Source organism: Caldicoprobacter algeriensis (genome assembly GCF_023838525.1).
Taxonomy (GTDB): Bacteria; Bacillota; Clostridia; order Caldicoprobacterales; family Caldicoprobacteraceae; genus Caldicoprobacter; species Caldicoprobacter algeriensis.
The window spans coordinates 1-57,671 of the sequence record NZ_JAHUQD010000007.1 but is presented as its reverse complement, the minus strand read 5'-3'; the positions used below and the strand labels follow the sequence as shown (position 1 = coordinate 57,671).

The 57,671-nt window shown below is 44.9% G+C and carries 55 protein-coding genes and 1 pseudogene (1 of these 56 running past the window's edge); 8 read left to right on the top strand and 48 right to left on the bottom strand.

Annotation, left to right across the window (positions count from 1 at the left end; translation table 11 throughout):
- From iorA to KVG29_RS05850, 16 genes and pseudogenes are all read right to left on the bottom strand, one after another.
- On the bottom strand, positions 1-529 hold the 5' portion of the coding sequence (gene iorA, locus KVG29_RS05925) for an indolepyruvate ferredoxin oxidoreductase subunit alpha (protein ID WP_252227321.1). Its footprint begins 1,199 nt before the window's first position; 529 of the gene's 1,728 nt are visible here — the first part of the coding sequence; the start codon lies at positions 527-529; the stop codon falls past the left edge of the window.
- 293 nt (positions 530-822) lie between these two features.
- Positions 823-996: a DUF1540 domain-containing protein gene (locus tag KVG29_RS05920; protein ID WP_252227320.1), complete on the bottom strand. Its 174-nt coding sequence runs from the start codon at positions 994-996 to the stop codon at positions 823-825.
- Positions 997-1,077: 81 nt separating this feature from the next.
- Entirely contained in the window at positions 1,078-1,719 is a 642-nt protein-coding gene (locus tag KVG29_RS05915; RefSeq protein WP_252227319.1) for a D-sedoheptulose-7-phosphate isomerase, read from the bottom strand.
- A 97-nt stretch (positions 1,720-1,816) separates the two neighbouring features.
- Positions 1,817-2,788, bottom strand: a complete 972-nt coding sequence (locus tag KVG29_RS05910; protein WP_252227318.1) for an ROK family protein — start codon at positions 2,786-2,788, stop codon at positions 1,817-1,819.
- 107 nt (positions 2,789-2,895) lie between these two features.
- The gene (locus KVG29_RS05905) at positions 2,896-3,990 is read right to left on the bottom strand and encodes a Gfo/Idh/MocA family protein (RefSeq protein WP_252227317.1); all 1,095 of its coding nucleotides are present in this window, start codon (positions 3,988-3,990) and stop codon (positions 2,896-2,898) included.
- An 82-nt stretch (positions 3,991-4,072) separates the two neighbouring features.
- Positions 4,073-5,245, bottom strand: a complete 1,173-nt coding sequence (locus tag KVG29_RS05900) for a glycerate kinase family protein (protein WP_252227316.1) — start codon at positions 5,243-5,245, stop codon at positions 4,073-4,075.
- A gap of 99 nt (positions 5,246-5,344) precedes the next feature.
- On the bottom strand, positions 5,345-6,709 hold the full coding sequence (scfB, locus tag KVG29_RS05895) for a thioether cross-link-forming SCIFF peptide maturase (protein WP_252227315.1): 1,365 nt from the start codon (positions 6,707-6,709) through the stop codon (positions 5,345-5,347).
- A gap of 230 nt (positions 6,710-6,939) precedes the next feature.
- Positions 6,940-7,893, bottom strand: a complete 954-nt coding sequence (locus KVG29_RS05890) for an ROK family protein (RefSeq protein WP_252227314.1) — start codon at positions 7,891-7,893, stop codon at positions 6,940-6,942.
- A gap of 158 nt (positions 7,894-8,051) precedes the next feature.
- A pseudogene (locus tag KVG29_RS05885) lies at positions 8,052-8,594 on the bottom strand (serpin family protein).
- On the bottom strand, positions 8,594-9,106 hold the full coding sequence (locus KVG29_RS05880) for a serpin family protein (RefSeq protein ID WP_252227313.1): 513 nt from the start codon (positions 9,104-9,106) through the stop codon (positions 8,594-8,596). Before KVG29_RS05880 ends, KVG29_RS05885 begins: the two are co-directional and overlap by 1 nt.
- 278 nt (positions 9,107-9,384) lie before the next feature.
- Positions 9,385-10,770, bottom strand: a complete 1,386-nt coding sequence (locus tag KVG29_RS05875) for an HD domain-containing protein (RefSeq protein WP_252227312.1) — start codon at positions 10,768-10,770, stop codon at positions 9,385-9,387.
- A gap of 19 nt (positions 10,771-10,789) precedes the next feature.
- Entirely contained in the window at positions 10,790-11,587 is a 798-nt protein-coding gene (locus KVG29_RS05870; RefSeq protein ID WP_252227311.1) for a GGDEF domain-containing protein, read from the bottom strand.
- Entirely contained in the window at positions 11,584-12,564 is a 981-nt protein-coding gene (locus tag KVG29_RS05865) for a SpoIIE family protein phosphatase (RefSeq protein WP_252227310.1), read from the bottom strand. The genes KVG29_RS05870 and KVG29_RS05865 overlap by 4 nt, the downstream gene beginning before the upstream one ends.
- 60 nt (positions 12,565-12,624) lie before the next feature.
- Positions 12,625-12,996, bottom strand: coding sequence for an ATP-binding protein (locus tag KVG29_RS05860; protein ID WP_252227309.1), 372 nt, complete (start codon positions 12,994-12,996; stop codon positions 12,625-12,627).
- Between the two features lie 40 nt (positions 12,997-13,036).
- Positions 13,037-13,396 carry an STAS domain-containing protein gene (locus KVG29_RS05855; protein WP_252227308.1) on the bottom strand — a complete coding sequence of 120 codons (360 nt, stop codon included), beginning with the start codon at positions 13,394-13,396 and terminating at the stop codon, positions 13,037-13,039.
- On the bottom strand, positions 13,386-14,123 hold the full coding sequence (locus tag KVG29_RS05850; protein WP_252227307.1) for an STAS domain-containing protein: 738 nt from the start codon (positions 14,121-14,123) through the stop codon (positions 13,386-13,388). Before KVG29_RS05850 ends, KVG29_RS05855 begins: the two co-directional genes overlap by 11 nt.
- Before the next feature lie 158 nt (positions 14,124-14,281).
- Between KVG29_RS05850 and KVG29_RS05845 the strand changes: the two genes are divergently transcribed.
- Genes KVG29_RS05845 through KVG29_RS05830 form a run of 4 tightly spaced genes read left to right on the top strand, consistent with a single transcriptional unit; the run spans position 14,282 to position 18,317 of the window.
- A complete protein-coding gene (locus KVG29_RS05845; RefSeq protein WP_252227306.1) occupies positions 14,282-15,865 on the top strand; it encodes a spore germination protein in 1,584 nt (527 codons plus the stop codon).
- Positions 15,855-17,009, top strand: a complete 1,155-nt coding sequence (locus KVG29_RS05840; protein WP_252227305.1) for a Ger(x)C family spore germination protein — start codon at positions 15,855-15,857, stop codon at positions 17,007-17,009. The genes KVG29_RS05845 and KVG29_RS05840 overlap by 11 nt, the downstream gene beginning before the upstream one ends.
- 4 nt (positions 17,010-17,013) lie before the next feature.
- Entirely contained in the window at positions 17,014-17,226 is a 213-nt protein-coding gene (locus KVG29_RS05835; RefSeq protein WP_252227304.1) for a hypothetical protein, read from the top strand.
- The gene (locus tag KVG29_RS05830; RefSeq protein ID WP_252227303.1) at positions 17,226-18,317 is read left to right on the top strand and encodes a GerAB/ArcD/ProY family transporter; all 1,092 of its coding nucleotides are present in this window, start codon (positions 17,226-17,228) and stop codon (positions 18,315-18,317) included. The genes KVG29_RS05835 and KVG29_RS05830 overlap by 1 nt, the downstream gene beginning before the upstream one ends.
- Here the strand turns inward: KVG29_RS05830 and KVG29_RS05825 are convergent.
- The 4 genes from KVG29_RS05825 to KVG29_RS05810 form a co-directional block, all read right to left on the bottom strand.
- Positions 18,303-18,530 (bottom strand): DUF3006 domain-containing protein, encoded by a 228-nt coding sequence (locus KVG29_RS05825; protein ID WP_252227302.1) that lies wholly within the window; start codon positions 18,528-18,530, stop codon positions 18,303-18,305. The two genes, KVG29_RS05830 and KVG29_RS05825, sit on opposite strands and share 15 nt — an antisense overlap.
- Positions 18,531-18,548: 18 nt before the next feature.
- Positions 18,549-19,469 (bottom strand): ComEC/Rec2 family competence protein, encoded by a 921-nt coding sequence (locus tag KVG29_RS05820; RefSeq protein WP_252227301.1) that lies wholly within the window; start codon positions 19,467-19,469, stop codon positions 18,549-18,551.
- A 274-nt stretch (positions 19,470-19,743) separates the two neighbouring features.
- On the bottom strand, positions 19,744-19,914 hold the full coding sequence (locus KVG29_RS05815) for a hypothetical protein (RefSeq protein WP_252227300.1): 171 nt from the start codon (positions 19,912-19,914) through the stop codon (positions 19,744-19,746).
- 88 nt (positions 19,915-20,002) lie between these two features.
- Positions 20,003-20,950, bottom strand: coding sequence for a DUF2935 domain-containing protein (locus tag KVG29_RS05810; protein WP_252227299.1), 948 nt, complete (start codon positions 20,948-20,950; stop codon positions 20,003-20,005).
- Positions 20,951-21,167: 217 nt separating this feature from the next.
- On the opposite strand from KVG29_RS05810, the gene KVG29_RS05805 reads away from it, so the two are divergent.
- The 3 genes from KVG29_RS05805 to KVG29_RS05795 are packed head-to-tail and all read left to right on the top strand — an operon-like array spanning position 21,168 to position 23,915.
- A complete protein-coding gene (locus tag KVG29_RS05805) occupies positions 21,168-22,148 on the top strand; it encodes an ABC transporter substrate-binding protein (protein ID WP_252227298.1) in 981 nt (326 codons plus the stop codon).
- A gap of 12 nt (positions 22,149-22,160) precedes the next feature.
- A complete protein-coding gene (locus KVG29_RS05800) occupies positions 22,161-23,054 on the top strand; it encodes an ABC transporter permease (protein WP_252227376.1) in 894 nt (297 codons plus the stop codon).
- 54 nt (positions 23,055-23,108) lie between these two features.
- Entirely contained in the window at positions 23,109-23,915 is an 807-nt protein-coding gene (locus KVG29_RS05795; protein WP_252227297.1) for an ABC transporter ATP-binding protein, read from the top strand.
- Between the two features lie 31 nt (positions 23,916-23,946).
- Here the strand turns inward: KVG29_RS05795 and KVG29_RS05790 are convergent, their stop codons facing one another.
- Complete coding sequence (locus tag KVG29_RS05790; RefSeq protein ID WP_252227296.1) at positions 23,947-24,759, bottom strand: creatininase family protein; 813 nt, start codon at positions 24,757-24,759, stop codon at positions 23,947-23,949.
- A 524-nt stretch (positions 24,760-25,283) separates the two neighbouring features.
- Here KVG29_RS05790 and KVG29_RS05785 point away from each other — a divergent pair.
- The gene (locus tag KVG29_RS05785) at positions 25,284-26,858 is read left to right on the top strand and encodes a multicopper oxidase family protein (RefSeq protein WP_252227295.1); all 1,575 of its coding nucleotides are present in this window, start codon (positions 25,284-25,286) and stop codon (positions 26,856-26,858) included.
- 396 nt (positions 26,859-27,254) lie between these two features.
- Here the strand turns inward: KVG29_RS05785 and KVG29_RS05780 are convergent, their stop codons facing one another.
- From KVG29_RS05780 to KVG29_RS05650, 27 genes are all read right to left on the bottom strand, one after another.
- Complete coding sequence (locus tag KVG29_RS05780; RefSeq protein WP_252227294.1) at positions 27,255-27,509, bottom strand: hypothetical protein; 255 nt, start codon at positions 27,507-27,509, stop codon at positions 27,255-27,257.
- A 40-nt stretch (positions 27,510-27,549) separates the two neighbouring features.
- Positions 27,550-27,753: a hypothetical protein gene (locus tag KVG29_RS05775; RefSeq protein WP_252227293.1), complete on the bottom strand. Its 204-nt coding sequence runs from the start codon at positions 27,751-27,753 to the stop codon at positions 27,550-27,552.
- Between the two features lie 555 nt (positions 27,754-28,308).
- Positions 28,309-29,709, bottom strand: a complete 1,401-nt coding sequence (rlmD, locus tag KVG29_RS05770; protein ID WP_252227292.1) for a 23S rRNA (uracil(1939)-C(5))-methyltransferase RlmD — start codon at positions 29,707-29,709, stop codon at positions 28,309-28,311.
- 200 nt (positions 29,710-29,909) lie between these two features.
- Positions 29,910-30,791 (bottom strand): LysM peptidoglycan-binding domain-containing protein, encoded by an 882-nt coding sequence (locus tag KVG29_RS05765; protein WP_252227291.1) that lies wholly within the window; start codon positions 30,789-30,791, stop codon positions 29,910-29,912.
- A gap of 94 nt (positions 30,792-30,885) precedes the next feature.
- On the bottom strand, positions 30,886-31,758 hold the full coding sequence (locus KVG29_RS05760) for a sugar phosphate isomerase/epimerase family protein (protein WP_252227290.1): 873 nt from the start codon (positions 31,756-31,758) through the stop codon (positions 30,886-30,888).
- Between the two features lie 147 nt (positions 31,759-31,905).
- Positions 31,906-32,862: an asparaginase gene (locus tag KVG29_RS05755; protein ID WP_420840530.1), complete on the bottom strand. Its 957-nt coding sequence runs from the start codon at positions 32,860-32,862 to the stop codon at positions 31,906-31,908.
- On the bottom strand, positions 32,859-33,278 hold the full coding sequence (locus tag KVG29_RS05750) for an acyl-CoA thioesterase (RefSeq protein WP_252227288.1): 420 nt from the start codon (positions 33,276-33,278) through the stop codon (positions 32,859-32,861). The genes KVG29_RS05755 and KVG29_RS05750 overlap by 4 nt, the downstream gene beginning before the upstream one ends.
- 46 nt (positions 33,279-33,324) lie before the next feature.
- The gene (gene pfkA / locus KVG29_RS05745) at positions 33,325-34,284 is read right to left on the bottom strand and encodes a 6-phosphofructokinase (protein WP_252227287.1); all 960 of its coding nucleotides are present in this window, start codon (positions 34,282-34,284) and stop codon (positions 33,325-33,327) included.
- A gap of 74 nt (positions 34,285-34,358) precedes the next feature.
- Positions 34,359-34,559 carry a hypothetical protein gene (locus KVG29_RS05740; RefSeq protein ID WP_252227286.1) on the bottom strand — a complete coding sequence of 67 codons (201 nt, stop codon included), beginning with the start codon at positions 34,557-34,559 and terminating at the stop codon, positions 34,359-34,361.
- Between the two features lie 28 nt (positions 34,560-34,587).
- Positions 34,588-34,824: a trp RNA-binding attenuation protein MtrB gene (gene mtrB / locus KVG29_RS05735; RefSeq protein ID WP_025746753.1), complete on the bottom strand. Its 237-nt coding sequence runs from the start codon at positions 34,822-34,824 to the stop codon at positions 34,588-34,590.
- Between the two features lie 34 nt (positions 34,825-34,858).
- Positions 34,859-38,350, bottom strand: a complete 3,492-nt coding sequence (locus tag KVG29_RS05730; protein WP_252227285.1) for a DNA polymerase III subunit alpha — start codon at positions 38,348-38,350, stop codon at positions 34,859-34,861.
- A 13-nt stretch (positions 38,351-38,363) separates the two neighbouring features.
- On the bottom strand, positions 38,364-39,662 hold the full coding sequence (locus KVG29_RS05725; RefSeq protein WP_252227284.1) for a DRTGG domain-containing protein: 1,299 nt from the start codon (positions 39,660-39,662) through the stop codon (positions 38,364-38,366).
- 106 nt (positions 39,663-39,768) lie between these two features.
- Positions 39,769-40,056: an HPr family phosphocarrier protein gene (locus KVG29_RS05720; protein ID WP_025746756.1), complete on the bottom strand. Its 288-nt coding sequence runs from the start codon at positions 40,054-40,056 to the stop codon at positions 39,769-39,771.
- Positions 40,057-41,022: a DNA-binding protein WhiA gene (whiA, locus tag KVG29_RS05715; RefSeq protein WP_252227283.1), complete on the bottom strand. Its 966-nt coding sequence runs from the start codon at positions 41,020-41,022 to the stop codon at positions 40,057-40,059.
- A 25-nt stretch (positions 41,023-41,047) separates the two neighbouring features.
- The gene (locus tag KVG29_RS05710) at positions 41,048-42,154 is read right to left on the bottom strand and encodes a gluconeogenesis factor YvcK family protein (RefSeq protein WP_252227282.1); all 1,107 of its coding nucleotides are present in this window, start codon (positions 42,152-42,154) and stop codon (positions 41,048-41,050) included.
- Between the two features lie 6 nt (positions 42,155-42,160).
- Entirely contained in the window at positions 42,161-43,024 is an 864-nt protein-coding gene (gene rapZ / locus KVG29_RS05705) for an RNase adapter RapZ (RefSeq protein ID WP_252227281.1), read from the bottom strand.
- A 71-nt stretch (positions 43,025-43,095) separates the two neighbouring features.
- A complete protein-coding gene (locus KVG29_RS05700) occupies positions 43,096-43,845 on the bottom strand; it encodes a PHP domain-containing protein (RefSeq protein ID WP_252227280.1) in 750 nt (249 codons plus the stop codon).
- A gap of 12 nt (positions 43,846-43,857) precedes the next feature.
- Complete coding sequence (gene murB / locus KVG29_RS05695) at positions 43,858-44,772, bottom strand: UDP-N-acetylmuramate dehydrogenase (RefSeq protein ID WP_252227279.1); 915 nt, start codon at positions 44,770-44,772, stop codon at positions 43,858-43,860.
- 84 nt (positions 44,773-44,856) lie between these two features.
- Complete coding sequence (locus KVG29_RS05690) at positions 44,857-46,107, bottom strand: ABC transporter substrate-binding protein (protein WP_252227278.1); 1,251 nt, start codon at positions 46,105-46,107, stop codon at positions 44,857-44,859.
- Positions 46,108-46,313: 206 nt separating this feature from the next.
- On the bottom strand, positions 46,314-47,243 hold the full coding sequence (gene hprK / locus KVG29_RS05685) for an HPr(Ser) kinase/phosphatase (RefSeq protein WP_276576421.1): 930 nt from the start codon (positions 47,241-47,243) through the stop codon (positions 46,314-46,316).
- A complete protein-coding gene (locus tag KVG29_RS05680) occupies positions 47,240-48,040 on the bottom strand; it encodes a Cof-type HAD-IIB family hydrolase (RefSeq protein WP_252227277.1) in 801 nt (266 codons plus the stop codon). The genes hprK and KVG29_RS05680 overlap by 4 nt, the downstream gene beginning before the upstream one ends.
- A gap of 167 nt (positions 48,041-48,207) precedes the next feature.
- On the bottom strand, positions 48,208-48,408 hold the full coding sequence (locus KVG29_RS05675) for a PspC domain-containing protein (protein ID WP_252227276.1): 201 nt from the start codon (positions 48,406-48,408) through the stop codon (positions 48,208-48,210).
- A 59-nt stretch (positions 48,409-48,467) separates the two neighbouring features.
- Positions 48,468-50,348: an excinuclease ABC subunit UvrC gene (gene uvrC, locus KVG29_RS05670; RefSeq protein ID WP_420840529.1), complete on the bottom strand. Its 1,881-nt coding sequence runs from the start codon at positions 50,346-50,348 to the stop codon at positions 48,468-48,470.
- A gap of 226 nt (positions 50,349-50,574) precedes the next feature.
- Positions 50,575-51,078 carry an ECF transporter S component gene (locus KVG29_RS05665; RefSeq protein WP_420840532.1) on the bottom strand — a complete coding sequence of 168 codons (504 nt, stop codon included), beginning with the start codon at positions 51,076-51,078 and terminating at the stop codon, positions 50,575-50,577.
- A gap of 225 nt (positions 51,079-51,303) precedes the next feature.
- Entirely contained in the window at positions 51,304-52,764 is a 1,461-nt protein-coding gene (locus KVG29_RS05660) for a peptidoglycan D,D-transpeptidase FtsI family protein (RefSeq protein WP_252227274.1), read from the bottom strand.
- Positions 52,745-54,136, bottom strand: coding sequence for an FtsW/RodA/SpoVE family cell cycle protein (locus KVG29_RS05655; RefSeq protein ID WP_252227273.1), 1,392 nt, complete (start codon positions 54,134-54,136; stop codon positions 52,745-52,747). The genes KVG29_RS05660 and KVG29_RS05655 overlap by 20 nt, the downstream gene beginning before the upstream one ends.
- A 196-nt stretch (positions 54,137-54,332) precedes the next feature.
- Complete coding sequence (locus KVG29_RS05650) at positions 54,333-57,344, bottom strand: glycosyl hydrolase family 2 protein (protein WP_252227272.1); 3,012 nt, start codon at positions 57,342-57,344, stop codon at positions 54,333-54,335.
- Positions 57,345-57,671: the final 327 nt, after the last annotated feature.

The window sequence follows — 57,671 nt, the reverse complement described above, 5'->3', positions numbered from 1 at the left end:
CGTGCGCCCGCTGACCCAGAGTCACAATGCTTTGTGAATGAGCGACGCGCGTAGTAAGCCTAATGAGCACAGGCGTATCGTATTTCTCGCTGAGCTCAAAGGCAAGCTTGACGAAATCCAAGGCCTCCTGGCTGTCGGCCGGCTCCAGCATGGGTACCTGAGATGCACGGGCGTAATAGCGGCTGTCCTGCTCGTTTTGAGAGCTGTGCATACCGGGGTCGTCTGCCACTACGATGACCAACCCGGCATTGACCCCTGTGTACGAAACGGTAAATAAAGGATCTGCCGCCACGTTGAGCCCCACATGTTTCATGGCTACCATGGCCCTTGCCCCGGCAAATGAAGCGCCAATGGCCACCTCCAGCGCAACTTTTTCATTGGGCGACCACTCGGCGTATATTTCATCATATTTCGCGGCAAATTCGGTGATTTCGGTACTGGGCGTGCCGGGATATGCCGTTGCCACCCTCACCCCCGCCTCATAGGCTCCTCTTGCAATCGCCTCATTCCCCAACATTAACCTCTTCACGTTATCCCTCCAAAGCATTTACTGTTTTTAAAATGATGTTTAATTCATGTGCTGTGGAGCTACTTTTTATATTTAGTACAGCCACTTTAAATGGCATGGCATTGCATTTTTGTCATTGTTGGTAGTTATTAATATTTGCCTGCCTCCAATAATTTTTGATGCAGATTGTTAATATAATACTTTAAAATTATAAATCAATCTACAAAAAAAAGAAAGGTCTAAACGTCAATTTTTAAACAAAAGGGGTATGTCCTAAAAAGGACATACCCCTTTTGTTTTTAACCTACAGGTGTTTATTTGTGAACAAAAGTAGCACAATCTGTTTCCTGGGTGGTTCGAGCGTTTCGCGGTTGAATCTCAATTTTGGCAGCCCCACAGTAGTCACCTTCCATATAGTAATGGCAGGTATTTACCACGCACTTGACCCCGGAAAGAGGCTGATTTCTTTTCTCTACTCGGCCTTCCATTTCATGCATCCCTCCCATAAAAAATTCTTTATCTTAGCTTTTGTATTACAGGAGGGTTTTATTCGCGTTGAAAATATCATATCAACCAAAAAAGTGTTCCTCTACCATGGCACAGAGAGCATGGTAAACCGGTAGATGTAATTCTTGGACGCGGGGCGTGGAATCAGCGGGCACCCGTATGGTCACATCGCATAAATCCTTCAGCTTTCCACCGCTTTTTCCCGTAAAGCCGATGGTCTTAATGCCCAGGGCACTGGCCAGATAGGCTGCAAATATTATATTGGGAGAATTGCCTGAAGTTGTCAATCCGATAAACACGTCTCCGGGCTTCCCGTATCCCAAAACCTGTTGAGCAAAAACCAGGTCTGCGTCAACATCGTTGACAAAAGCTGTAAAGATTGAAGACTGCGAAGTCAAGGCAATGGCCGGCAGTGCTCCTTGAAGTTTTTCAGCCAATATTCCCCCGAGGCTGGCATCTCTTCTCATGATGAGCTCCTTAGTGGCATCAGAAAGCTCCCTTCGCTTCATAAACCCTTTCATCAGCTCGCCTACTATATGTTCTGCATCGGCGGCACTTCCTCCGTTGCCAGCTATCAAAACCTTATTCCCGTTTTGGTAGCATTCAACCAAAATCTCGTATGCATTGAGTATATCGTCTTTGCATTCTTTTAAAACGGGATACCTATCAATTAACCCTTCAAAAATGCTCATAGGATTTCCCATTAGAAAACCCCCTCTAGTAAATTGATGCATTTTTGTAAAATTGCTAAAATTTAAAAGTATATTTTAATCGACGAAAAGCCATCGGTTATCAACTGTATTACACGATACCCATGGCTACACACAAACTTGCTAGATCCCCTATTCTTTCGCCCAGCCCGGCCGGCAATATCTCGCACGCCCTGTAAGAAGAAGGCAGTGCCTCAGCTTTTAAGGCTTCTTCTGCTGCGGGTTGAATGAACTCGCGGCACCTTGCAAATATCCCACCCAGTATTATGCGTTCAGGATTCAATATATCGACAAGTATGGCCAGTCCCATCCCCAGATACCTTCCACTGGTTTGCAAGATATGGATTGCAACGGGATCACCTTGAGAAGCACTCAGCCCCACATCCGCTGCCGTAATCGTCTGGGCTTTTTCTTCAGTGGGGCAAAACGCAACCTTCTCACCACGCCTTAATCTGGATATGATTTCATCGCGGGCCAGCTGTGCAATACCTCCACCGCTGCAGAAACCTTCAAATGAACCCGCCTTGCCATATCCCACGGGGCCATCGGGTGCAAGCCTTATGTGTCCCACTTCTCCTGCCATGTCACTGGCCCCTCTGTAAAGCCTCCCATTGAGTATCAGACCGGCGCCTAAGCCTGTTCCAAAAGTGAGGAATATCATATTATTGCAACCGCGTCCGGCTCCGAATTTCCATTCGGCAACCGCACAAGCGTTTGCATCGTTCTCTATAAAAACGTCCTTTTTAAATCTGTCCTTTAATATATCCACTATAGGAATTTCATCCCACCCTGGCAAATTGGGCGGAGACAGTATAAGTCCTCTTTTTGTATCAAGGGGTCCACCGCAGCTAATTCCTATGCTATTTACATTTTCTATATCAACAGACAGCTCGTCCAATATTTTGCCAACAGTTTCTATTATCTTCTCGATGACTTCATAAGGGCCCCCCTGCTCACGAGTGGGAAAAGCGTAGCGTCTGTATATCGTCCCGTTTTTGTCGCCCAGCACAACGGCACATTTAGTACCACCGATATCTATACCCAGCAGATAGCCACCTTCCATACGCCGATTCCCCTTCCTTTAAGCTCAGAAATTAAGAGGGAGAACCTTTTGTCCTCCCCCTTACTTGCCACATTTAGAGAAACCACATATCCTACATTATGATAAGCTTATTCGTCAAAATATATGGCCTTTCCTGTCTTAGCGGAGTGGTATATGGCCTCAAGGATCTCGGTCACAACCAGCGCTTCTTCTGGCTTGACCACCGGTTCAGTATCGTTTATTATGCACTCAATCCACATCCTAGCTTCCTTGTCACCAGGCGACTCAACTGCACTGGCATCGTAGAAATCTACTCCAGAAGCATCAAGGCCTGGTTTGGTTATATATAGCTTGCCGTATTTTTCGCCGTTTATACGCAGGCCATCCCACATGTCGGCTCCTGCCTCAGTTCCACACAGTGTGGTCTTGGCTTCGCCCACCATCAAGGTGTTCAATGCCCAGCTGGCTTCCAAGATGATGGTTGCCCCATTTTGCATGACTATGAAGCCGAATGCAGAATCCTCCACGGTAAACTTCTTGGGATCCCATGGCCCCCAAGCATTTGCAGCGTTCTCACGCTGAGAAAGTTTATGATATACAGTGCCCATAACGCTCTTCACTTTGTAATTGTTCATCATCCAGAGGGTCAAATCCAAAGCATGGGTACCTATATCGATGAGCGGCCCTCCGCCCTGTTCCTCTTCATCCAGGAACACGCCCCAGGTGGGAACTGCACGGCGCCTTACAGCATGAGCCTTTGCAAAGTATATCTCGCCCAACTCCCCATTTCTGCACAAAGTATACAGGTACTCTGCATCCGGCCTGAAACGATTCTGGTAACCAATGGTCAGCTTTTTGCCTGTACGCCTGGAAGTTTCAACCATTTTGCGAGCATCGGCCGCCGTCTTAGCCATTGGCTTCTCACACATGACGTGTTTACCTGCTTCAAGGGCATCAACAGTTATGTAGCCGTGAGACTTATTGGGAGTGCAGATATGTACCACATCTATCGATTTATCTTCTAGAAGTTTCCTGTAGTCGGTATAAACCTTGGCATCCTTTGATCCGTATTTAGCGGCTGCTTTTTCAGCCCTCTCCTCTATGATATCGCAAAATGCCACCATCTCAACGCAATCCAGCTTAGCCAGCCCCGGCATGTGCTTGCCGTTAGCTATCCCCCCGCATCCTATAATTCCCACTCTAACCTTATCTTTGCAGCCCATTATTAACCCTCCCTATTTATTTTGGTAAAATTACATTTTCCATGATAAGATATTACCATATTGGAAGTCTTTTTTCAACAGCTTAAATTTTTTGCGATTTACCGGATTCCCGCTGTTTAAGCTTCATTCCCAGTTTTATAAACCTGAACATTCGATCAGCGGCATCTTTCAAAAGCTCTTCAGCTCTCTCTACAGCCTCATCCAGCAACATAGGAGCGTTCACGGTGGGCATAATGCCATATATTCCATAGTCATACACTTTTTGCGCCCCTGGCCCCATCCCACCTACTATGGCGACTACTTTAATCCCTTTTATGCTACAGCGCTTGGCTATTCCAACGGGCACCTTTCCGTATACAGATTGCCCATCAATTCTGCCTTCGCCTGTTATTACCAGGTCTGCTCCCTCGATTAGCTCATCAAACTTTACATAGTCCAGAACGGTCTCAATACCCGGCTTTAGTACGGCACCAAAGAAGGCAACAAGTGCAGCACCAAGACCTCCTGCTGCTCCTGAGCCTGGGATCTTGCTCATATCCATCCCGGTTGTCTCTTTGATTAGCCGTTCGTAGTTTTTCATTCCAGACTCCAAAATATCGAAGGTCTCTTCAGTTACCCCTTTCTGCGGGCCATACACAGCGGTAGCCCCGTCAGGTCCTGTAAGGGGATTGCTCACATCGCATATGACGGTAATATTGCTTTCTTTAATCCGTGGATCTATATCATCCAGGATGATTCTATCGATAAACTGCAGCTGTTTGCCGCCACGTCCCACTTCTTTACCCCACCTGTCCAGAAATTTAACTCCCAGCGCCTGGGCGGCACCAATTCCACCGTCGTTGGTGGCACTACCGCCAATCCCTATGATGAAATCCCGGATACCTTCATCGAGCGCCGACTTTATGATTTCACCAGTGCCATAGGTCGTAGCATTCAATGGATCCCTTTTACCGGCCGGGATAAGGGGCAGCCCAGATGCCTGCGCCATTTCGATTACCGCTGTTCTGCCGTGAATTATGCCGTATTTTGCTTTAACTCGCATCTCTGGTAACGGGCCCATTACTTCAACTGTCCTGTACTCACCTTTGGCGGCTGTAACAAGCGCATCCACCGTTCCCTCGCCGCCATCGGCAATGGGAACCTTTATCACCTCCAAAGGTGAAAAGTGCCGCTTTGCCACCTCTTCCAGATGTTCAATAACTTCCAGGGAAGAAAAAGTACCTTTAAACGAATCAGGCGCTAAGACGATTTTCAAGATTCACACCCCTTTCATAAGCTTTTGTGATACCTAACATGTTTGTTACCCTACCTATTTTAAAATGGCAACGAAAGGCACAATCATTATCTCAAACCGTTAAGCGCTTTCAAGGGAAAGCGCTACGTCTATCATAAGTGCACATTCTATCCTCTTGCGCTGCATAATACATGCCAGCTCGTTTGGGATGTCGATGCTTCCGTTTGTAAAATATGCATTGGCATGACACCCTCCAGAACAAAAATATTTAGCCCAGCAATTCCTGCACTTTTCCTTTGTCAAAATATTGCACCTTTTAAACTGGCCGGACCATCCTATTGGGTCATCTATGCCACTGAATACATCTCCCATTATAAACTGGGGTTGCCCAACAAATTGATGGCAGGGATAGAAATGTCCTTCCGGCGATACCGCTAGATATTCAAACCCTGCACCACAGGCTACAATCCTCCTTTGCACACAGGGCCCTCCATAAAGATTTATGTTGAAATGGTAAAATCTGAGCTTGTTCCCCGTCTTTATATAATCCAGTATTCTTTTGGCCAACCTCTCATACTCGTCGAGAATTACGGGTATATGCTCGTGCGTGATGTGAAATGGTTGACCACTGCCCACCACCGGTTCTATCGATACCTCTTCAAAACCCAATCCAGCTATATGGAAAACATCCTCAGCAAAGTCTAAATTTCTATTTGTAAATGTCCCCCTTATGTAATAACTCTTACCACCTCTACCGCTTACCAGTTGTCTGGCTAAGGCCACAATCTCGTCATAGCTTCCCTCTCCGTTTCTGTAGTACCTCATGGCATCGTGGATGTTTTTCCTGCCATCAAGGCTGATGACCACGTTGTCCATGTTTTCGTTGATATAGTCGATCTTTTCCCTATCCAAAAGCGTGCCGTTGGTGGTTATGGTAAAATAGAATTTTTTATTATATCGCTTCTCAAGCTCTTTACCGTAAGCAACAGCTTTTTTTATCACTTCAAAGTTGATCAGCGGCTCTCCTCCAAAAAAATCCACCTCTATATTTCTTCTGTTTCCGGAATTTTGGGCAAGGTGCTCCATGGCTTTAAAAGCCACTTCTTCAGGCATGAGCCTTCTTTCGGAACAGTAGCTCCCTTTAGAAGCAAAGCAGTACTCACAGCTTAGGTTGCAATCGTGAACCACATGAAGGCATAGCGCTTTTAAGCCATTGCTGTTCTCTAGCTGACGGGAAAGAAATGTTTCATCCAGTTCAGGACTGTATAGCATTCCCTGTTCTATAAGCTGTTCAATCTCTTCACATGCCTCTTTAACGCTGTCTACTCCAAATCTATCCCCAAACTCCTGAATTGCCCTGTCTGCCGAAAAATCATCCGGAAAAGCCTTTAAAATTTCGTATGCAATCTTGTCAAGGCTGTGTACGCTTCCGCTGTTGACGTCCACGGCGATGTAAAGTCCATTCATCTCAAAAGCATGTACCACTCTTAAGCTTCCTCCTTACACAAACATTATAAAAGGTTTACCTGAATAAGAGCTTATCATCTGCTTTAGGCAGCGAGTAATAATACCAAGTTAATGATATCACCAAACGCCAAACTTGTCTATTAAAAACAAAAACAGAGGAGAACATATCTAACTTTAAAACATTCTCCCCCGGGTTTATTCAAAAATATACAGCAACTTTTCTCTGTAATTTTAGCAGTCGTGTCAATTTAGTACATTTTCCCCAGCATTGCTGCACCCACTATGCCCGCATCATTACCCAGCTGCGCGGCAACTATCCTGGTCTGAGGTACACCCTCAACAGTATAGACCTTTTCGCTTACTAACTTCCTGAGCGGCGCCAGTAGGTATTCTCCCTCTTTTGAAATTCCACCGCCTATGGCTATAATTTCTGGCTGGAATATGTTTATCACGTTTGCAAGACCCTCGGCCAAGTATTTCATATATTCCTCTACGATCTGCAACCCAACCTTATCTCCCTGTCTTGCGGCATCAAATGGAGTTTTAGCATTTATCTTTGACAAATCTCCGTCAACAAGCTTGTTTATCAAGGAATCAGGATTGGCAACAGCAGCCTTTTTTGTTTCACGTATCAAAGCGGTGGCAGAAGCGTAAGCCTCCCAGCATCCCTTTCTTCCGCAGGTGCACTGCTCACCGTCAACCACAATTACCATGTGTCCCATCTCGGCGGCAGCATTGTTAAAACCGCTGTAAACCTTGCCATCTATTACGACTCCTGTGCCCACGCCCGTACCCAGCGTAATTGTGACTGAGTGCTTTGCTCCCTTGCAAGCACCCGCCACGCTCTCAGCAAGAGCGGCCACGTTGGCATCATTGTCAAGATAGACAGGAAGGTCTATGTACTTCTGCATCTCAGCCCGCATTGGTACATTTCTGAATTTAAGGTTGTTTGTATACACCAGAATGCCTTCCTCGTTGTTAGGTGTTCCCGGGCTCCCTATTCCTATGGCTTTTACTTCCTTTAGAGACACACCCGAGTCCTTCACCACTTTCAACGAAAGCATGGCCATATCCTTGATTATTTCAGGATATTCCCTTTCATTTAAAGTGGGAACGCTATCCTTATGGATAATCTTTCCTTCTTCATCAACCAGCCCTACGGCTATATTGGTTCCCCCAAGGTCAATCCCTATGTAATACATCCCCTATGCCTCCCCAATTTAACGAATTTCTATACCAAATAATACAATATGTTAATATAAAAAACAATATAAAAAACCCTTAACCTTAGAAAAATCTTTCGGTTAACGGCTAATAATGCAATTAGATATAGTTATCAATTCTGGTTAAAACTAACTATTCATACAACAAGATCCACTACTGCTCCTACAAACAGTATAACACCCGTTAAATTATCACATACTACAAACACAAAAGGCCTATCCACAACCATCCTGAATCTATCCAACGGCATGCCTTTTGTCATCATCTCGACCGAAGTAGCACCTCCGGCTTCGGTGCCCTCTTCATTGATTTCCACAAATGCTTTATGTTTTACACTACCTATATAAAGATTGTGATTTAGATCTACAGGATGCATTTTACCAAAATTTGCTTTTTCAGAATCAAAAGCCATACCCATTCCAAATTTCTCCAACGCTTTCTCCATTTTAGCCTCGTATTCGACTTTGAACTTGGGAAGCCCTATTTCTCCCTCGGTTTCACTTAGGGAATTCATCTATGTCTTCCAGTTTTCTAAATTGATGCTTTGACATAAATCCTTAAGACTTACTCCTTCATCAGGTAGAATAATCACCATGCTTATCCTGCCTTTTCCGTAAGGAAGGCTAACAACTTGGAAGTTATTCCCTTTAAAATAGGGATATCTGTCTGATTGAAACATCACTTGACAGCTTTTTGTTGTACCGCCATCAAGAATAAAGGGGACTTCCTGCGTCTACTCCGGGTTAAACTTGTTTGCTCACCCACCTCGTAAAAGGAAACCCCTTCTCTTACCCAGATAGAATTGGCAATGGATATTTTTATATTGGGATCGGGGTTTTGCAGTATGGTCAATAAATCGTAATTAGCTTTGTTGACCTCTTCTATGCTCATGTTTTGCAACTCCAAAGCCTGGGCCATAGCTTCTTTTGTTTCGCCGTCGGCACCGTTGTACGTCATAGTTAAAGCCAGGGCTATACTCGCAGGACAGATAAACACGTTATCCTTTACCTGGTCACCAACCAGCTGGTTGAACAACTTAAAGCTAAACCTGATGTTTGCCTCCACCAGCCTTTCATCCACCTTTTCCGCAGGAGGTGGAAGTTTAGAGCCAGCAATAAAAGCCCAGTTCATCATGCTGCATGAACTCAACACCAACGCAATAACAAGAGCAACAGCACACATGCACGTCATATTCTTTATTTTTTATTTCCCCTTTTTTTAAGAATGTATGCTCTCGAAAAGTCTGAGAGCTTTATTTTAGCTTGTTTGCAGGTTCGGCCTTGGGACTTCACCCCATAATTATTCTGCAAGGTTGCCCTACAAAATCAATCGTTGTGCCTATGTTGCTCAGCTGCTTTTCGAGAGTGTTCAAGAATATTGTTTTTACTAAAAATTTACAATTAGGAGGGGATGAAAAGTTTCATTTTCTATATTTTCTATAATGATTCTTTTACTGCCTCTGAGTTAAACTACTCTATATCGCGCCTTATAACCCGTCCCGTATAAATGTCCATCTCAATTTCCTGGTTATATGAGGGAAAATTACTCTGTTCTCTAACCAGTATTTTGGTACCTTTTATCTTCATCTTTACCTTGGAGCCCCTGCGCGTTATGCCTGCAGAAAGCCCATCGATCAGCCGGAAAAACCTGTGCATAACCAGCAAATAATCGGGGAAATCAGCAGGCAGTTCATTCTCGGCATGATGATGATACCTTATCAAGTAATATACCTCATCGTTTATGTCATATAACGACCTGCTTAAAGAAGCTCCCCTAAACGCATGATAAAAACCCTGCTCAAATACTTCTTTTGGATTTACTACGTCGCCCACCTTTAAATCGGGTTGTACTTTTCCGATGTCGTGAAGAATAGTGGCCTGAACCAGTGTATTCTTGTTCATGCCCGGTAGTTCCATAAGACCTTGTTTAAAGGTGTCAGCTAAAAGTTTCAGCATATTCACCACATGCCTGTAACATCCATCTTCTATAATACCAGTTATTTTTATCATACCGGTATTTTCATCATATTCATCCATATATTCCGGTATGGACTTCAGCCTTGCCTCTATGCGCTGGTCCGGAAGCATTGCCAAAAATGCAGTTTCTACTTCTTCCTGTATTTCTTTTATTTGGTTTAACAGGGTATATTCACGAGATACATCTATAAAAGCAACAAGAATGTTATTTGTTTTTTTATCTAAAGAATTAACTTCCATCCTGTAATAAGCTCCTGACTTGCTTTCAATTACTTTATCTTTGTATACACCGTTTATTAAGGCAGTTATTTCATCATAGTTTGAAAAATTTTCCGATAATATCTTTTTTGCAAGCCTGTTGCACTTAACTATTTTACCCCTCTCCCTGGAAACTAAGATAACACCAAAGGGCAACATATCTATCATTAAATGTGTAAAAAGAATAGTATTTTTAGCTAGTCTTTTCGCTTTAATCCTTTCATGTCTTTCTTGCTTATGAAAAGCACTGAGTTGATCTATCACATCCATAAATGAAAGCCCTCTGATTACCTCACCTTTTTCGTTCGTCAACAACAAGTGTCCCTCACGCTGTTTCAATCTCTCAACAATACTTTCAATATCAATTTTTTCAGGAAGTTTATCTTTTTCTTTTATTTCTACAGCAATATCCCCAGCTTTGATTTGAGCTGCTTTATCTCCTTCTTTCAGAAACCACTTTATTATAGATTTATGATCAATATATCCTTGTACTCCTTCTCCTTTTTGGACAATTACTAAATCCCCCTGACTGTTAATCAGCTTTTCGGCCACCTCTATTAAACTAGCATCCGCTGTGACTGTTGCTAAACTAACATCCCGTTTGCTAAAATTGCATTCCATACTTAAATGCCCTCACCCTTTAATTTTTAATCTGGCTATAAAATACAATCCTGTTCTTGCCCTCTTTCTTGGCCTCATACATTGCTGCATCTGCAAACTTTATAAGCTCATCCGGCTCCAAAGGACGATCGTCGGGATACACTGCACCCCCTATGCTGACTGTTATTTTCAACTTAAATTCTGAAAGCTCAGCATTCTCTATCCGTCTTCTTATTCGTTCAAGCGGATTTAATGCGCTGCTGCCGTCTGTTCCAGGAAGCAAAATGACAAACTCTTCGCCCCCATACCTCATTACCACATCCTCTTCTCTAAGGCTCTTCTTTATAATCGAACTTACCTCCTTTAAAATTTCATCCCCTACTATATGGCCATAGCTGTCATTAATGCTTTTAAAATTATCGAGGTCTACCATCGCTAGCGTAAAAGGAGTTTTTGTGGTCTGAGCGGTGGACCACACCTTGGATAGCATCTTTTCAATAGCCAGTCTGTTGTAAAGGCCTGTAAGCGGATCCTTTTCTACGCTTTCTTTCAAAGACAAAAGCAAAGCATCGGTTGCAATAAGTATTTGTGCAAGAAACTCTGTGGCCCTTTCTATATATATCCATTGAACCACGTCATTATCGTTTCTTATATTTAGCACTTCCTTTAGAACCTGATTGTGAATATCCAAAAGATTTGCTGCCTGTGCTAAAGATTCATCAAGTAACTTTATTAGATTTTGGTAAGCTTCAAACAGAACATCATCCTGACCACCCTTTAAGATAAACTTGGAAAGGTAGTTTTTATATTCATCAATAAATAGTCTTAAATCCTTCATGACCATATTCCCCCTCTCGCAACCAAAACGCTGGCATCATCTTCTTTTACGGAGAACTCCCGCAGTATTTTCTGTGCAGCTTCATCTACTTCCATGGTTTTGAGCCATTTCATATCAAATGTTGGAATAAACTGGTTCTTTATGCCATCGCTGCATACCACCAAAATAAAATTTGATGTAAGAATTGGCTCCTTAAATACCTTTAAGCTTACCGGCAATCTACCGATAATACCTGAGGTGTTCTTTAACTTTTTCGTAAGCCCTGTATCTACAATCCAACCTTTTATATTTCCTATATTTACATACTCAATTTCACACTCAGAAACAAATGCCATAAAAGCCGCACAACCACGTGTATCCCGCAGCAATTCCTCAAGACCGCTATATATGCGTTCTATACGCTCTTCATGAAAGCTATTTATATAGTCTTCGATCATGTTTGCGACAGCCCCAGCGCCTTTACCGTGCCCAAGAACATCAGCTAAAAATAAAAAAAATCTATTGCCTAAATTTCTGTATATACAGACATCTCCATTTTCTTCTTCCAAATAGTGCGGTCTGGAAGCTGTTCCAACTTGCAAAGCAGAACCCTTATTGTGACTCTCTGGCAAAAGAGAAAACAGTGCTTCTACTCTTAATCCCCCATCGGCTTTTTGTTCAATGACCAGCTTATCACAGCAATTTCTCGTTACATCCAACCCTATTCCAAGCCCGCTTCTTTTACTGGTTGACCTTCTTTCGCTTAAATTACCTTCATCCTCGGCAATAACTGCCAAAGTATTTTTTTCTCTTTTCAGCGCAATAAAACCCCTTCCCCCGTACTTCAATATATTAGTAGCAAGCTCCTTGGCTACAAGAACCAGAAGAGGAGCTGAAGATATATAAGAACAGTTTTGCTGGATATATCTATTGATCTTATATTCCAGGATAAACAAGTCTGCTTCTACCTTAATGTCTACCTTCAGCTCCTCCTTCAAATTGCTCTCCTCCTTTTTTCCACAACCACCACGGTACCTTCACCTACCTGGGACTTTATGTCAAAGCTGTCCATGAGCCTCCTTATGCCAGACAAACCCAACCCCAAACTCCGCTCGGATGTTGTATACCCCCCCCATTACAGCAAGTTCCACATTTTCTATCCCTGGTCCTTTGTCGCATGCAATGATTTCAATAGCTACCGTTTTATCTGAACCTATTTCTTTCTTTCGTATATAAATGTACCCTTCCTTTGCATATCTGTATATGTTTCTTGCCAGTTCTGAAACGGCTGTAGCGATTTTTGTAACGTCAGCAAGTGAAAAATTATTTTTTTGAGCGAAATTTTTTGCCATCTGCCTAGAAACTGCTATATCGTTTTCATCTTTTATCTTCAATACTATATCATAATCATAAGGATTTACATCAAGCATAAACATCACTCCATTTAAGATAAAACAATTGTAAACACATCTATTCAAGGTTATTCAACATATCTATGGCATCTTCCAGGTTGCGTGCGGTAAAAATGTCTCTCAGCCTTACACCCATCTGTGCAAGAGTCAGTGCCACCGCCGGTTGAATTCCACAAATGACGGTATAACACCCCATGGCTTTAGCCATACCGGCGGTCTCAGAAAGCACGAAAGAGATATAGCTGTCAATCACGTCTACCATACTTACGTCTATGATTATTCCCTTAATATTTTTCTCGCTTATTTCATTGAGCAGTTGCAGCTGAAGCTTTTCTACAGTGGCGTCATCCAATTCAATTTGAATGGGAACTATCAAGTAATCATAGAGTTTTATGGTAGGCACAACTCTATTCCTCATTTTCATTCCCTCTTTTTAATCTCAATAGTCTTCTTGAATTGTCCTCACTTGAAATACTTATGGCATATTTAAGCGCGTTTTCCAAGTCTCTCTTAATGATCACCATATTAAAATCTACACCAAGCTTTACAAGTGTATGGGCTATCTCTGGTTTTATACCGGTTAAAATAACGTCGCTACCCAGCAATTTTACAGCAGAAAACATCTCAATTAAAAATCCTCCTACTATAGTGTCTATCACGGGTACTCCAGTGACATCCACAATCACAACTTTAGCACGGGTCTCGGCAGTAGCTTCAAGAAGCTTTTCTGCCATATTTTGCGCTCTCTGGCTATCGAGTGTACCGATTATAGGAACAAGAAGTATATCCTGCCACAAATGTATAATAGGAGTAGCAAGCTCCGCAAGGATGTTACGCAATTCCGTTATACGCATTTGATTTTCTCTCTTAATATCTTCAAAAACTTCTACAGCTGTTTTATATACATCGATTGCAGGGAAACCATTTATTTCCGTATGTAGCATCTCAATGCCGTCTATCAGCTCTTTTCCACTTATATACTGTAACAAATTAGAAAGAAATTTTTTCAGCTCTTCTGTGAAATTTTCATTGCTGTAATTCGAAGAAAAATCTACTAAAAAGTCCTTCCAGGCCTTTATTTGTTCATCTTTTTTGGCTAGCCTTCCTACCAGCTCATCCAGCCTTGAAACTATAACTTCTTTCATGTAACAACCCCCTTCTTGATGAGCACAATTCGTTGATTTTAAGGAACTCTTGGATAATTTTACTTTATGTTATTACAAAAATCAACAAATTTTTGCTCCTGTAATTTCGTGCATGTATTTCCTACTTGCGGTTATACTACAAAATGGGTGGTGAGGATATGTTTAGAAAAATAAAAAGGCATTTGAGACTGGGAAAACAACAAATCAACATTGATACGATATATACGGGCATAGATGAACCCCTGCCAAAAAATATTGAAAAGGTAAAAAAGAGGCTTGATGAGATTTTTTCTGGATGCGATGATTTTATTCAACGGCAGATGGTTTGTGGAGAGGATGAATGTATACGGATATTGGTCTCATACATTGACGGCCTTGTTGATAAAAACATACTTAATCGGGATATAATCCGTCCCGTAATCGATTATTTGTCCAGCAAACAAGCGCATGATGAACCAAAACTAGTATATCAACGTATAAAAGAATGCGTGGTAAGCAGCAGCGATTTCGAAGAGATTCAAAGCATGCAGCAGGCAGTGTACAAAATTGTATCAGGAGATGCGGTACTTTTTGTGGATGGAGTCAAGGACGCACTTGCTGTTAACGTTAAAACCATGCAAGGCAGGCAGATCGATGAACCCGATACTGAGATTTCCATAAGAGGCCCACGAGAAGGCTTTGTTGAAAATCTCGCCACCAATATGATGCTTATCAGAAAAAGGATTAAAAGCCCAAACCTCAAGTTTGAAATAATCCAGTTGGGCGTTCAGACCAAGACCGATGTCTGCATATGCTACATCAAGGGAATCGCAAATGAAGAAATCGTCAAGGAAGTCCGAAAAAGGCTTAAAAAAATCAAAACCGACGCTATTCTTGATACAGGGTATATAGAACAGTATATCACCGACAATCGTTTAACCCTTTTCCCCATAGTGGGCAATACCGAAAAATGTGACAAACTAGTGGCAAAACTGCTTGAAGGTAGGGTGGCAATACTGTGCGACGGTACACCCTACATAATAACAGTCCCCTATATTTTCATAGAATCCATCCAGACATCGGACGACTATTACGACCATGCCTTCTTTGCATCTTTCATGCGGCTACTAAGGTCTTTTGCCCTCATTATATCCAACCTGCTGCCAGCGATGTACGTGGCGCTGGTGAGCTTTCACCATACCGTAATACCCATAAAGCTTATGATCACTTTAGCCGCCTCACGCCAGGGAATACCCTTTTCTCCATTTGTGGAGGCCGTATTGATGATAACGGCATTTGAGCTTTTGCGCGAAGCCGGTGTGCGCATGCCCAGAACAATAGGGCAGGCACTCAGCATAGTGGGAGCCATTGTACTGGGCGAGGCATCGGTTGCTGCGGGAATAGCTAGCAACCTCATGGTTATCGTGGTGGCCATAACGGCAATATGCAGTTTTGTAGTGCCGCCGCTTATCAGGGCCACCATGCTGCTGAGGTTTGCCTTCCTGGTAGCTGCCAATTTTTTGGGATTCCTTGGCATCTCCTTTGTAGCCGTGGCTGTTTTCATACACTTGTGCAGGCTGCGCTCATTCGGCATACCCTATATGGCACCCTTTTCACCGCTTACAGCTTCTGACATTAAGGATTCTCTCGGAGTGGTACCCATATGGGCAATGCTGACTCGGCCCAAGATATTATTTCCGGAGAATACAAAAGATACAGTAGGTATAAAGCGCCAGGAGGTAGATGAGATAAGTGAAGATTAAGATAATAATACTGCTGATTTTGCCAGCACTTTTGACAGGATGCTGGGACAACGTGGATTTGATCGACATCAACTTAGTAACCGCACTGGGAATAGACAAATCCGAAGATGGAAAGATAATCGTAACGGTGCAGGTTATAGAACCGGCTGCTTTGCAATCAACATCTTCCAGCCAAGGGAAAGTGGGAATGGCGCAGACAAAACCAGTATTTGTTGAATCCTATAAAGGTGAAACCATTTCAGATGCCTTGATAAGTATGAAAGCGATGGTGGACAAGAGGCTGTTCCTAAGCACGGTCCAGGTAATCATCCTTGGAGAAAAGCTTTGCAGAGAAGGCGTCAATGAAGCACTGGACTTCCTTCATAGGGATTATCAGGTGGAATACTTGGCGGATGTGCTAGTAGCAAGAGGCTGCAGCCCCAAAGACATTTTAAAGATACAGCCAGAGATGGACGTCATCCCGGCGATGTATATAAAAGGCACGATAGAAAATACGGAATTGAGGGCAAAGGTAAAGCGCACTATGCTGGTAGAACTTTTTAAAGATATCGAAAACAAATGTAGGCAGATTACCATCGGCCAGATAACAAAGGAAAATGAAAAAACCGTCAACACGGAAGGTACAGCCGTTTTCAAGGATGGAAAGCTGGTAGGATGGCTAAACCAGTACGAGACAAGGGGGTTTTTATTTGTCACGGACAGGGTAAAAAATACGATTATTACAATACCGATGGCCAACGGCAAGATGTCCATACGGGTACTGAATTCCAGAGGAAAAATGGACGTCAAATTTAAAAACGGCCGGCCATACAGGCTATCCATTTACGTCGACCTAGAAGGCAATATAGCGGAATACACCGGAAAGAAAGTACTGGACGCTCCCACGGATATGCACACACTACAGATGACTTTAAGTGAAGAAGTCAAAAAAGAAATCGCTATGGCTCTCAGAAAAGCGCAGAAAGAATACTCCAGCGATATATTTGGATTTGGCAAAATTGTGCATAAATACCATCCTCAATACTGGAAACAGACAATGGACCAGTGGAACGATATATTCAGCAGTCTGCCTACTGAGATAGTCATAAAGTCAAGGATAAGGCGTTCGGGACTTATCAAAAGTCCCATGACAAAAGATGAATAACAATATGATGTTGATTTTAGCAATTTTTATAGTTTTAAGCATATATGATGTGCGGAAGTTTATAAGAGAAAAGGAATCGGCCCGGGTAATTGCCGCCTATGCTTTTATCGTGGTGTTGAGCCTTGTCCTGGGATTCTTAATATCCATAGGTAAAAGGCCCAGCAGCCCTGCCGAGTGGATACAGGAAATTCTAGAGACGATGGGAGTGATAAAGTAATGGAAAAGGCCAGAATATCCAGCTTGCAGCTATTTATGCTTATGACGGGTTTTCTGTTTGGAAGTACGCTCATCATCAATCCGATAATAAATGCAAAAAACGATGGCTGGTTGGCTATAATTATCGGGGGAATAGGCGGTACACTGCTTTTATGGGTGTATGCCACAATTGCTCTGCTAAACCCCTCTAAAAACTTTGTGGAGATTTTAAGAAGCCGACTGGGCAAAGTACTAGGCAATCTACTCGCCCTGCTCTATGTATGGTATTTTACACACCTGGCCTCCCTGGTGTTTAGAAATTTCGGCTCTTTCATAACCACAACTACATACCTTTATACCCCCTTAGAAGTAATCATCACCATTTTCGCCATAGTTATTGTATATGCTGTAAACAGCGGAATAGAGGTGGTAGGCAGGGTAAGCGAGCTGCTTGTTCCGGTTATACCAGTCATAGCAGTTCTTATAAGCATAAGTCTCGTAACCATCCACGATTTTACCGCATTTTTACCGGTATTGGAAAATGGCATACAACCCGTAATAAAGGCAGCTTACGCATTTTTAACCTTTCCATTCGGTGAGACAATTTCCTTTTTAATGATATTTCCCCATCTAAACAAAAGAAAGAATTTAAGAAGGGTATCTGCCCTCTCAGCGCTGTCAGTCACTGGGTTGTTTCTGTTCATCTTCTTCAGGGATATAACCGCTCTGGGGAGCCATTTCATATATCAGGCAACCTTTGTACCACACATAACATCGGTGCTCATCCCGGGGATAAATCTAGAACCGCTACTCGACGTAAACCTGCTGATAGGAGGCGGAATAAAGATAGCCATATGCCTGTACGCGGCCTCAACCATGTTGGCTAACATCATCGGAGCAGACGATTACAGGAAGTTTACCACATCGTTATTGACATTTTGTGTGGTACTTTCAATATGGATATACGAAAACATATTTGAGATGTTCAACTGGGCTGAAAAGGTGTGGCCTTATTATTCGATACCCTTTCAAATATTCATCCCTCTTATCCTGCTGGTTTTATCCCTGATCAAAAAGAATAAAACCACCTTGACAGACTCAGCTGAACAGTGAGTCCATCATCTCCTTTATCTTCGTCTTTCTGGCACGGGTTTCATCGTGGTCTATCTCAATCTCGATGTCCTCACCGCTTACTTTAAGCACCAGGACGGTACCTTCTTCCACCCCCTCGGGCAACCTTGACCTTTCTATGTTGATCATCTTCCTGTTTTCATCCTCGCAAACGGCAAAATCCCCCTCAAACCTGTCTACGATAACCTTTTTCATTGAACATCCTCCTGACATTTAGTTTTTATCGGCAAATACCTTTATTGTCTTCCCATTGCTGGTTATAACTATAGTCCCCTGTTCATCGGTCCTGTATATCTCTGCATTTGCCTGCCTAAGCTTCTGGATGGTTTCGGGCGCTGGATGACCGTACTCATTGCCCTTTCCGACCGATATCACGGCTATTTGTGGCCGCACAGCTCCCAAAAACTTTCTCGAGGTTGAATAGGCGCTGCCGTGATGCCCAACTTTAAGCACATCCGACTGTAAATCATACCCTTTCTCAATCATTTCGTTCTCAGATTCAAATCCCGCATCTCCAGTGAACAAGAACGACGTATCGCCGTACCTCAGCTTTACAACAACAGAATAGTTGTTGGTATCATCATAACGGTCGCTGTTGGGAGCAAGTATGACAAATTCGGCTTTTCCAAGTGGATATACAGTGCCGGGTACTGGAGGAGTAATCTTCAAACCCTTATTAGATATGGCCTTCAGCACTTCTTCAAATGTCCTGGTATTGCTCTCCACTTTGGGCATTATTATGTTTTTTACCTCAAAAACGTTTATGACGGCATCCATCCCGCCTATGTGGTCCTCGTGTGGATGAGTGGCAATAATGTAGTCCAAAGTCGTTATCCCTCGTGCCTTTATATAATCGACCACCAACTGGCTGTCCTCGTTGTTGCCAGCATCTATCAGCATAGCCGAATCCTCCATTGTAATCAAAATGCTGTCGGCCTGTCCCACATCGATAAAGTGTACCGTCATATGGTTCGTTACATCTGTTACAGCATCTTTTTCAGCAGGAATCTCCCCGGATATCTTAACTATAACTAAAGCAATAAACAAAACGAGCATTAACAAAGCTTTGGGCCGCCATATTACATTTTGCGTTCCTTTTTTCAAAGCAGCATCATTCCTTTCAATAAACTTCATCCTCGAATCTCCGAATTTAAAAATATACACAAGAAGTTTTATCGATCCTGCATCACGCTGGTATTATAACTTTTAGCAGAGAATTTGTCTACTTCTATTTTAAATATCTTCAATTCGAGGAACCACCCATTTCTCATGCTATGCTTTAACCAGGATCGAATCCTGACATTGCTTTACTAAAGATAAATAGTCTGTCAGCACCATTGTAAGGACAACAATAAGCAGGGGCAGGGATTTTATCTCCCTGTCCCTGCAATATATCGGTAACAAGTTTTTATGGGTAGCAGCTTCCATTTTGAATAACGCCTTCTAAAATAACTTTACTGGATACTCCCGTTGATGAAACGGTATACCACCCCAGAAAGGCCGGTGGACATCTTTTGGGAATCCTGCCATATTGCTGCTGCCTGTACACAAACGTAACCTTCTTTATTTCGCTGTCCATACAGATACCCTAACTGAAGAATTTTGCGTTGGTGCTCTCTCGGCACCATAAAAAATAAGCTCTGTCACAAAATAATAATTAGGCCATTTTAACCGAAAGCTGTGTCAGTTACCTTTTTACCCTTGAAATATTTTAATAGCCGTAAATAGTGATTTGCTTCGCGCAACGTATGATCGGCCAGTAACGGTATAATTATGGACCTGATCTTGCATTCAAGCAATCCCCGGGTCCCCTGCGCCTTGAAATCCCGAATTGCCTGCGTTGCTCTGAGGCTTTCCTCCGTAACCTTTGCCGGTGGTATCGTCTTTTCCATTGCAGCCTTGGCTTCTTTCGTCAATTGATCAAATTCATTTCCAAAATCATTGGCCTTCTTGAATAATTCCTCTTCCGTAGGATCAAGCAACCCCCGGATGAATTTTGCATGCTCAGCCATAATTCTGTTCCAGAATAGCTCCTGCTCAAGGGCTTCCTTCTCGATATTGATGCTCTCTCGGTTTTGAATTCTTTGAATCATTCGTAAATAGAGTTTTGCTTCCCTTAAAATGTGCTCAATTAGCAAAGGGTAGTTAACCGTAAACATTTTACATGATAAAACATTGGATAAAATAGCAGTTTTAAACTGTATTAGTGCAGCAATTAAATTCATTGCCTTTTGGTTAAGCATAAACACTCTCTGTTCAAGTATCGGATTGGCTCCTGTAAAACCCCCGCCTGACAATCCTGCTTCCGCTTCAGTTAATTCAGTTGGTATCCGAACCCCTGTTAAATATGAAGAAGCCATTTCAGCTTCAAGCGTATATTGCGTTATTACTTCTCCCGATTTGAGCACCTCGAGACTGACAACGCCATTGGAAAGCGAGATGGTTTCCCCTAAAAGCTTATCAAAAGCCCTCCTAAATCCATCTGCTTCATGGATAAAATCACTATCTCTGGGTGTAAATCCTACTTGAAGAAAAAATGAGTGCTCCTTCATGATTCTCGCAAAAAAAAGATGTATATCCAGCGATTGACGAACGAAATCCTTATTTGGAAGCATTGTTTATCTCTCCTCAAATAAATTCTCATGCTGTGTTGTTATTTTATGCTTGCGTTATACAAAACGTTACTATACAAACAAATAAAAACGCTAGATCGCTTTCTTGATTTTGCAATGTTGATATGCTATTATAATTAGCAAGTAGCATGGTAGTACGGTAGGGAAAAGCATAAGCTGTCTATTTCCCTCCGTCAATAAAAAAAGGGGGAATTTTTTTATGTTAAAAAAAGTATTTATCCTTATTTTATCAACAGCACTCTTATCAACTACTTTTATTGCATGCAGCCAAACAGCATCTTCAAACAAGGTAATTAAAATAGGCATATCACAGCTGGTGGAGCACCCAGCACTGGATAGCGCCCGTGAAGGCTTTATTGAAGCACTCAAGGAAGCCGGCTATGAGGATGGTAAAAACATTAAGATCGATTTTCAGAACGCGCAAAATGACATAACCAATGCGCAGACCATAGCCCGTAAATTCGTTGATGAAAAAGTGGATATGATACTTGCCATAGCTACTCCGGCAGCTCAAGCGGCGGCCAACGTAACCAAGGATATACCCATATTGATTACGGCAGTGACTGATCCGGTGTCAGCTGGCCTGGCTGAAAGTCTTGAAAAACCGGGCAGGAACGTAACTGGTACAACTGACATGAACCCTGTAGCTGAACAGATAAAATTAGTGAAAGACCTGGTTCCCGATGCCAAAAACGTGGGCATACTATACAATTCGGGTGAAATAAATTCTAAAGTCCAAGTAGACATAGCAAAGCAGGCAGCAAAAGAGTATGACTTAAATATAATAGAAGCCACGGTGAGCAACAGCAATGAAGTGAGCCAAGCCACTCAGTCTTTGATGGGAAGAGTGGATGCCATTTACGTCCCCACCGACAATACCATAGTCTCCTCTATAGGGGCGGTTATAAAGGTGGCAAATGAGCACAAAGTGCCAGTAATTGGGTCTGAGAGAGGACAGGTGGAGGCCGGAGCTGTGGCCACCAAAGGTATTGACTACAAGGAGCTGGGGAAACAGACCGGACGCATAGCTGTGGAAATTATAAAAGGTAAAAAGCCCCAGGATATACCGATAGAAGGGGCCAAAAATGTGACTCTCATAATCAACCAAAAAGCGGCCGAAACCATAGGGCTCACTATACCCAAAGAAATACTTGAAAAGGCCGACGAAGTTATAAAATAAGGCTTTGAGGTGATGTGGTTGTTTGGCTTGATTATTACGTCCCTTGAACAAGGGCTGGTTTTTGGCATAATGGCGCTGGGAGTCTATATTACGTTTAAAGTACTTGACTTCCCTGATTTAACAGTAGATGGGAGCTTTCCGCTTGGCGCAGCGGTGGCTTCCATCATGATTTTTAATGGCGGCAACCCCTTTTTAGCGCTGTGTTTGGCTACAGCAGCTGGCATAGCTGCTGGCTGCATTACAGGCTTCCTCAACACACGTGGAAAAATAACCGGCCTTCTCGCCAGCATACTGACCATGACAGCGCTTTATTCCATAAACCTGCGCATCATGGGCCGAGCAAATGTCACGCTCCTGAACGCCAAGACCATATTTACGTATATCGAAGAATGGGGAGTGCCGTACAAATGGGTGTTTATAACCTTGTTTGTAATTGCTGCATTTTTGATAAAGGTTTTACTGGATTGCTTTTTGAAGACCCAAATCGGTTTTGCGTTGAGGGCAACGGGTGATAACCCGGAAATGGCTCGAGCCAACGGAATAAACACCGATACTATGAAAATACTGGGCTTATCCCTATCAAATGGGTTGGTAGCGCTGTCAGGTGCACTTGTAGCACAGTATCAGGGGTTTGCCGATATAGGGATGGGTATAGGCACCATTGTTGCCGGTTTGGCTTCGGTAATCATAGGTGAGATGATGCTAGGAGAAAGAAGCATTTGTATGGCGACTTTTGCGACCTTGATGGGATCTTTTATCTACAGATTGAGCATTGGCATTGCATTGAGACTAGGCTTTGCAGCCACCGATTTAAAGCTGCTCACCACAGTACTGGTGATAATAGCCCTCAGCACACCAAAGATCAGGAATTTGCTCCGAAGTACCTCGTCGACTGCTTCCAGTTGACGCTGGAGCTTTGGTGTTTTGCTTCGTATGGGTTTCAACGGGAAGGAGGTCACCATGCTAGAACTTAAAGGGATAACTAAAATCTTCAACGCAGGTACTGTTAACGAGAATATAGTGCTGCGCGATATTAACCTCAAAGTTGATGAAGGCGATTTTATTTCTATAATCGGCAGCAACGGCGCAGGAAAATCCACCCTTTTGAACGTCATAGCAGGCGTATACCCAGCTGATAGGGGAACCATATTGCTGGATGGCAGGGATATTACCAGGGTACCCGAACATGAAAGAGCCAGGTTTATCGGTAGAGTTTTCCAGGACCCCATGAAGGGTACTGCTCCGTCCATGACGATAGAGGAGAATCTGGCCATTGCCTACTGTCGAAATGCGCGCCGCACGCTCAAATGGGGCCTTAACAATAAACTCAGGGAAGAATTCAGGCAGAAATTGGCCGAAACCGGCTTGGGTTTAGAAAACCGTTTGAATTATAAGGTAAAATTGCTTTCAGGAGGACAGCGACAGGCCCTAACCTTAATTATTGCCACCATGGTCAAGCCCAAACTGCTTCTTTTGGATGAGCATACTGCTGCATTGGATCCGTCCACTGCCCGCCTGATAAACAACCTGACCGAAAAAATCGTTCTCCATAAAGGTATAACCACGCTCATGATCACACATAACATGGAGCATGCCATTAAAATGGGTAACCGACTTATAATGATGGACAAAGGGCAGATTATACTGGATATAAAGGACTCGGATAAAACATCGCTCACCGTGAATGAATTGGTGGGTATGTTTGAACAGGCTGCCCACAGGAAGTTCGATGAAGACAGAGCGATGCTGAGAGTAAGCAGCAGCTAATAATTTTTAAACAATCGGACACCAGATTAAATTACTCCTCTGCCCCCTTATTTCTCACCCGCTGGATAAACTCAGCCTGAAGCCGTGGAGCTTCTTTATCATCCTTGACCGCCTTTATTGCACGGGCCAGCGCTGCAACATAAATGTCCAATACCACCCTTCCCTTTTCTTCACTGGCATAGCTGGCATTGCCTACCACGTTTTCCGGATAGTCTGCATACCACCAAAGGGCATTATGTACGCCATGCTCCCACAAATGTTTGAAACGCCTCAATGGTTTTACCGTTTTTCGTGGGACGTATTCAAGCTTTACCTTGCCCGGGCAACAGGCCATAAAAAGAGAAGTCTCCATTTCACAAGCATGGCCGAGAATATCAGTTTCCCATAAGCTGTTTATTCTAGCACGTTCCTCGCTGGTAAGCCCCTCACCAATATTGGTATAGTAAAGAATATAATCTGTGGGCTCATCCAGGCGACTCATGGCAAAGTAATCAAGCATATGGGCGTTGCCGCCATGGCCATTTACAACAAGGATTTTCTTAAACCCGTTGGATGCGATAGACTTTAGAAGTAGGCCGAATGCTTCAATAGCAAAAGCCTGAGGGAAATTGACCGTGCCCGTAAAACAGGCAGCTTCATGCACCTGCATCATGAAGTATGGTGGAAATACGACGGCGGGTTCTATCTCTGCAGCCTTGCATGCTATTGTATGGCTGATAATCATGTCACATCCAAAAGGCAGGTGTTCCCCATGCCGTTCCAAAGACCCTGTTGGAACAATGCAAAGTCCAGTCTCCTTTACAGCTTTTTTGAAATCCTTTGGTACCAAATACTCCCAACGCATAAGCAAATCCCTCCATTTTTTATATTGTACGCTCTCGAAAAGTCTGAGAGCGTTATTTTAGCTTGTTTGCAGGTTCGGTCTTGGGACTTCACCCCATAATTATTCTGCAAGGTTGCTCTACAAAATCAATCGTTGTGCCTATGTTGCTCAGCTACTTTTCGAGAGTATTCTAAGTTTTTTCTGTGATGAATGTGAATGCTTAATATTTCTATATCTCCTACAAATAATATGCCGCATAGATGTGAAATAAGCAACAAAAGGGGTGCATAAATTTTGTAAATGCAAACTACCCACCCATTCTTGGTAGTATATCTATCACATCTAATAAAATTTTGCAATACTGATTCAATATATATATTTTGTAGTCTCCATTGCTAAATGATCGCTGACTGCCTGGGGTTTCCGCAAACTTCTGCCGTATTGCATATCGGCACGTTAATCGCGATGTTTTGAGCGATTATTGCACCTTCGAGGCGTCATCTACATAATATATAACGAGAGAAATAAAAGAGGTGATATTCTATATGTCATATGATTTGAATGATAACGAATATTACGAATATAAAGTTGATCCATCAGACCCGAATTCAATTCCGAAGTTTGTTGACGAACTGCCGATTCCCGATGTACTGCAGCCTACAAAAAGACTAAAAGATGGAGCATACTATGAAGTGAAAATGTTGCAAGTAAAACAAAAGCTGCATAAATGTTTTCCTGAAACTACAGTATGGGGATATAACGGCACATATCCCGGTCCTACTATTGAAACACTAAAGGATCGTACCGTCATGGTCAAATGGATTAACTGCCTGCCAAAAAAGCATTTATTACCGGTAGACCGTACCTTGCATGGGGCTATTGATACACCCGAAGTACGAACAGTTGTACATCTTCACGGCGCACGGGTCTCGCCTGACAGCGATGGACATCCGGAGGCCTGGTTCACACAAGGCTTTAAAGAGACGGGCCCACATTTTTCCACTGAAGTATACAAGTATACCAATCACCAGCAGGCTGCAACATTATGGTATCATGACCATGCACTGGGAATAACCAGGTTGAACGTATATTCAGGCCTTGCAGGTTTTTATATTATACGCGATCACCTGGAACCGATGCTCAATTTGCCATCAGGCGAGTATGAAATCCCTCTGCTGATTCAGGACAGGTCATTTAATAAAGACGGTTCCCTGTTTTATCCCGCTGAACCGCCTCAACCAGTGCCGGGAGTCTTTCCATCAGTGGTGCCGATATTCTTTGGAAATACAATTCTTGTCAACGGCAAGGTATGGCCTTACCTCAATGTAGAGCCGAGGAAGTACCGTTTCAGGATTTTGAACGGGTCGAATTCCCGGACATATACGCTAAGGCTATCAAATGGCCAGAAATTCTATCAAATAGGAACCGACGGAGGGCTTTTAGAAAGTCCTGTAGAGCTCGATGCATTGACAATTATGCCTGCGGAGAGGGCAGATATCATTATTGACTTTTCGGGTTCGAAGGGTGAATATATTATATTGACAAATGATGATACAGATGAAAATACAAGAAATGTCATGCAGTTTAGGGTAGTGCTTCCGCTTAAAGATGAAGACATCAGCACAATACCCGAAACACTGTATCCTATCGAGCGACTAAATGAAAATATGGCTACGAAAGTTAGAAATCTGACTCTTGATGCGGTACCAGACAGATATGGTCGTCCATCGTTTCAGCTTGATGGGAAAACCTGGCATGATCCTGTTGCCCAGATGCCGGAATTGGGCAGCATTGAGATATGGAATTTTTTGAACCTGATAGCTTTCCCTCACCCCATCCATGTGCATCTGGTGCAGTTTCAAATTTTGGACCGCAGGCCGTTTGATGTACAGCACTACAGAAGCACAGGCGAAATCAAATACACGGGAGACCCTATTCCCCCTGACCCGAATGAAAGAGGCTGGAAGGATACCGTAAGGGTTACGCCTGGGCAAGTCACAAGGATTATCGCAAAATTTGATGGCTATACGGGTGACTATGTATGGCACTGCCACATTCTGGAACATGAAGACCATGACATGATGCGTCCGTTTAGGGTAATTAAGAATTACTGCTCATAAAAAACCAGCAACAAGCCTCCGGAATGTATACGGAGGCTTGTTATCTGTTGGTTCATTCTTCGTATGGGGGCTTGTGAGGGTTATTTTGTATTCCACAAATATTATTGTTTCTATGACACCATCTAAAACCTTATATAACTTCAATAAAACTATCCTATCAACGGTTATTCATCTTTTAAATAGAAACAATAATCCAGAACTACTTTACCTTTTTCATCGGGTGTTGTGAAACGCGGACAATTATAGCGTTCAGAAAACCAGGAATCTTCAGCAATTTGCCAGCCCGTCTCTTTATATTACAGCTTTTCTTTTTAACTTTTTTCCCCCAAATAGTTTCATATTCACTAATTCTATTTCGTTTGGGGATTTTTATACGTTATGTAACATATGTTCATACTAGTTACGTCTAGCTAACTTTTCTAGTTCTTGAGTTTGCTTTTCTCTCAACTTTCTAAATTGAAGGATTGTATCTTCGTGGTTATTTAAATATTCTAATGTTTCTGACCTGTAAGAAAGTGCCACTTCATGTGCACTTTTTAATACATCATAAACTAGTTTGGTCTTTTGTATCGTTAGTAAATGATAATTTGTTAACCTTGATGGAGGCTCTATTTTTTCTATTTTATCTGCAATGATAGACCACTCATCCATATATGATTATATTTTCTTTATAAATATCGCTTTCATTTCTTTATCTATCGCCAAACGTATATTCAATATCGTTAACCATCAGATCAAGTTCATTATTTATTTCAATGATATTCCTTACATATGTATCTGCTGCTTTTTCTTTTTTTAGTCTTATTACTACTAAACCTATTATAACTACCAAACCTATAATCGCATTTATTATAAACATTAGCATTTGATATTTATTGTTTTTCTGCTGTTCCATTTTATAAACCTCCTATCAGAGTTAAGGTGCTCATCACCAACATTAAATAGGCTTGTCATGCACAAGCCACTGTTGTCCCTATCCTCCAGGACTGTTTAAACCTGTACGACAGAACCTGGAGCTTGAGGAGCAACACTCCAGAGTATCATAGTCTACCTCACGAAACTCTGTCAGCTTTGTACTGGCAACTGAGGCTAGTCAACCAAGGCTTTTTACGAGCCCCCGCTTCTTTAGGCGTTGGGGAGTTGACTTGGTAATGGACAGCTCATTTTACCTCTCCAATAAATCGTACCAGTTGTTATAAACTTTGGGCAAAAAAGTCAAATAACTCAGGATTTGTGAGCATTTATTAAGTCCTCCCATTACCCACGTCAAACATCGCAGGAAAAACAATAATACCTGGCTTTATCATGCCCGTTTCAACTTTTTTATGATAACTTGCAATAGGACTCATATGATCGGCAATCTCAACATCGGCTGTGAAATTATAAAACAAGCTGCTCCTAAGAAAAACCAAAGAATCTTTTTACTACCCAATATACCACCACCATTTTTTTACGCTGATTTAAGTATATCATATTTCGTCCTTGTAACCAACGCTACACATTCCACATGCGTCGTATGCGGGAACATGTCCACCGGCTGCACCTCAATCACCTTATATTCCTGCTCAGTTAAAAGCTTCAAATCCCTTGCAAGGGTTGCTGGATTGCATGAAACATACACAATCCTCCGTGGTGCCATACGCACTAAAGCCTCCAGCACCTCATCCTCACATCCTTTTCTGGGTGGGTCGAGCACCACTACATCGGCACGCAAACCAGAATCCACCAGCTTCGGGATGACTTCTTCAGATTTTCCGGTTATAAACTCAACGTTTGCAATACCGTTTATTCTGGCATTTTCCCATGCATCCTGTACCGCCTGGGACACTTCCTCTATACCATATACCTTTGCAGCATTGCGCGCCAGAAAGAGCGAAATGGTCCCTATTCCGCTGTACAGGTCTATAACAGTTTCCCTACCCGTTAAACCGGCGTATTCCAGTGCTTTGCTGTACAAAATCTCTGTTTGTGCCGGATTTACCTGAAAAAATGAAAGCGGCGATATCTTAAAGGTTAACCCGGCCAATATGTCAACTATATATCCTTGTCCCCACAGAGTAATATTCTCATCGCCCAATATTACATTGGTCTTTTTTGAATTTATGTTCTGTACAATGCCGGTTATACCTGGTATATTGTTCCTTAAAAGCTCAACCAGCTTGTCCTTGTAGGGCAGGTATCTCCCATTTGTTACAATGACCACCATAAGCTGTCCAGTTTTAAATCCCACCTTAGTTACAACATGACGGATAATTCCCTGATGAGCATGCTCATCATATACAGGGACATTATACTTTTCTATGAATTCTCTTGTAATCTCGATAACCCTATCGTTGACTTGATGATTAATGATGCACCTATCTATATCAACAATATCATGGCTTCTAGGTACAAAGAAACCAATAGATAGTGAACCGCCAGTCATTCCTACAGGAAACTGGGCCTTATTGCGGTATCTCCAGGGTTGCTGCATGCCGATAGTGTCGTGTATTTTTAGGCATGTAATTTTCCCTATGCGCTCTAAAGCATCACGCACCCTGCGGGTCTTAAACTCAAGCTGGCGATTGTATGAAAGGTGCTGAAGAGAACACCCACCGCATCTTTTTGCATAAGGGCATGGTGGAAGCATCCTATCTGGAGAGGGAATGATTATCTTCAATAGCTCACCATATCCATAGTTCCTGCCTACTTTCACAGCTCTGATCCTGACTCTCTCACCAGGCAGTGCGCCTTCTACAAACATGGTAAATCCATCTATGCGTCCTATGCCCTCTCCATCGACGCTTATGTCGTCAACATTCATTTCATATTCCTGGTTTTCTTTAACTGGTATATTTTTTTGTTTCATCATCTAACAGTTCACCCTATCCTAGTATTATCTAAGTATTATTAAATACCTGATATTTTATGGTCATCTCACCAGAACCTTTGGTCTCAAGGTTATTTTACCATAATCCATCCCGCAAATTCATCCTTAATTTAAATACACATTACATTAATACAAAAAGGGCTAACATGGACAATGCTAGCCCTCTTCTAAGCTTAAACCTTCTATGTTGGTATGCAAATCCTTTGACCTATCTGTAGCCTGTTGGGGTCCACACCCGGATTGGCTGCTATGATAGCCTCAACGGTGGTGTTGAACCTCCTGGCAAGACTGAAGAAGGTATCACCTGCCCTTATTATATACGGCATAGTACCGGCAGGGCATCCGGACGGCGCAGCTATTGGTATACATATCCTCTGGCCTATCTGTAGCCTGTTGGGGTCTACACCAGGGTTGGCTGCTATGATGGCTTCTACAGTAGTGTTAAACCTCCTTGCAAGACTGAAGAAGGTATCACCCGCTCTTATTATATATGGCGTAGTACCAGCCGGGCATACAGGTGATACAGCGGTCGGTATGCATATCCTCTGACCAATCAGCAGACCTTCTGGATCTACACCCGGATTGGCTGCAATCAAAGCCTCAACAGTGGTATTGAATCTTCTTGCAAGAGAGAAAAACGTGTCTCCAGCCCTGATGGTATACACAAACGTTCCCGGTGGACATACTGGCGAGGGAACAGCCAACGGTATGCAGATAACCTGCCCTACCCTCAAATTCTGAGGATCAATACCCGGGTTAGCTTCAATGAGATCATCAACAGAAACATTAAAACGACGTGAAATCGCAAACAAAGTATCTCCCGGCCTAATGGTGTAGAAATTCCCTTCGGGACAGGGCGGAAATTGCGGCTGCATAGGTATGCATATTCTCTGGCCAATCTGCAAACGATTAGGGTCAACCCCCGGATTGGCAGAAATAATTGCGGCTACCGTTGTATTAAACCTTCTCGCAAGAGAAAAGAAAGTATCTCCCGGCCTGATGGTATAAGGCATAGTACCAGGAGGACATTGCTGCAAAGCATAATAGCCCATAGGGTATTCCATCGTTCCATTACCTCCCCTTTTGCGTTACTATTTTACTACAATATATTCAGGGAAGTAAGGAACTGTTACCCATCAGGCTTACTTTTACAATCATTTATGCTCTCATTATATCTTCAACATAACGCTTTAGATTTTCTGCTCCTATTGCAATGCCGGTAATGGGATCTTCAATACCCTCAAATTCAATGGACAAAAATCCATTATACCCTGCACTTTTCAATAGATTCAAGCACTGAACAACCGGCACATCCCCATGCCCTATGATGGCACCGCGAAGATAATTGCCACCTCTGGATTTAAACCATCCTTTCCCTGGATTTGGAAGCATGCCTGACTTTACATGGAAGTCCTTCACATGTACGTGAAAGACGTAAGGAAGCAACCTTCCAACTGCCTTTACCGGATCCTCATCTGCACATAGGAAATTCCCGATATCCAATAGCACTCCAAAGTTAGGATGATTTACGGCATTTATCAACTTCTCAACTCGATCGCTGTCCTGGCAGAAAAATCCGTGGTTTTCCACCGTAGTCTTAATCCCAAGCTCCTGGGCAAACTCAGTGACCGCCCGGCATCCCTCTGCCAACCTAGGCAAAGCATCGTCAAATCCTCTGGCACCACGGTATTCTTTTGGGAATCCCCAGGTGGCATCATGGCGCATGCATGGCACTCCTAGAGCCTTTGCAACCTTGACCTCTTCCTTTACCCTTTCTATCTCCTTGTTCAGGTCACCGTTTGAACCGTTAATAAAATCGGCAGACACGGCATAGTTTATAATTTTGATACCGAGCTTTTCAGCCTCTTCTTTTACCCTTGCGGCATATGTAAGCAAAGTCTCGCCCTCTGGTGGAGCAGATAAGCCGGCAAACTCTACCGCCTCAAACCCCATCTCCTTCGCTTTTTTTAGCACCTCTAGCGAATTTAACTTACAGCGGCTGTAGCTGTAGGAACTGACCCCCAGCTTCACGTTATTTACCCCCCATCTTTAATTAAAAATGATTTTGTTCATTTCCTCCAAACAGCCCCACGCGAACTACCAACCACCATATGATAAAATTATGGAGCTGTTTAAAGCCATCTTCATATAATCTTTAACCGCCTAAAGCCATACTATTTATCCCAGTCGAAATTTCACCTTGCGAACTCCAACTATCCTGCCGTTATCATTTTTGATCTCATCGGGGAAGGCTTTCCTTAGCCTCTGAATGGTATCCTTGTTGTCATAGCCGATTTGCTCAAGTATGGCTGTAATGATGATACCCCACTCGTCAGAAGAGCCATCCTCAATTTTAAGCACAAAGCCCAGCCTCTCTTTCTTAAGGCCAAAACAATAAACCCCCATGGCTCCCCCTTTGGCCACTATGTTGTCGTCTTGCAGCAGCAGAGAACAAACGCGATTGGTGCCGGCTATCATTTCGGGATAAGCATTCATAAGCCTGGTTATATTTTCCACAGCGGATCTAATCTGCGCATCCCTAATAAGGTCAGGACAGGCCAGTCTGAGATATGCATTGGCAATGAAAATAAGGGGCATAGCAAAGACCGGAACGCCGCAACCATCGACTCCAATCTGGATATCCTCTTCAGGATAACCGGAGATTATAGCAATGTGCTCCTTAATGAGCTGCTGAACGGGGTGATCGATGCTCCAGTAATCCTCCATTTTATATCCCAGCTCTTTGCACAGCATCAATATCCCCAAATGCTTGCCCGCGCAGTTGTGATATATTCTCCTGGGCTCGGCGCTGCATATCAACAGGTCCTCCGGAATGCCCGTCTTATTCATTATAGATTCAAGCACCTCTATATGGAAGGGTTCAGCCATATGAGATGCGGAGAGTATTGCGGCTTCCCTTCCCTCCAGCCCATACTTTTCAATCAAACCCAGCTTAAATACCGGAATGGCTTGAATAGGTTTGGCTGTGGAGCGCATAAAGGTTACCCGCTCAGGTTCCCCTACTGAATAGATCACCTCGCCGCTATCCGAAATGCCGCATATAAATCCCCTGTGCACATTTTCCACTATTTCCCCTCTGTATTCTTCAACCAATACCTCGCTCAAATCATTCACCTCTCCAAACATTCCATAAAAAATCTATACAGCTCAGGGTCTGCTTTCTTTATATTAACAGGCTTAAAGTTTGCGTCTGTGATGGCATGCACCGTATAACCTTTTGCCAGCAATGCACCATCCTCTTCCCTTATCACTTCATATTCCATCTTCAACCTTACACCCTTGAAATCAGCCATGCGTGTGCGTACCATAACAGTATCGTCATACTTGGCTGGTTGCTTGTAAAAACATCGGGTTTCTATAACCGGCAACATCCACCCTTTTTCTTCCATGCTGCGGTAGGTCATGCCTCTTGCACGCATGTATTCGCTTCTTCCAATCTCAAACCAGGTGTAATAATTTGAATGATGAACCACACCCATTCTATCAGTCTCTTTATACCGAACTCTAATCTTTGTATCAACTGCAGGCATCGTATCATCTCCAAAAAACACAGATAACATTATAAGTTAGTGCAAATTAAATAGACAATATCTTTGCCAGCTCATACATCTCATGATCAAACTCTTTTTTCATCGACAGTGCTTCATCGATGTCGTAGTCCACTATCTGAGAGCCGCGTATTGCAACTACCCTATTACTCTTCCCGCTGAGCAGCAACTTGACGGCATATGCCCCCATTCGGCTGGCAAGTATTCGATCGGCAGCAGTAGGACTGCCACCGCGCTGGATATGCCCTAGTACAGTGACTCTGACCTCAAGCCCTGTCTTCTCCTCAATCTCCTTGGCCAGCAGGAATGAATTCTTTGTACCCTCGGCCACAATCAAGATATAGGATACCTTTCCCCTGTTTTTCCCTTCGATGAGTATTCTGCATATATTATCAACGTTAAAAGGTATCTCGGGTACGATTATATCCTCCGCTCCGCCAGCCAGCCCCGCATACAACGCTATGTCGCCCGCATTACGCCCCATGACTTCAATGATATTGACCCTCTCGTGGGACGTTACGGTATCGCGAATTTTGTTTAAGGCGTCAAGAACAGTGTTCACGGCTGTATCAAAGCCAATGGTAAAATCGGTACAGGCTATATCATTATCAATGGTACCGGGAATCCCTATGGTGGGTACGCCCATCTTGCTCAGATCCCTTGCGCCTCTAAAAGAGCCATCGCCGCCTATGACTATTATCCCATCGATGCCAAAGATCTTGATAATGTTATATGCCTTCTTCAAGCCTTCCTCTGTTTTAAACTCCTCGCATCGAGCGGTGTGCAATATGGTGCCGCCACGGTGTATGATCTCGCCCACAGATGCCACATCCATCTCCTCGATTTCACCGCGAATCAACCCATTAAAGCCCCTTTTTATTCCCAAAACGCGTACTTTGTTATAAATTGCCGTTCTCACAACCGCACGAATGGCAGCGTTCATTCCCGGAGCATCTCCACCGCTGGTCAAAACGCCTATCGTTTTCATGTATCTTATTCCCCCTATTCATGGAATAGAATAAATATACAATTTCTTTCGCAGGTTTCTATATGCAACACGCCTTACAAATACTTATTTTCCATCAATACCTTATGAGCTTCGCTTGCTTCAGACTTCGGAACCATTATCTTATAATAATTGTTCTCGGGCGCAACATTTTTGTATATGGGTTTTATCTTAATCAAAAACCCTTCTTTTGTCAAGAGATCCCCTATCTTTTCGGACATCTCCTTACCCTGGGCCATATACACTACCACCCACATTGCAAGGTCCTCCTTCTTGGGGAGACAGTCAATCCTGGTCCCTGCCGGATATCAGCTCTCCGTATTTGGTCAAAATCCTCGCTTTGCCCCGTATCTTAATAGCCGAGGTGTTCTCGGTAAACTGTGCTATCATCACCTCGCCTTTATCCAGCTTCTCGGTGTGATGAAACTTGGTATCTTTGCCTCTGGTCATGCCAATAATGCTTACCCCGTCTTCCTGCGCCAAAACGCATATATAGTCGCCAAGAACAGCTTGGTCATCCATAGCTATCCCTCCTTAAGCTTGATAGTTTTAAACATTATCCTATTAATTTTACGCAGTTTTGTCCCAAAACATCCGATAAAACTTTTAACAGTTCAGGGTGCCCTTCGACCCACAGGTCCCTGTTTGCCAGAAATTTTTTCCCCGTCGCCTCTATAAACAGATATACGGGAATATTTCCGCGGTATCGGCGTAAAATGGGGCATATCTGCCGGTTTATGTCTATTTTGCTTCCTTTTTCAATCTTCAAATACAGCCTTTTATTTTTTGAAGTGCTGACAAGGGGCTGTACTTCATTCAATATAATTTTGGGCTCTTCATCTTCTCTGATGCTGAGCCTGCCATTTATTATCACCGCGCTGTCCTCCTCAAGCAACGGCCGGTATTTTTCATATGCGCTCGGGAAAACTATGACCTCCACGCTGCCGTATAAATCCTCCAGCGTGATAAACGCCATTATCTCATCGTTGCGAGTGGTTTTCAACTTTTTGTTCACAATAATTCCGCCTATTGTAAACGGCGAACCATCGGCAAGTTCGCTGTTTATCATAATGGACTCGTGTTCGGATTCGCCTTCTGGTATCTTTAGCCCTCGAAATTCCAGGGTGGTATTCATGTTATCCAGTATATCCTTAAACTCGCTTAAGGGATGTCCGCTTATATATATGCCCGTCACCTCTTTTTCCATATTGAGGCGGACCTTTAAAGGGAATTCCTCTATCTGCGGTAATGGGTCATGGTTCAACTTTTCAATTTCTGACTCATAACTGGTTTCGAACAGTGAAAGCTGTCCTTCGACATTTTTCCTTCGCTCCTGGTTTATGCTGTCCAGTATCTTCTCATAAACCGCCATCAACTGCGAGCGGTAAACCTTCAGAGAGTCAAACGCCCCGCATTTTATAAGGCTCTCTACCATCTTCTTGTTAATTGCACTGCCGTCTACCTTTCTGCAGAAGTCGATAAAGCTCTTGAACTTGCCTTTCTTTTTCCTTGCCTCTATAATGGCATCGATGGCCGCCAGGCCCACATTTTTTACAGCCGCTAGGCCAAACCTTATCTTGTTGCCCACCACCGTAAATTTGGCATGGCTTTCGTTTACATCGGGTGGCAGCACCTCAATGCCCTTTTTCCTACAGTATTGAATATATGCGGCCACCTTGTCGGTATTGTTCATCACGCTGGTCATCAGTGCAGCCATGTATTCAACCGGATAATGGTATTTAAGCCACGCCGTCCTGTAAGCAACCAGCGCATAGGCAGCCGCATGCGACTTGTTGAAGGCATATTTTGCAAACTCGGCCATGGTATCAAAAATGCGGTTAGCCTTGTCTTCAGGGATACCTCTTCTAACAGCCCCAGGTATTATCACATTGCCATTTTCATCCTCAAGGCCGTATATAAAGTTGCGCCTCTCCTCTTCCATGATCTCGGCTTTCTTTTTGGCCATAGCCCGCCTGACCAGGTCGGAACGCCCCAGCGAATACCCAGCCAGGTCCCTTACGATCTGCATAACCTGCTCCTGATATACTATGCAACCATAGGTGACGCCCAGCACAGGAGCCAGCGATTCGTGTATATACTCTATGTCCTCTGGATGGTTTTTGTTATGGATATATTGTGGTATCTGGTCCATGGGGCCAGGACGATAAAGTGATATGCCTGCGACTATATCTTCAAAAGTGCTGGGCTTTAGCTCTTTAAGAAACTGCCTCATCCCGGCACTTTCCAGCTGGAACACGCCGTCGGTATCCCCTTCCGACAGCATATCATAGACCCCCTTGTCATCCATGGGGATGTTCTCGATGTCCACTTCTTTCCCCGTATTGGCCTTGATAAGCTCTAGAGTATCCCTTATAACTGTCAAGGTGCGCAGGCCAAGGAAGTCCATCTTTAAAAGCCCCAGCTGCTCCAGCGTACCCATGGCAAACTGCGTGGTTATACAATCGTCGTTCTTTTGTAAGGGAACGTATTTCGTCAAAGGCTCCTTGGATATCACCACGCCTGCTGCATGGGTTGAAGCATGCCGCGGCAGGCCTTCAAGCTTTCTCGAAGTGTCAATGAGCTTTTTAACGCGCGAGTCCTGTTCGTAAAGCTTCCTCAGTTCGGGATTTGTTTCTAAAGCCCGCTGGATTGTCATGCCAAGCTCAAAAGGCACCATCTTTGCGATCCTATCCACTTCCGCATAGGAAAAGTTGAGCGCCCTTCCTACATCCCTTATTGCAGCCCGCGCTGCCATGGTACCAAAGGTGATGATTTGCGCCACCTTATCCTTGCCGTATTTCTCGGTTACGTAGTCTATTACCTCCTGGCGCCTTTCAAAGCAGAAATCCACGTCTATGTCGGGCATGGTAACCCTTTCGGGATTTAAAAAACGCTCAAACAGCAGGTTGTAACGCAGGGGATCGATCTGCGTGATGTCCAGAACATAGGCCACAATACTGCCGGCCGCGCTCCCACGGCCGGGGCCCACCATAATTCCCCTCTCCCGTGCAAATCTTATGAAATCCCATACTATCAAAAAATAATCCACATAGCCCATCTGCTCGATCACGCTGAGCTCGTATTCCAGGCGTTCTTTTGCTTCCTGAGTTACCGGAGAATACTTTCTTTTCAGCCCTTCATAGCACAGATGCCTCAGGTACTCGGCCGCCGTATACCCTTCTGGCACATCGTACTTTGGCAGATGTATCGTGTTAAAATCAAAGTCTACCTTACACCGCTGTGCTATGGCAACCGTGTTGGCAATGCCCTCCGGACAATCCTTAAACAGATTCATCATCTCGTCGGGGGATTTAAGATAAAATTGATCAGTCTCAAATCTCATGCGATTAGGTTCATCGACGGTGCTGCCCGTCTGTATGCACAGCAGTATATCGTGAACTTCAGCGTCTTCCCTGTCGACATAATGGACATCGTTGGTAACTACTACAGGAATCCCTGTCTCCCTGCTTAAGGCCAGAAGGCCTTCATTTACAATGCGCTGCTGCTCTATCCCGTGATTTTGCAGCTCTAAATAGAAATTTCCTTTCCCGAAAATCCCCTCAAGGCGCAGAGCCAGCTCTTTTGCCTGATTATACTGGCCACCGAGCAATAACCTTGGGATATCCCCGGCCATACAGCTGCTGAGGCCAATCAGTCCCTCGCTGTATTGCGCCAGCACATCATAATCGATTCGCGGCTTGTAATAAAACCCCTCCAAAAATCCCATTGAAACCAGTTTGACCAGGTTTTGATAGCCTTTTTGATTCTCGGCCAGCAATACCAGATGGGCATAGTTGCTATCTGTATGGGCTTCCTTGTAATACATGGAACGGGGCGCTATATAGACCTCACACCCTATTACCGGATGTATGCCGCGCTCTTTTGCCTCCCTGTAAAAATCTACCACACCGTACATAGCACCGTGGTCGGTTATGGCGATGCTGGACATCCCCAGCTCTTTGCACCTGTCAAGCAAATGAGGTATTCGCGCCGCTCCATCCAGCAGGCTGTATTCGGTATGGACGTGCAAGTGCACAAAATCGCCCATCTTGCCAGCCTCCTCATCTCTTCATGCTCTTGGCAGACAACAACGCCTTGCCCACCAGTTCCTTATTATGACAGCAGGTGACCTCAACTTTATTGAAATGCCTGCTTTCCTCAATCACCCTGGCCGTGACCTCCAGCTCATCATCTAGCTGTACCGGCTTTACAAAGTATACAGTAAAGCTATCCAGTATTATATCCAGCTGCTTGTACTTTCTCAAGGCAACGCTGCCAACAGTGGCCATCAGCATGGTCATGGCGCTCCAGCTGGCAGTGCCTATCTGGCTCAACAGCATCGGAGACACCGAACCGTAAAACACCATCCCGTCCTCTATCTTTTTATTTTGAAACCCTTTCAGCACCATATCCTCCAGCGTTTCGCTCACCTGTGGCTGACTGCTCATGTACTGAAGCGCCTTTATCACGTCCTGGTTGGTCACTATACCCACCAGCTTTTTGTTCTCTACCACCGGCAGCAGCTCTATGCCTTCCCAGATCATTATGTGTGCAGCATAGGCTATCGTGGTCTTGGGCCCTACCGTAATTGGGTTTGGAGTCATGAGCTCTTGTATGGACTTCCCCTCAGCATCGGCTATGTCTTTGGAAGTGACAATCCCTACTACATGGTGGTTTTGGTCAACTACCGGGAATCTGCTGTGGCCAGTGGTGTAAAACAGCATTCTCCACTTTTCAATGGTATCGTTTATACTGAGGTAATGAGGATTGGGCACCATGATGTCCTCAACCAGCAAAATATCCTTCTTTATCATCCGCTCGGATATGGCCTTATTGATCATTGTAGCAATGGTAAAGGTATCATATGTCGACGTTATGACCGGAAGTTCCTTGGCATCAGCCAGATCACGTATTTCCTGACTGCACGAAAAACCACCGGTGATGAGAACGGCACAATCATTCTCCAGTGCAAGGCGATGCGCTTCTTCCCTGTTCCCGACGATCAGCAGGCTTCCGGATGAAAGGTACTTTTTCATGGCATCGATGGTCATAGCCCCTATGACAAAGCGCGACAACGTCTTGTCCAGCCCTTTCCGACCGCCAAGCACCATGCCATCCACTATGGACACAACCTCTGCATACGTCAGCCTCTCGATGTCCTTTTTTTCCACCTTTTCTATACGAACTGTACCTACCCGTGGAAGGGTCTTTACGTATTCCAGGCTCTCGGCTTCCTTTATGGCGCGGTATGCGGTACCTTCACTAACCCCCAGCTGCTGGGCGATCCTGCGAACCGAAATGCGTGTCCCAACTTCCAGCTGTTTAATATACTCTATTATAAGGTTGTGCTTGGTGCTCATGCCCTCACCCTTCTACAAGTTTACATGGCTCGACACTATTGTAACACTTTCTCGCACTATATACAATATGCTCCCATTTTCGCCAAAAGTGCACTATACAATAAAATCACGATGAGGCATTGTTGTGCGGTACCTCTGAAAAGTTGGAGGCAATCAAACGCTGTATGGCTGACATGGCCTTGCTTTCATCCTCGCCCTCTATGATGATGGTGACCTCATCCCCCTGCCGTACGCCCAGCGACATAACCCCCATGATGCTCTTGGCGTTTACCTTTTTAAGCCCTTTGGCAATCCATATGCGGGACACAAACCTGCTTGCAACCTGCACAAACAAAGCCGCCGGGCGCGCTTGCAGTCCAGCCTGGTGTTCTATAGTGAACTTAGCCTCCAGCACCTACATCTCCCCCTTTTTCTTTCCTCTCAGTGCATCGGCAATTTCGTCCAGTTTTCGCAAACGATGATTGACCCCCGACTTCCCAATGGGAGGAACCAGCATGCTGCCCAACTCCTTCAGACTAGCATCCCTATACTTAAGCCGTAGCTCCGCAATTTCACGAAGCTGCGGTGAAAGCCTGTGCAGACCAATACTCTGACGTATATATTCTATGTTCTCTATCTGCCTGATAGCGGCGTTCACCGTCTTGCTTAAGTTTGCCGTTTCACAGTTTACAATCCGGTTGATGTTGTTGCGCATATCCTTACATGCCCTTATATTCTCCAACTCAAGCAGCGCCTGGTGAGCACCTATAATATTGAGAAAATGAGCTATATTTTCTCCCTCCTTGAAGTACAGCACATGGTTGCCCTTTCTTTCAACGATTTTGGCATGCAAATCGAAGCATGCTACCAAGCTGCTCAAGGCCTGTGCATACTGCAAATCATGAGTCACTATTTCCAAATGGTAGTTTTTTTCTGGATCGCTTATATAGCCGCCACCGAGAAAAGTTGCACGCAGATAAGCCCGCCTGCAGCATTCATTTTCGACAAGAGCTGAGTGGATTCCTGCATAGATATTGGTGTTACCCATCTCGTCCTTGTAAAGCACATGGGCATCCTCTAAAAGCGCTCTGGCTTCCGAAGGGCTTAAAACCGCTACTATATAAATGTTGTTCTTCTTCAATCTCTGATTCTTTCGTATGAGTATTTCGGGCTGCACTTTATACCTGCTTTTAATCAATTTAAATATACGGCGAGCCACCGGGGCGCTCTCTGTGCTAAAATACAAGCCTACCTCATTATTCCCCAGAAATAACATTGTGCCGTTTATGTGAATAAAGGCAGCCACCTCGGCCATTATGCAGCAGCTCTGGCCCAGCGGAATGCTGCATAGCTCGCTCTTTACAGTTGATGAAAAGGACATGGAAGCTCACTCCGTATTAAACTTTTCACCTTTTTACAGCTTCTTCGGCAATCTTGATGATCTCATAAGCCAACTTTTGGGGATGGTGCCTAATAAGGCCGCTTGAAAAGTCAGACAGATCTGCCTGCACATATTTAATCCCCATATCTCTTAATTTATGTAAATCGGAACAATCAACCGGTGCCGCGCCTTCCAGCCTGTATTTTTCTAAAAGCTCATCCGGAAAATTGGAACGATTTACTAAAACAACGTCGATTATGTTGGCTCCGCTGTGCTTTATAATCGCGTTGACGTGATCCACAACCGAATAGCCCGTGGTCTCCCCGGGCTGTGTCATCACGTTACACACGTATATCTTTAAAGCCGGGCTTCGACGCAGCGCCTCGGCTACTTCCTTTACTATGATGTTTGGAATGATGCTGGTATATAGGCTACCCGGTCCCAGTACCACCACATCGGCATCTTCGATGGCCTCTATCACATCGGGCAGTGCCCTGCAGTCGGGATTGTCCATGGAGACCTCCTTTATAGGGCTGTTCTTCTTCATCTGCTCCTCGGGAATCTTGGATTCGCCGTGGATAATAGTGCCATCCTCCAGCTTGGCCACCAGGTGAACGTTTTCAAGTGACACCGGCAGCACGCGACCGGTAACCGCCAGTACGCTGCTCACCTCTTTTATGGCATTTACAAAGCCATCGGCGATATCCACCATGGCGGCTATAAGCAGGTTGCCCAGATTTTGACCCTTAAGTGAACCTTCTTTGAAACGATACTGAAGCAGCCGCTCCATAATGGGCTCCACATCGGCAAGCGCCAAAATGCAGTTCCTAATATCACCTGGCGGCAATATCCCCAAATCCTGCCGGAGCATCCCTGAGCTGCCGCCATCATCGGCCACCGTTACAACGGCCGTTATATTCGAAGTATACAGCTTGAGCCCCCTAAGCAGGGTTGAAAGTCCGGTACCCCCGCCTATGGCCACCACCTTTGGCCCTTTGGATAGTCCGTTTTTATTGCGAAACGGCTGTTGAAACTTTTTATTTCTTGATCGTGCGGGCTTCAAACGCTTGAGCACGCGCGAAAGACCAGCGCCCAACGCTATTCCTACAGCCACACCTGTCACAAATCCCATACCTCATCACTCTTCCTTATTCTGGATATCACGGTGCGCAATATCGACGCGGTGTCCTTTGCCTCTGAGCATTTCATAGATAGCATCGGCTATAGCTACCGAGCGGTGCTTCCCACCTGTGCACCCTACGCCTATCACCAGCTGGGACTTGCCTTCCTTAATATAATAAGGGATCAAAAAATCCAGCATGTCTTCCATCTTATTTAAAAATATCTGTGTCTCTGGGAAAGAAAAAATATACTTTCTGACATCCGGATCCTTCCCCGTCTGGTTTTTGAGCTCATCTATATAAAAGGGGTTTGGAAGAAACCTCACGTCAAACACCAGGTCAGCATCCACCAAAATGCCGTTCTTGTATCCAAATGAGACAACCGAAATGACCATGCTCTGGGAGGCTTGACTGTCACCAAACAGATTGAGAAGGGTTTCTTTTAGCTGTTTGGGTTGCATATAGCTGGTATCTATGACGTAAGTAGCCTTCTCTTTAACGCTCTTTAGCCTCTCGCGCTCCATGTTTATCCCTTGGATTATTCTTCCCTCTCTTACCAGGGGATGCATGCGCCTGCTTTCCTTATAGCGCTTTATCAGAACATCATCGGTAGCATCAAGGAATAGAATTTCATAGTCGTATCCCAATTCCTTCAGGTTGTACAGGCACTCAAACAGGTCGTCAAAGAACCCTCCTCCGCGAATATCCACCACAATTGCGATCTTGTCGATTTTGCCCGACGACTGATAACACAGCTCGGCAAATTTGGGAATAAGCTTTGGCGGCAAATTGTCAACGCAAAAGAAGCCCATATCCTCCATATACCGAATAGCAAGGGTTTTGCCCGCTCCCGACAGGCCGGTGACTATCACGAAGCGCATGCCCTACTACCTACCTTCCTTTGTATGCGTTATACTGTCTGTATCAAAACTTCTATTACATTATAACACATTTAATACAAAAAATCTTGTGAATTTAAAATCCTGTCAGGAGGAACCCCGGCCCTTTGGGCAATCATAAGACCCCTCGCCATATTTCCTACATTCTCAGGGGTATGCGCATCGCTATTTATGACAAAGAGGGCACCCTCTTCCATTGCAATCCTGACATACTCCTCCGTCATAAATCCATGGCTGCTGTTTATTTCCAGGAAAACTTTGTGTTTAACGGCGTGTTTTGCAAGAAGGCGTGTGTCTATGTCTATCTTGGCTCCCGGATGAGTGATGGTGTGAATGGGATAGCGCTCCATTGCCCGTATCATGGCCATGGTGTTGTCATATCGCAGCTTCTCAGCATCACAGAGGGGTACTGCCGAGCGCAGAGCATTTTTTAAAAACAGCCTCCATCCATCCTTAAGCGAGAATGGCATAACCGCTTTATGAAACCCCATCAAAATGATGTCAAAAACGCCTATATACTCCTGTGGTATGTCTATATCCCCTTCCATGCTGATCAGATTGGCCTCTACGCCAAACAGTATCTCTATGTCGTCGTATTTTTTTCTCAAGCTATCGATCTCTCTCCTCATCCTGTCTATATCCTCAAGGCGCATGCCCATTCCGATGTGGTTAAACCCGTGATCGGTTATGGCAATCCTCTTAAGCCCCCGCCTTCGTGCTGCCATGACGTTCTGTTCAATTGTGCCTTTCCCGTGGCTATAGCGCGTATGTGTATGATAATCGGCTATCAAGCGATATTCCATAATATTACCCCTTCATCCTTCGCCTACTACCTTGATTTCAGGCTTCAGCTCTACCCCGTATTTCTCCTTAACCCTTTGCTGGATAAGCTCAATCAGCGCCAACACATCCTTTGCAGTGGCATTGCCCAGGTTGACTATAAACCCTGCGTGCTTTTCGGACACCTGAGCGTCGCCTATCCTAAAACCTTTGAGCCCGGCATCCTCTATGAGCTTGCCTGCAAAATAGCCCGGTGGACGCATGAAGACGCTGCCCGCGCTGGGCAAGGAAAGAGGCTGTTTTTCCTGCCTTTTGCGCGTCAAATCGGCTATAACCTCCTTTATCTCTTCATACTTTCCATGGCTTAAAGCCATGTTTGCCTCCAGCACTATAAGCCCTTTTTTTTGAACATAGCTGGTACGGTAGCCAAATTCAAGTTCAGCGTTGCTGAGGCAAAACTCGTTCCCCTGGGCATCCATAACCTTGACCCAGTCCACCACGTCTTTCATCTCTCCGCCATAAGCTCCTGCATTCATGACAATAGCTCCACCCAGCGTTCCGGGTATACCGCTTGCAAACTCCAGCCCCTTGAGTTCGGCCTGAAGCGCTTTTTTGGAAAGGGCAGAAAGAAGCGCTCCTGATTGGGCCCTTATACAGCAACCTTCAACCCATACGCCGTTGAAGGTGTTTGCGATCTTAATAACCACACCCCTTATGCCCTTGTCCCTCACCAGCAGATTGGAACCGTTGCCCATCACCATAAAAGGCACATTCCATTTTTGGCATGCCTTCAGAGTATGGCGGATGTGTTCGATTTCGGAGGGAAGAACCATCAAGTCGGCAAGCCCACCTATTCGAAATGATGTATGGTTCTTCATGGGCTCATCTTTAAGAAGCTGTTTCTCAGGAATAACGCTCGATAATTCTCTATATACTTCATGGATATTCATGGCACAACTCCTGTTTATCCAAATTTAGGTTACATTTGATACAACAACATTAAGTTTAAATCATTTTCATTTTATTGACAAGCGTTAATGGTCTATGGCTTGAGTATTAAGTTCCTGTTTTAACCTGTCGTATTCGTTTTCCAAAAGCCGTACAGCTTGTTCATCACCTGGCCCGTACACGTAATTTTTAAGGGAGGTCTCCAGCTGGTGCATTTGCGGGTCATCGGCGTATATATCGCCTACAGTATTGATTACAGGGAACATGCCTATGCTTTTGAGCTCCTGCTGTGCCTTATCCTCAAGCAATCCTTTTAAAAAAGATACGCACAGTTCAAGCTTTACGTGGTTATCGGTCCTGAGTATCCCAAAAGCTGCTATTTGGTCTAAAAACATGCCTTTTTTGTCGGCTGGTAAACCTTTTACGGCTATCTCAAATCCCTTGCCCGATTGCTGCAAAGCTCGCATCTGATATATGGCCCTGGTATTCGCAAGCATTACGCCAACCCTGCCCTGACCCGCAAAAAGGCCCCAGGCCTGGTTGTAAGAAAAGTCCATCATGCCCGGCGGGAAAGCGCCAGCCCTATGCCACTGTATCAAATAGCCGTAAGCCCGTTCATCTACTATTTTCCCCTGGTTACCATGAATAATACTCAGCAAAGGGCGGCTATAGGGCGCAGAGTACGTGCAAAAGCCGTAATATCGCTTTTCAGCCCTGCCTTCCTTCTCTGTAAAAGTCATTGCCCTCACCGCTGAATCCAAAAATGTATAGTCCAGCTGGCCTTCAGGGATGATGACCTCCTTTTCGTGTGCCAGCTGAGCGTTGAACACAAGGGCATAGACCCCCATCATATACGGCACCCCTATCATCTTGCCGTCCCTCACAACATGCTTATAGGCAACGGGATTTAGCTTTCTTAAATCTTCTTGGCTGAAGAAATCGTCCAGGTCCACCAAAAGATCATGGGGTATTATATCCTCGTATATCGGCAAAGCAATGATATCGGGCAGAACATTATCCCCTGCATTTCCCTGGAAATACATCTTCATCCTGTCGGGGGTAATGTTCCTGACATCAATGAAGACGCCGGGATTCTGCTTTTCGAACTGTTCAACCTGAAGGTTTAGCCATCTGGTATTGCTCCCCGTTCCACAGTCTATGAAGTTCACATTCCACAGCGTTATCAAGCCTGTCCATTCAGGCTTTTTTCTAAAAAGGGGTTCCAGTGGATCAGGGAAGCTCATTAAACTTTTTGACAGCGCCGGCCACCCCAGAAGGAGAATAACCAATAATGCCGCATATAAAAAAAGAGTAAATGGTTTTACCTTTAAACTCATATTGCCCCTCCCGTCAAGTTCTTTCCGCCCTGCAAGGAACGAGGCTTCTTTCAGAACTCCTGTAAAACCCTTTACTCCATATTTATATTTGTATAGCCTACACAGTATTCCTTTGCTTTAATACGTCGAGCTCTTTAAAACGCGGACAGACCGGCGCCATATCAAAGCACACAAAATCCTCAGGAACCCCGAGAATACGGCAAAAGTTAGCCTTCCCTGTTCATCTGTATCAAAGCGTTAAGCCTGTTATCCAGCTCGCGAGCAGCATGATAACCCATGTTTTTGAGCCGGAAATTGCGTGCAGCAACCTCAACTATGATGGCCAGGTTCCTCCCCGGCCGAACCGGAAGCACGATTTTGGGCAGCTTAACGCCCAAAATCTCGATGTATTCCTCATCCAGCCCCAGCCGATCATACTCCTTGTTGTCATCCCACAGTTCCATCTGTATCACCAAATCCAGAGGCTTGTTGTTTATAACCGCACCCACTCCATACATGGCTTTAATGTCTATTATGCCTATCCCTCTTATCTCCATAAAATGCCTTATGAGCTCGGGAGCCTCTCCGATCAGGCGATTGTCGGCCACCTTCTTTATTTCAACCGCGTCATCGGCTACCAGACGATGGCCTCTCTTGATGAGCTCCAACGCCGTCTCGCTTTTACCTATACCGCTCTCGCCCATCAAGAAAACTCCAACGCCATACACGTCCACCAATACCCCGTGGCGAGTTATCCTGGGCGCCAGCGCAGAGGACAGATAGCTGGTAAGCTTGCTGACCAGATTGGTGGTAACCAGCTGTGAACGAAACACCGGGCGATCGTATTTCTTTGCGGCTTCTACCAGATAATCAGGCACTTCCATGCCGCGGGACACTATAAGGCATGGGATATCGTATTTAAAGAACTGGCACAACCGTTCAAAACGGGTCTGAGGATCCAGCCCGTTAAGATAGGTCATCTCGGTCTTCCCTACTACCTGGACCCTTTCGCTGGCGAAATAATCAAAGAACCCGGCAAACTGAAGCCCTGGCCTGTTGATATCGCTGGTGGTAATACCAATCTTTGGGTTATCGCTCATATATATAACTTCAAGGTCAAAAGCCTTAACGATGTCCTCTATTGGCACAGAGTTCAAAGGGTATTCCTCCCCCCTAAGACGAATTTCTCAAGCACATGGGCAACACCATTCTCGTTATTGGAATAAGTTACATAATCGGCGTGGGATTTTACTATCTCAGGTGCATTACCCATAGCCACGCCCAACCCGGCATAGGTAAGCATGGGTATATCGTTGAAGCTGTCACCTATTGCGATGACCTCACCAGGCTTGATGCCGTACATTTCTGCAAGATACCTCACCGCATTCCCTTTGGTAGCCTCTATGTTGGTAAACTCAAGGTAGTGAGCCTTTGAGATGGTTACCTGCAGCTTCCCAGCGAATTTTTCCTTATAGTGCTCCATCCATTTTAAAACGTTTTCAGGTTCGTCAATCATTACTAGTTTTGTGGGTTCTTTTACCAGGAAATCTTCCAGAGGGCCTACGGCTTTTCCTGGAATGCCGCTTACCTTAAAATACAAGTCTGAATACTTGTTATGCTGCTCAAAATAGTACTCGTCATCTATATAAACCTGCAGGTGTATATTGTTTTTCTTGCTCTCTCGAATGATCTCCCGGGAAAGGTCCAGCGGCACCGGATAATGCAAAAGCACGTTGCGGGACAATGCGTTTACTACCAATGCCCCTTGATAGGTGATAACAGGAACATCTATTCCCAGCTGTTGCACATAGGGAAGTGCCGATTTGAACATCCGGCCTGTGGCTATGGTCACAATAACCCCTTCCTCGATTGTGCGGCGTACCGCCTGAAGATTCTCCTGGCTAATTGTGAGGTTATCGTCCAGCAGCGAGTCGTCCAGGTCGATTGCAATCATCCGATATTTCAAAGACTGTCACCCCGTTAATATTCTATAATCTGATTTTGCTGCCGCCTCAACTTGCAGAGTATTCACTGAAATCATCAATACTTTGCTCACATTTTTGCTTACTGCCCTCTCTTTTATGAGCACCAAAATAGAATTTTTTGCATCAAATCACCGAATCACAGCGTTCGCTGGCGCGGTGGAATAATCGCCCATGCAATCAGATAAGCGATAACTCCTCCAATAAAAGCGGTGAGAAAAATCGACGCAAGCACCCACACCAACCTGACGAGAGTAGAATCAATGCCGAAATACTCAGCAATCCCGCCACATACGCCGGCGATCTTTTTATCGGTCTCCGAAAGATAAAGCTTTTTCAATGCAAACACCCCCTCGCTAATAAGTATATAATGCCAGTCAAATCGATGTCCAGTCTTTTTTAAGACTCTTCACTTCCGCGTAAATACTCGATGACGCTCTGCGCTGCCTGCCTGTTCATGCCCTCCACGCTTGCCAGCTCTTCCAGCGTCGCATTTTTTATGGCCTCCAGCGTACCAAAGCGCTTAAGCAATGCCGCTCTGCGTTTGGGCCCAATGCCGGGAATATCCTCCAAAACGGAATGCAGCCTGTTCTTCTCCCTCAGGCTACGGTGATAGCTTATAGCAAACCGGTGGGCCTCATCCCGCACCCGCTGCAAGAGATGGAGGGCATCCGAGTTCTTGGGAATGTTGACTGGATCGCTTTTCCCCTCTACATATACCTCTTCCAGCCTCTTTGCCAGGCTGATCACAGGTATATCTTCCAGTCCCAGCTTCCGCAGGGCTTCAACAGCAGCATTTAACTGCCCTTTCCCTCCGTCAATGAGCACTAGATCAGGCATTCTCGAAAATTTTCCATCCTCTGGAGATTTCCCCTGCTGTCTTAGCTCTTCAATCTCTTCTATGCCGCGCCTGAAGCGCCTTTCTATCACCTCGGCCATGCTGGCAAAGTCGTTGGGTCCCTCAACCATCTTTATCCTAAACCTGCGGTAGTCGCTGTTTTTAGGTTTTCCTCCTTCGAATACAACCATGGATGCCACCGTTTCAGTTCCTTGGATGTTGGATATGTCAAACGCCTCTATGCGGTAGGGTGGCCTCCCCAGCCCAAGATACTCAGCCAATTGGTTAACAGCCCCCGCAGTTCTGGCCTCTTCCCTTTTCAGCTTATCCTCCAGGTTGCGCAAAGCATCCTGGGCATTGTTCAGCGCCATGTCCACCAGATCTTTTTTATCACCCTTCTTGGGAGTGTGGATATAGACCCGGTTGCCCCTTTTCTCAGATAGCCACTTCATTATGACTTCGGCATCCTCTATATCTTCCTGCACCAAAATGACCTTGGGGATATACAAAGACATAATATAAAACTGTTTGATGAACGACGATATCACCTCTTTAAGTTCGGTATCCCGCGTATCGTCCAGTACAAACTGTTCGGTGCCGATCAGCTTGCCATTGCGCACGAAAAACATCTGGGCCACAGTATTGGTATCCCCCTGGGCAAAAGCGATTACGTCCATATCCTCTACCGAAGAGGTGTACACCACCTTTTGATTTTCACTTATGCGTTCAATCGCGGCAATCCTGTCCCTGTACCGCGCCGCCTTTTCAAACTCCAGGTTGTTGGCTGCCTCTGCCATCTTGGTCCTCAAATCCTGCAGCAAATCGTCGTGCTTGCCGTCAAGAAATTTACATATCTCCTTGATCATTGCCTGATACTCTTCTTTGCTGACATTGCCCTGACAGGGGCCCTGGCACTGGTTTATGTGAAAGTACAGGCAGGGGCGCCCTTCCCTTACGCCTTCCCTCACCTCTTTGTTGCACGACCTTACAGGAAATATCCTGCGCAGCAGCTCGATGGTCTCCCTTACCGCTTTTGCGCTTGTATAGGGACCAAAGTACTTGTTTTTGTCCTTCTTTACCCTGCGGGTCATTATTACTCTGGGATATTCCTCTTCGGTGGTAATCATTATATAAGGATAGGTTTTATCATCCTTGAGCAGAACGTTATACTTTGGCCTGTGCTTCTTTATCAAGTTGCATTCTAGTATGAGGGCTTCCAGCTCCGAATCGGTCAATATATATTCAAAATCCCGTATTTGGCTCACCATAACCCTGATTTTGGGCGAATGGTTACGGGAAGACTGAAAATACTGTTTCACCCTGTTTTTGAGCGATACGGCCTTACCCACGTAAATGATGTCGCCGGCCTCATCCTTCATCAAATATACTCCCGGATGGTCAGGGAGTTTCTTCAGTTTCTCCACCAGATGCTCCATACCCATACACTGCCTTCCTGGTTTTGAATCTCCTAACTATTTTAGCACATTTCATATTACAATTCACCTTTAGCTTAAAGCTCTAAACGCTTTTTAAGTTTGCACTATAAAAAAAGAAGCCACACCTTGCATGGCTCCTTTCCCTATGCCAAACCTGTATAGGCCTATCAAAGCAGAGACATATGCTTCCAAAAATTGCACCGCTTATCGCTCTATATAATAATCTGCAGGTTTATCTCCGATGATGGGGCATCTTTACAAGCGACAGCCGCGTAAGCGCACTGTACACCACCAGGGTTATGGCCGAATCCACCAGGTGGTGAAGCACAGTCCCTATTCCCACCACAACAAACGCCTGATTCAAGCTGAATCCAAAGGGCAACACCACCAGCGCCTCCAGCAATCCATGAAGAGGTGCTGTCATTAAAAGCACCATATAAAATGGCATACCCTTTCTGTAGGCATACGCACCAATTCCGCCGAATATGGCATGCATCAGGGCTCTAGCGCCGATTACAGGTGATGTCCTGAGCATAAAGCCCAGCCCCGATACCACGCCCGTAAATACCGCCACCGCCGGATTTATGGTAATGGACAACAATATTGGAACATGGGAAGCAATAGTAGCCGAAAAAGGCGGAATGTGCACCATAAGGGGCGTATTGGCAAACAGCAGGGGAATTAAAATTGCAACGGCAGCCAGCAGCCCTCCCACAACCATATCTCTGGTTTTCATCATCGTTTCTTTCCCTCCCCCTTCTTTCAATATGCTGTCATTTGGCCAGCAATTCCAATGCATACAACTGGCAGTTCAAATATACTTCGCCAATTTGTTAACATATTATACTCTGCAAACACTTGTCTTGTCAATAGTAAAGTCTGTTGTCTTGTCATATACTACTATGCCGAAAATCAACTTCCAATCACTTATCAAGAAGTCCCACCAGGGAGGGAAAGAAAATCAATACCCCAATTCAACCGCCTTTTCAAGGACCTTCCTGGCCAGAGGCGCTGCCTGTGTCCCCCCTGTTTCACCTTGGCCTACATCTTCCAGCAAAACGGCAATGGCCAGCGTCGGGTTATCAACGGGAGCAAATCCGACAAACCAGGCAAGGTTCTTGTTTGGTTGGTCTTTTGAGCCTTCTTCAGCAGTACCCGTCTTTCCCGCAATTGTTATTCTGTTTGATTGTGCTTGCTTGCCTGTACCCTCCAGGACCACCTTAACCATCATGTTTTTCAGCACTTCAGCATTTTCTTTATCCAAAACTTTCCTGTATACATCGGGTTTTAGCTGTTTCTGGATATTACCATTGCGCCCCACTACGCTGTACAGGAGTTTCGGCTCCATCATGACCCCGTCATTGGCTATGGTGGCTGCTATCATTGCCATGTGAAGAGGTGTTACCAGAACCCTACCCTGGCCTACGGCCGTCCAGGCCATCTCCTGCTTGCTGGTTTTGTAGCTAATGGAAAGGCTGCTCGGCTTTACCTTTATATCGGAAAACAAAAAGTCGTCGTTGAATCCAAACTTTTTGCCTGTTTTCAATAAATCCTTCCATCCAATCTCAATTCCAAGGCTTGCAAATGTCGTATTGCACGAAACCGCCAGTGCCTGAGCTAAATCCAACTGACCATGTGCTTCTCCCTTATAACACTGTATCCTTTCGCCATCAAACTCAACGGCTCCAGTGCAGTTGAATTTCCTTTGGCGTATATCTTCTATGTTTTCCAGAGCAGAAGCTGCTGTAATCAGTTTAAATATAGAGCCAGGCGGATACAGCCCCTGTGTGGCTCGATTCACCAGGCTATCATCGTCAACCTTTTCCATATCATTGGGATTGAAGGTGGGATAGCTTACCATGGTAAGTATTTCGCCGGTTTTGGGATTTAACAATACCACGCCCCCTCTCTTGCCCTGCTTCCTCATAAGCTCGCTGACATAATCCTGAAGCCTGAAGTCCAATGTCAGGACCACGTCGTTTCCCCGTTCCTGGGGTAAAAAGGCTTTCTGGTATATCTTCTCTATGAGACTGTTGTTGTATCCCATAAGATAATAGATATAGAATGCCTCCACACCCATTCGCCCATATTTGCTGTGATTGAACCCGACAACGTGGGCTACGCTGGCAGCCTCATTGTGATAAGCCCTGAAGTAGTATTTTTCGTCTTTACCGGTTGTGGGATTTTTTACGAGTTCGTCTTTGGTTTCCGCAAGCACTACGCCGTTCCTGTCCATGATGCTACCTGGTATAATCCGGGGATTTGTTTCGTCCATCTTTACACGGGTATTATATGAATCTGCAAACCACCTGCTTCCGTAGAACAACACGGCATAACAAAAGTAAGCAATCAATGACAGATAAAGCGCAGTAAGGACCAGGAGCACGCCGATGGTGTTTCTTTTAATCTTCCTCTTGCTCATCGCAGCCTTCATCCTCCTCGTAGTGCTGTTGTGCATCCTTGTCCTGCTTTCTCTGGCTGTTTTTAATGGCTATCCCCTGTACTATACCCAGCAGCCCGAAGCTCACCAACATGGAACTGCCCCCATAGCTCACAAAAGGCATGGTAACCCCCGTCAAAGGAATCAACTTGACAACCCCGCCTATTATGGTAAAGCTCTGAATGGCAAGGGATATGGTGGCTCCCATGGTCAGCAGCGTGTCTCCCGGTTTTCGGGCCTTCAGTGCAATGGCTACTCCTCTTACCATTATCAACAGATAAAGCCCTATTATCGATACACCGGTTAGTATCCCCATCTCTTCGCAAATTGCGGCAAATATAAAATCGGTCTTGGAAGCCGGGATTACATGCGGCGAACCCAAGCCCAGGCCCAGGCCTACCCAGCCGCCGCTGGCAATAGCTATGAGGGACTGAGCGATTTGATACCCTTTGTTCTCCACATCTGCCCAGGGATTGCGCCATGCTGCTATACGGGTACGCACATGCCCAAATAGATGATAGCTTATAAAGGCGCCCAGAGAAGCCAGGAAAGAAGCGCCAGCGGCTATTAACCAGTCAGAGGTGGCTATATAATAAAGAAATACGAAAAGGCAAAAATAAAGAAATGCTGCTCCAAGGTCCTTTTGCAGCACCACAAGCAGTATTACGAACGCCGTAAACAGCAATACCGGTAAGCGCCTTAACCTGTTCTTGTTTGTTTTCAGATCTGCGCTCAAAACGAACACCAGGATAATCTTTACAAACTCTGAGGGCTGCACGTTGTACTTCCAAATTTGTATCCAGTTTTTTGCCCCGCCTATCTCCTTCCCTATGGCCAGGGTCAGTATCAAAACTCCGAGGCCAATAATCATCAAAGGATAGTTCAGCTTATCCCAGTGCTTGAAAAATTTTACATATAGGATAGTGAGCAATAAAAAGATGCTGCCCAGCCCAAACCATTCCACCTGGCGAAATGCAAGAGCGGGCTGCAGCCTCTGAAGCATGATGAAACCAACTATACACAGTGTATCAACCATCAGCAGCAAATATCTGTCTATCCCACCAAACAGGTAACACAATAACAAATATTGAAACAAAAAAGTAGAGCACACCAGTATGCCCATCAATAAAGTCAAAACATCCAATTCGCCATTTAGCGACAAAAGGACAAAAGCCGTCAAGGCAAACAGCACCAGCACAAACGGGATGTTGCCGGTTGATTCCTCTGCTGTTGCCTTGACGTTGCTCAAATACCGCACCGTGGAAACCAAGCTGCGCACAAATATATATAAAATGAGCAGCACAAACCAGTATCTCATGGTAAGGGCAAGTATCTCGTACTGTTTAGCAGGCATCTCCCCACTGCCTTTCCGTTCGATATAGCTTCTTCTTCATATTTTAATCTTCTTTAATGGAAAAGTAAAGCTTACAAAGATAGGGGGCCTGCTTACCTTAAAACTCCAAATAGGTCAGCTACACATTATAGTAGCCAAACACAAATCACAGTAGGGACTTTTTCAATACCAATGCACAGGTCAACCAATGTACAGGTCACCCCAACATTATAGCAGCCGACCCCACACCAAATGGAAGCACCGTATACCTTTCTGTAAAGTTAGCAAAATCCACAAAGGTGTGCGGTCCCACAAACAAAGCATCCTCAATTCCTGCAACACGATTGGGGCCCATGAGGTTAAAAAGCGTAGTAGCTGCCACCAGCTTTATCTCATTCTGCCCCGCTTTTATAAACTCCGTCACATCAAATACATATGGGTGCCAGTATTTTATCCCACAATATCTCCCATTGACATAGAGCTCAATGCAGGCAGCCTTCACATCGTTTATCTTCAAGTATATCCTCTTTCCTTCTTCAATGACATCGGCTTTGAGGTCCACACACGACTTGAACTCGGCTTTACCGGCATAGAACGGATATCCGGAAACAGTAAGGTTGCCACAGTTTGACACGCTGATGCATCCGTCTATCGCAAACTTCACCTTATCATCATCCACCACCGCAAAGTCTCCCACGATGTACACCGCTTCTACCTCGGTGGGTGCATGGCTTTCAAAATCTTCAACCTGCAAATGCGTCCCCGGCCCGGTTATGTTGTTGGACTTCTTGCCTTCAAGTACCAGCTTGTTTTTGCCCTTCATCAGTGTCCCGGTCAGCGGCACCTTGGTGAAGTTCACATCCTTCCAGCTCTTTTGCGGATCAAAGGCTCCCATCTCTCCCCTGCGTTTGAGCGGCTTTACCTCTACCCCGTTGCAGGTGATCCTATCCAGGTTCTCGGCCACCTCTATGGCTGCAAATACTTCACCCTCTGGAAGGTTCAGTACCTCAAAGGTGTATTCGGCTCTGAACGGCGTCCTCTCAGGCGCTTTGTAAAACCACTGATGCAGCACCTTGGTAACAGGTTCATCCTGCGCCACCAATTTGCCATCCAGATACAGGGTAACGTCGTTAATGGGCATTACGTTTTGTTCAAGAACCGATACCTCCCAATCACGTACAAACTGCAATGCAAGGGGTTGCTCAACCAGCTGCACTCCGCTGTCCAGATAGGCGGGTGCTGGTTTAGCTGGAATTTCGGCATTGGGCAGCAGAATGAGAAGGCTGCCGGCAGAATAGAACCTGACCTTGAATTCCATTCGGCCATCGCGCCAAACCGCCGGCAAGCGGAATGCCTTCCCTGACATCAAATCCAAAATGAGAGGCGTACCCTGACCAGGCACAGAAACTTTGGCCCAAACCTCTCGCTTCTCATCGGTGTTGGCCAAAAACAACAGCCTGCCCTGGTTCAAGCTGCGTTGATGGCATAAGATCTTATGAGCATTAAAGCCGGTGGCCTCGTCTATGATTCTAATTCTGTCCTTGTAATATCCATCGAGTATGGAAATTACATCGCTTATGGTCTTCACCCTGTGTATCCCCTCTGGCCAATCGATGGCAGCTACCCTTCCATCGATCCTTTCAGGCATCGGATACATGAATATCAGCCTGTCTGGGCCGGCTGCCTGTGCGAACTCCTTCAAAAGCCTGAGGGTGGACGAGCGCAATGTGAGGGCCGGCGGAACGACCACCGTAGAATATGAATGCTGCCCTATTACGAGCTTGCCATCTACCACCTTAGCATATTTCTCCATTATCATCTCATCACCATAATGGAAATCCAGCTTATTGGCCATGAGCGCTTTGGAGAGGTTTGTAAATGGCTCATCGTATATCCCGTTCTCTATCGCATAGTTGTTATACCTGTGCAATGGCGAATATTCGCTCCATACGCTGGCGATGGGATGCAAAACCAGTATATCAACATCCCTCTTGCCCTGGGACACGGCATAACACAGGCGGCCTATATAATCGCCGAACTGCCTCTCATTTTCCCACCATGGCTGCTGATAGTAGAAGTTGGGAGGATAGTCCCTCTTCCTTTCACCCCGCATCGAATAAAGCGACAGATGGTGGTTTACAAAGCTTATGCCCAGCGCAGCCTGCCAGTCAGCTATCCACTTCCTGTGGTAAAAGCTGGATTGCTGGCCTATGCAGCCAAACACCTCGCAAAAGGCCCTTTCCTTGCCCAGCTGATCCACAACCGATGTGACCTGTTTTACCGTGACCAGCTGGTCAACATGCCTTCCCAGCTTGTCGATCCCCGGCCAGTGCATAAACTCGTAATGCGGCATAGCAGCGCCAATCCACTGAAGCTGGGAAAGCAGCGTATCCTCAGCCATAAAGTGGCCGGTCATCTTCAGGTTGTTATTTTCGCACCACGTATAGTACTGCTTGGTAAAGCTTTCGAGGAATAAGCGGGTGGCGACATCAAAGAAGTCAAAACGAACCTTGCGGTAGTCATCCACATCAAAGAACAGCTCATGCAGGTGCTCCTCAATATCGTAGCCTTTTAAGTTTTTGAAGAACGGCGGAAGGCATTCTGACCAGGGCAATGCTGGAACGTTGTAGTGTCCTGCCATAAGGTAGCATGGTTCATCTGTGAATATACCTGGGATTTCTTTTCCAAAGTATTCCCCGCAAGCTTCCTTGTATCGTTCATGTGTGCAGTCAATGAAGGCTTTAACCGCTTCAGGGTTCATCAAGTCCACATAGCACGTACCGTTGAACCAAGCGTTCCCCAGCGTTGACACCCTCTTGCATATGTAATAGGTATCGCCTTCATGGACGTATTCTGCAAGCACCGTATCATTCTCGGTCAACTCCTCCTTTTTGAGCAGCACCAGTGCGCGACTCCTGTACTCTTCACTGGCGGTAGGCACTTCGCCGCCTGCAAAGCCCGAAGGCCACTTGTCTTCGTCGTACAGCCATGCAAAGGTTTGGGTGGCCCGTGCATGCTGCGCACACGTGCGAACCATTTCCATCCACTGCTGTGAGAGGTATCCAGTCACAAGGCCCACGCGGGAGTGCATGAAATACCCTCCCCAGCCTTTTTGAGCCATCTCGCTTATCTGCCTTTTCAGCTCTTCTTTGTCCAGCTTATCGTTCCAGCTCCAAAAAGGCGCAGGGCGATAAATAGGTCCGGGACTTTTAAAATCCTCTAGATTCACATAAATCCCTCCAAATGTCAATTTTGTTAGGGGTTTAGTTTAATCTGCTTGAAAACATGGGAACCCGTCATGCTTTCTGCCTCGTCTGGTAAAATTCGGAGTTGACGCTTATTACTACGATTGTCTTCAAGAAGGGAAAAGATACGTCACGCCTTAATTATAGCTTAACTTGGAAGAGGATTCAACGATTTCAATGCTAATCAGCGCTGAGGAGTAAAAATTTTTCGGACTAATTGTAGGGTAAAATACGCCAATCTCTTTCAAAAAAGTGCTAAATATGGTATAATAATACTATAAAAAGTCAGCAAAATAGCACTTTTGGGAGGG

Excerpts from the sequence above, each read along its gene's own strand:
- KVG29_RS05920 (WP_252227320.1), bottom strand. The coding sequence starts at position 996 with ATGGAAGGCCGAGTAGAGAAAAGAAATCAGCCTCTTTCCGGGGTCAAG.
- KVG29_RS05915 (WP_252227319.1), bottom strand. The coding sequence starts at position 1,719 with ATGGGAAATCCTATGAGCATTTTTGAAGGGTTAATTGATAGGTATCCC.
- KVG29_RS05910 (WP_252227318.1), bottom strand. The coding sequence starts at position 2,788 with ATGGAAGGTGGCTATCTGCTGGGTATAGATATCGGTGGTACTAAATGT.
- KVG29_RS05905 (WP_252227317.1), bottom strand. The coding sequence starts at position 3,990 with ATGGGCTGCAAAGATAAGGTTAGAGTGGGAATTATAGGATGCGGGGGG.
- KVG29_RS05890 (WP_252227314.1), bottom strand. The coding sequence starts at position 7,893 with ATGTATTACATAGGGATTGACCTTGGGGGAACCAATATAGCCGTAGGG.
- KVG29_RS05880 (WP_252227313.1), bottom strand. The coding sequence starts at position 9,106 with ATGACGTGCATGTGTGCTGTTGCTCTTGTTATTGCGTTGGTGTTGAGT.
- KVG29_RS05875 (WP_252227312.1), bottom strand. The coding sequence starts at position 10,770 with ATGGAATGCAATTTTAGCAAACGGGATGTTAGTTTAGCAACAGTCACA.
- KVG29_RS05870 (WP_252227311.1), bottom strand. The coding sequence starts at position 11,587 with ATGAAGGATTTAAGACTATTTATTGATGAATATAAAAACTACCTTTCC.
- KVG29_RS05860 (WP_252227309.1), bottom strand. The coding sequence starts at position 12,996 with ATGCTTGATGTAAATCCTTATGATTATGATATAGTATTGAAGATAAAA.
- KVG29_RS05855 (WP_252227308.1), bottom strand. The coding sequence starts at position 13,396 with ATGAGGAATAGAGTTGTGCCTACCATAAAACTCTATGATTACTTGATA.
- KVG29_RS05850 (WP_252227307.1), bottom strand. The coding sequence starts at position 14,123 with ATGAAAGAAGTTATAGTTTCAAGGCTGGATGAGCTGGTAGGAAGGCTA.
- KVG29_RS05845 (WP_252227306.1), top strand. The coding sequence starts at position 14,282 with ATGTTTAGAAAAATAAAAAGGCATTTGAGACTGGGAAAACAACAAATC.
- KVG29_RS05835 (WP_252227304.1), top strand. The coding sequence starts at position 17,014 with ATGATGTTGATTTTAGCAATTTTTATAGTTTTAAGCATATATGATGTG.
- KVG29_RS05830 (WP_252227303.1), top strand. The coding sequence starts at position 17,226 with ATGGAAAAGGCCAGAATATCCAGCTTGCAGCTATTTATGCTTATGACG.
- KVG29_RS05825 (WP_252227302.1), bottom strand. The coding sequence starts at position 18,530 with ATGAAAAAGGTTATCGTAGACAGGTTTGAGGGGGATTTTGCCGTTTGC.
- KVG29_RS05820 (WP_252227301.1), bottom strand. The coding sequence starts at position 19,469 with ATGAAGTTTATTGAAAGGAATGATGCTGCTTTGAAAAAAGGAACGCAA.
- KVG29_RS05815 (WP_252227300.1), bottom strand. The coding sequence starts at position 19,914 with ATGGACAGCGAAATAAAGAAGGTTACGTTTGTGTACAGGCAGCAGCAA.
- KVG29_RS05810 (WP_252227299.1), bottom strand. The coding sequence starts at position 20,950 with ATGCTTCCAAATAAGGATTTCGTTCGTCAATCGCTGGATATACATCTT.
- KVG29_RS05805 (WP_252227298.1), top strand. The coding sequence starts at position 21,168 with ATGTTAAAAAAAGTATTTATCCTTATTTTATCAACAGCACTCTTATCA.
- KVG29_RS05800 (WP_252227376.1), top strand. The coding sequence starts at position 22,161 with ATGTGGTTGTTTGGCTTGATTATTACGTCCCTTGAACAAGGGCTGGTT.
- KVG29_RS05795 (WP_252227297.1), top strand. The coding sequence starts at position 23,109 with ATGCTAGAACTTAAAGGGATAACTAAAATCTTCAACGCAGGTACTGTT.
- KVG29_RS05790 (WP_252227296.1), bottom strand. The coding sequence starts at position 24,759 with ATGCGTTGGGAGTATTTGGTACCAAAGGATTTCAAAAAAGCTGTAAAG.
- KVG29_RS05785 (WP_252227295.1), top strand. The coding sequence starts at position 25,284 with ATGTCATATGATTTGAATGATAACGAATATTACGAATATAAAGTTGAT.
- KVG29_RS05780 (WP_252227294.1), bottom strand. The coding sequence starts at position 27,509 with ATGGATGAGTGGTCTATCATTGCAGATAAAATAGAAAAAATAGAGCCT.
- KVG29_RS05775 (WP_252227293.1), bottom strand. The coding sequence starts at position 27,753 with ATGGAACAGCAGAAAAACAATAAATATCAAATGCTAATGTTTATAATA.
- rlmD (WP_252227292.1), bottom strand. The coding sequence starts at position 29,709 with ATGATGAAACAAAAAAATATACCAGTTAAAGAAAACCAGGAATATGAA.
- KVG29_RS05765 (WP_252227291.1), bottom strand. The coding sequence starts at position 30,791 with ATGGAATACCCTATGGGCTATTATGCTTTGCAGCAATGTCCTCCTGGT.
- KVG29_RS05750 (WP_252227288.1), bottom strand. The coding sequence starts at position 33,278 with ATGCCTGCAGTTGATACAAAGATTAGAGTTCGGTATAAAGAGACTGAT.
- pfkA (WP_252227287.1), bottom strand. The coding sequence starts at position 34,284 with ATGAAAACGATAGGCGTTTTGACCAGCGGTGGAGATGCTCCGGGAATG.
- KVG29_RS05740 (WP_252227286.1), bottom strand. The coding sequence starts at position 34,559 with ATGTGGGTGGTAGTGTATATGGCCCAGGGTAAGGAGATGTCCGAAAAG.
- mtrB (WP_025746753.1), bottom strand. The coding sequence starts at position 34,824 with ATGGATGACCAAGCTGTTCTTGGCGACTATATATGCGTTTTGGCGCAG.
- KVG29_RS05730 (WP_252227285.1), bottom strand. The coding sequence starts at position 38,350 with ATGGGCGATTTTGTGCACTTGCACGTCCATACCGAATACAGCCTGCTG.
- KVG29_RS05725 (WP_252227284.1), bottom strand. The coding sequence starts at position 39,662 with ATGAGCACCAAGCACAACCTTATAATAGAGTATATTAAACAGCTGGAA.
- whiA (WP_252227283.1), bottom strand. The coding sequence starts at position 41,022 with ATGTCCTTTTCATCAACTGTAAAGAGCGAGCTATGCAGCATTCCGCTG.
- KVG29_RS05710 (WP_252227282.1), bottom strand. The coding sequence starts at position 42,154 with ATGGGATTTGTGACAGGTGTGGCTGTAGGAATAGCGTTGGGCGCTGGT.
- rapZ (WP_252227281.1), bottom strand. The coding sequence starts at position 43,024 with ATGCGCTTCGTGATAGTCACCGGCCTGTCGGGAGCGGGCAAAACCCTT.
- KVG29_RS05700 (WP_252227280.1), bottom strand. The coding sequence starts at position 43,845 with ATGGAATATCGCTTGATAGCCGATTATCATACACATACGCGCTATAGC.
- murB (WP_252227279.1), bottom strand. The coding sequence starts at position 44,772 with ATGAATATCCATGAAGTATATAGAGAATTATCGAGCGTTATTCCTGAG.
- KVG29_RS05690 (WP_252227278.1), bottom strand. The coding sequence starts at position 46,107 with ATGAGTTTAAAGGTAAAACCATTTACTCTTTTTTTATATGCGGCATTA.
- KVG29_RS05680 (WP_252227277.1), bottom strand. The coding sequence starts at position 48,040 with ATGATTGCAATCGACCTGGACGACTCGCTGCTGGACGATAACCTCACA.
- uvrC (WP_420840529.1), bottom strand. The coding sequence starts at position 50,348 with ATGGGTATGGAGCATCTGGTGGAGAAACTGAAGAAACTCCCTGACCAT.
- KVG29_RS05665 (WP_420840532.1), bottom strand. The coding sequence starts at position 51,078 with ATGAAAACCAGAGATATGGTTGTGGGAGGGCTGCTGGCTGCCGTTGCA.
- KVG29_RS05660 (WP_252227274.1), bottom strand. The coding sequence starts at position 52,764 with ATGAGCAAGAGGAAGATTAAAAGAAACACCATCGGCGTGCTCCTGGTC.
- KVG29_RS05655 (WP_252227273.1), bottom strand. The coding sequence starts at position 54,136 with ATGCCTGCTAAACAGTACGAGATACTTGCCCTTACCATGAGATACTGG.